This window comes from Labrys neptuniae (assembly GCF_040797145.1).
Taxonomy (GTDB): Bacteria; Pseudomonadota; Alphaproteobacteria; order Rhizobiales; family Labraceae; genus Labrys; species Labrys neptuniae.
Window position 1 is genome coordinate 1 of sequence record NZ_JBFNQD010000017.1, and the last position, 57,671, is coordinate 57,671.

The following is a 57,671-nucleotide window of genomic DNA, read 5'->3' on the forward strand; positions in this document are numbered from 1 at the left end:
TTCAGGGCGCTGCAAAGCTGGGGCAGCCGTGCCGATCGATGTGGAACTCAAGCCGGTTTCCTCCTTCACGCGTTCTTGTTTATCGGTCCGTCGCCGACCCGAGGCGGGTCAGGACCGGGGCCCGCAGGGCCGGCTGTCCAGTGCCAGCCCTGCGTGGGCAAGAGATGCCGGCGTGTCGCGCCTCTTCATGGACGCCCATATGCCGGCAGACAGACGATCGGCTGCGACGACCCAGCCTCCCAACACCGGAATACGCTCGATGCTGTGGGTCGAGCCTGTTGATTTCTATTATGGTTACTCAGAATGCTTCATTGGGAAAGGGTTCGACTTCGCATGATCTTGCAGATTCCATATCGTGAAATTCGTCGGGATTTTGCAACGGACGACTCGCATTTGCCCGATATTCGGATTACGAACCATTGGTATGCGCTTGTTTACGCGTCCGCGATCAAGATGCTTCGAACGTAGTTCAAAGCATCATCGGCAGATATCGTTCCCAAGTAACGCAAATTCTGAAGTATAATAAATATCAACTAACGGGTCTAAGGATAGAATAATGACAGTCCGATCGTATTTTTCCCCGACTGGCGGGCTGCCTCCTCAAACTCAACTCCTGACAGGCCGTGCCGTATTCACGGAGGCCTATGCCGTCATCCCCAAAGGTGTCTATAGCGACATCGTGACGAGCTATCTGCCGCTTTGGGACAAGACTCGTTGCTGGGTGATCGCTCGCCCGCTCTCCGGCTTCTCCGAAACCTTTTCCCAATACATCGTGGAAGTCGCCCCGGGTGGCGGCAGCGACAAGCCGGAACTGGACGAGGGCGCACAGGGCGTGCTGTTCGTCGTCGAAGGCGAGCTGACGGTTACGCTCGACGGCAAGGCCCATACGATGACGCCGGGCGGCTACGCCTATATTCCCTGCGGCAGCGATTGGCGCGTGCGCAACCAGAGCGACAAGCTCGTCCGCTTCCATTGGGTCCGCAAGAGCTACGAGCACGTCGCCGGCATAGCAAAGCCCGAGCCGATCTTTGCCAATGAGCGCGACATTGCGCCCAGCCCGATGCCGGATACCGAGGGCCGCTGGGCGACCACGCGCTTCGTCGATCCCGAGGACATGCGCCATGACATGCATGTGACCATCGTGACGCTGGCGCCGGGCGCGGTCATTCCGTTCGCCGAGACCCACGTCATGGAGCACGGGCTCTATGTCCTGGAAGGCAAGGCAGTCTATCGGCTCAACCAGGACTGGGTCGAGGTCGAGGCCGGCGATTTCATGTGGCTGCGCGCCTTCTGCCCGCAGGCCTGCTATGCCGGCGGCCCCAGCAATTTCCGTTATTTGCTCTACAAGGACGTCAACCGCCACATGAAGCTCGGCGGAGAATTGCGGCGATGAGCATCCTTCTCGTCGAGCCCCTCACCCGCGAGGCCTTCGCGCCTTTCGGCGAGGTGATCGAGACCGACGGTGCCGCTCATTATCCGATCAATGGCGGGCGCTGCGAGCGTTACCACGCCCTCGCCCGGGCCGAAGCCAAGGGGCCGGGCGGCCATGTCATCATCAACATCTTCAAGGGCACGCCCTATGCCCTGCCCTTGACGCTTACGATGGTGGAACGTCATCCTTTCGGCAGCCAGGCCTTCTTCCCCCTGTCACCGCGCCCCTTCCTGGTGGTGGTCGCGCCGGATGAGGGCGGCCGACCGGGAACGCCCCGCGTCTTCCTGACCAGCCCGGGCCAGGGCGTGAACTATCCGGCCAATCTCTGGCATGGCGTGCTGACGCCGCTCGGCGAGCCGCAGGATTTCCTCGTCATCGACCGGGCGGGGGACGGCAACAATCTCGAGGAATTCCACTTCCCCGAGCCTTACGAGATCCGCCTGCCCTGATTGGTCTTTCGTGGATCGGCTGAATTCCAGGCCTCCCGCCGCTACCCGCGACGGGAGGCTTCGTTTTTGAAGGGGTGCGTCGTCCCTCACCCTTGCCCCTCGCCCCGCAAGGAGCGGGGCGAGGGGCAGCACAAACTCTGAAAAATCAAGAGAGTGAACGACTGCGATGACCGTGCGGCGCCCTACCCTGCTGCCGCCGCCAGCGTGGTCATGTTCACGATGCCGCGCACCGTCGTCGCCGGCGTGAGGATATGGGCGGGCTTGGCCGCGCCCAGCAGGATGGGGCCGACCGAGACGCCCTGCCCCGCAATCACCTTCAAGGCGTTGAAGGTGATGTTGGCCGCATCCCGGTTCGGCATGACCAGGAGGTTGGCAGCGTCCGTCAGCCGCGTGCCGGGCCGCACCCTGGCCAGGGCGGCACGGCTGAGAGCCGTATCGGCTTGCAATCCGCCCTCCACCTCCAGCTCCGGCGCGAGTTCCAGGATGCGCGCGAGCGCAGCACGCATCTTGCGCACCGATGGATCGTCGCTGCCGTCGTCATCGGCATGGGACAACAAGGCCGCGCGAGGCACCTGGCCGAAACGGCGCAGTTCCATAGCCGCGAGCACCGTCATCTCGGCGATTTCGTCCGCCGAGGGATCGCGATGAATGAAGGGGTCGCAGACGAACACCGTGTGGCGCGGCAACTGCAGCAGGCCCATGGCGGCGAAGGCATGCGCATCCGCCCGCAGGCCGACGATCCTGCCGATCGGGGCAAGGTGATCGGCATAGGCGCCGGCCATGCCGCACAGCATGCCCTCGACCTCGCCTGCGGCCAGCAGCCGCGCTGCTGTCGAGGTGCCGCCCATGGCTGCATCGTCGCCGACCTCGACGACCTCGACATCCTTGCCGGGCCGGATGCGCAGGCCCAGTTCCTGCACGCGGCGGGCAATGACATCGGGTCGCCCGATCAGGACGGGCGAGGCGATACGCTCGTCGAGGGCGATCTGGGCTGCGCGCAGCACCCGATCGTCCTCGCCCTCGGCATAGGCGATGCGCTTGGCACCGGCCTCGACCGCCGCCGCGAACACCGGCTGCATCACCGTGCCTGAGGTATAGACGAAACGTTCGAGGGAACGCCGATAGGCGTCGAAATCCTCGATCGGCCTGGCCGCGACGCCGCTGGCGACGGCAGCCTCGGCCACCGCCGAGGCCACCTTGACGATCAGCCGCGGATCGAACGGCTTGGGAATGAGATAGTCCGGACCGAAGCTGAGATCATGGGTGCCATAGGCAGCGGCCACGACATCGGACTGCTCGACCCGCGCGAGTTCGGCGATGGCGCGGACGGCCGCCAGCTTCATCGCCTCGTTGATGGTGCTTGCGCCCACATCCAGCGCGCCCCGGAAAATGAAGGGGAAGCACAGGACGTTGTTGACCTGGTTGGGGTAGTCCGACCGTCCGGTCGCCACGATGGCGTCCGGCCTCACCTGCCGGGCCAGTTCGGGCCGGATTTCGGGCTCGGGATTGGCAAGTGCCAGGATGAGCGGCCGCTCGGCCATGCCCGCCACCATTTCCGGCCTGAGGACGCCGGCCATCGAGAGGCCGAGGAAGATGTCGGCGCCTGCCACGATGTCGGCGAGGGTGCGTGCCTGCGTCTCGCGGGCATAGCGGGTCTTGCTCTCGTCCATCGAGGCGGTGCGTCCCTTGTAGACGACGCCCTTGCTGTCGGTGACGAAGACGTTTTCCTTACGCAGCCCGAGATGGACGAGCAGATCGAGGCAGGCGAGAGCCGCAGCCCCGGCGCCCGAACAGACCAGCCTGGCCTCCTCGATCTTCTTGCCGACCACTTCCAGGCCGTTGAGGATCGCGGCCGCCGCGACGATGGCCGTGCCATGCTGGTCGTCATGGAAGACCGGAATCCCCATGCGCTCGCGCAGCTTCGTCTCGACGATGAAGCATTCAGGCGCCTTGATATCCTCCAGATTGATGCCGCCGAAGGTCGGTTCGAGGCTGGCAATGATGTCGACCAGCTTGTCGGGATCGGTTTCGTCGATCTCGATGTCGAACACGTCGATACCGGCGAACTTCTTGAACAGGCAGCCCTTGCCCTCCATCACCGGCTTGCCGGCGAGCGCTCCGATGTTGCCGAGGCCGAGCACGGCCGTGCCGTTGGAGATGACGGCCACCAGATTGGCGCGCGCCGTCAGGCTGGAGGCTTCCTGCGGATTGTCCTTGATGGCGAGGCACGCGGCGGCGACGCCGGGCGAATAAGCCAAAGCGAGATCGCGCTGTGTCGTCATGTCCTTGGTCGGCAGGACGGTGATTTTTCCAGCAATGGGATAGCGATGGTAATCCAGGGCAGCTTTGACCAGTTGCTCGTCCACGACGTCCTCCGATTGATTGAACTCGATGTGTTCGACGGGAAGGGCCTTCCGGCTCGCTCCCGCCCTTGTCTTCAGGGCGCACTCCACCGTCGACGCCCAAGCGGGCGCCTTGCAGGTGGGCTGTTGCGCGGGGGCCGGGCCGTCAGGACAGGGTCAGGACGCCCGGCTATGCTTCAACGGCGATGATCTCAACGCTTCCTAGGCATGTAGAGATCGGTAATCGTGCCTTCGAAGGCCTCGGCGGCCATCCCGATCGTTTCCGACAGGGTTGGATGGGGATGGATCGTCGCGCCGATATCGACCGCATCCGCGCCCATCTCGATGGCGAGCGCCGCCTCGGCAATGAGGTCGCCCGCATTGGTGCCAACGATGCCGCAGCCGATGATGCGCTCCGAGCCCTCCTCGAACAGCACCTTGGTCATGCCCTCGTCCCGTCCGAGCGAGAGGGCGCGGCCAGAGGCGGCCCAGGGGAAGACGCCCTTGCCATATTTGACGCCGCGCGCCTTGGCCTCGTTCTCGGTCAGGCCGACCCAGGCGACCTCGGGGTCGGTATAGGCCACCGAGGGGATCACCTTGGCGTCGAAGAAGGCCTTGTGTCCCGCCGCGTTCTCGGCCGCGACCTTGCCTTCATGCACGGCCTTGTGGGCGAGCATCGGCTGGCCGACCACATCGCCGATGGCGAAGATGTGCGGGACGTTGGTGCGCATCTGCTTGTCGACGGCAATGAAGCCGCGTTCGTCGACGGCGACGCCGGCATTTTCCGCTCCGATCAGGCGCCCGTTGGGGCGGCGGCCGACCGCGACCAGGATCTTGTCGAAGCGATCGGTCGCCGGGGCGCTGCCGCCCTCGAACGAGACGGTCAGCCCGTCCGGCCCGGCCTCGACCTTGGTGACCTTGGCCTTGAGATGGATCGCCTCGAATTGCTTGGAGACGCGCTTCATCAGCGGCGTGACGATGTCCTTGTCGGCGCCAGGGATGATCTGGTCCATCAGTTCGACGATGGTGACCTTGGATCCCAATGCCTGGTAGACCGTGGCCATTTCGAGCCCGATGATGCCGCCGCCGACGACGAGCAGGCGCTTGGGAACGTTATCAAGCGCCAGGGCACCGGTGGAATCGATCACCCGCGGATCGTCCTGCGGGATGAAGGGCAGCACCACCGGCTCCGAACCGGCTGCGATGATGGCATGCTCGAAGCTGACCGACTTGGTACCGTCCTCGCCTTGCACCTCGATACGGTCGGGCGCGGTGAAGCGGCCGGTGCCGGTGACGACGGTGACCTTGCGCTGCTTGGCGAGGCCGCCGAGGCCGCCCGTCAGCTTCCTGATCACGCTGTCCTTCCAGCCGCGCAGCTTGTCGATGTCGACCTCGGGCGCCGCGAAGGTAACACCGTGGGCTCCCATGTCCTGGCTTTCGGAAATCACCTTTGCGGCATGGAGCAGCGCCTTGGAGGGAATGCAGCCGACATTCAGGCAGACGCCGCCGAGCTGCGGCCAGCGCTCGATCAGCACCACCTGCTTGCCGAGGTCAGCGGCCCGGAATGCGGCCGTGTAGCCGCCGGGACCACCGCCCAGCACCACGACTTCGCCATGGATGTCGCCCTTGCCGCCGCTGGCGGGTTGGGCGGCGGGTGCGGGCGCTGCCGCCTTGGGCGCCTCGCTGGGAGCCGCCGCCGGGGCAGCAGCTGCCGCCGCGCCGGCCATCGTCACGATGACGTCGCCTTCGCTGACCTTGTCGCCGATCTTGACCGTGACCTCGGCGATCGTGCCCGCCGCCGGCGCGGGCACTTCCATCGTCGCCTTGTCGGATTCCAGCGAGACCAGGGGATCGTCGGCCTGGACCTGGTCGCCCGGCTTCACATGGATCTCGATAACGGGCACGCCCTTGAAGTCGCCGATATCGGGGACGCGGACTTGGTTTCCATTGCTCATTGTGTCTCTCCCGAGTGTTGCGAAATCCGGCCGGTCAGAGGATCAGCCGCCGAACATCCTCGAGCGAGGTGCACAAATGCCGGGCGAAGCGGGCCGCGAGCGCCCCGTCGATCACCCGGTGATCATAGGAAAGGGAAACCGGCAGCATCAGGCGCGGCTTGAACTCGGTGCCATCCCAGACCGGCGCCATCTTCGAGCGCACCACGCCCAGGATGGCCACCTCGGGCGCATTCACGATCGGGGTGAAGGCGGTGCCGCCGATCCCGCCCAGCGAGGAGATCGAGAAGGTGCCGCCGCTCATGTCGGCGGGACCGAGCTTGCCGTCGCGCGCCTTCTTGGAGATGTCGCCCATCTCCCTGCTGATCTCGTGGATGCCCTTGCGGTCGGCATCCTTGATCACTGGAACGACGAGGCCGTCGGGCGTGTCGACGGCGATGCCGATATTGTAGAACTTCTTGTAGATCAGGGCGTCCTTTTCCGGCGAGAGCGAGGCGTTGAATTCCGGGAAGGCACGCAGGGCCGAAACCGAGGCCTTGATCAGGAAGGCGAGCAGGGTGACGCGGAAGCCCTTCTCCTTGGCTGCGGCATCCAGCTCCTTGCGGTAGGCCTCGATGTCGGTGATGTCAGCCTCGTCATTGTGGGTGACGTGAGGCACGTTGAGCCAGGCCCGGTGCAGATGGGGGCCGGAGAGCCGCTTGATGCGCGAGAGCGGCTTGGTCTCGATCGGGCCGAACTTGGAGAAATCGACGGCGGGAATTTCGGGAATGCCCGCACCCGCCGCAGCCGGTGCCGAAGCGGCCGGAGCCGGTCCCTTGAGGAAGGCGCGCACATCCTCGAGGGTGATGCGCCCTTTCTCGCCGGTGCCCTTGAGCTGGTTGAGGTCCACCGAGAGCTCGCGCGCCAGGCGGCGCACCGACGGGCTGGCATGCACGCCGGAGAAATCGGCGATGGCGCCGCGGGTCGGCGCGGGAGCGGACGCCGGAGCCGCCGCTGCTGGCGCAGGCGCGGCAGCGGGTGTCGGCTCCTGCTGTTCCACGAGGGACGGCGGCTGGGCCATGCCCCCCTCCCCGGCCTGGACCACGACGAGAGGCGCGCCCTCGCTGACCTTATCGCCGAGCTTGACCAGGATCTGTTCGACGATGCCGGCCGCGGTCGAGGGAACCTCCATGGTCGCCTTATCGGATTCGAGCGACACCAGCGGGTCGTCGACATTCACCTTGTCGCCCACATTGACGAGGATTTCGATGACAGGGACGTCCTTGAAGTCGCCGATATCTGGAACTTTGATCTCGGTGGGCACGGGAGTTCCTCCTGAAGACGGTTGGCCCGTTTGGGCTGATGCGCGTGATGGGTCGGCAAAGTGGCGTGCGGTGCGCCCGGGATCTGGCGGCCACCTGTGCGGCTGCCAGGTCTCGGGGCGCGCCCGGCTCAGACGGTGGCGGGATTGGCCTTGGACGGATCGAGCCCGTATTTGCGGATGGCCTCGGCGACGAGCGCCGGCTTCACCGCCCCCTCCTCGGCCAGGCTCTTGAGCGCGGCGACTGCGACCCAGTGCCGGTCGACCTCGAAGAAATGCCGCAGGCGGCGGCGATAATCCGAGCGGCCGAAGCCGTCCGTACCCAGGACGCGGTAGCGGCCCGGTACCCAGGTGCGGATCTGGTCGGCGTAAAGGCGCATATAGTCGGTGGCGGCGATCACCGGGCCCTGCCGGCCTCCCAGACAGGTCTCGACATAGCTCTTCCTCGGCGCTGCCTCGGGATTGAGCAGGTTCCAGCGCTCGACCGCGACGGCCTCGCGGCGCAGCTCGGTGAAGCTCGGGCAGCTCCAGATGTCGGCTTCGACGCCGAAATCGGCGGCAAGCAGCTCGGCCGCGGCGATGACCTCCCGCAGGATCGTGCCCGAGCCCAGGAGCTGGACGCGCAGGGTCGTCTGCTTCTGAGCCTGCCTGAACAGGTACATCCCCTTGACGATGCCCTCCTCGGCGCCGGCAGGCATGGCCGGGTGCTCGTAGTTCTCGTTCATCACGGTGAGGTAGTAGAAGACGTCTTCCTGCTCGGCATACATGCGCCGCAAGCCGTCCTGGACGATGACGGCGACCTCATAGGCGAAGGTCGGATCATAGGAGAGGCAGTTGGGGATCGTGCCCGAGATCAGGTGCGAATGGCCGTCCTCATGCTGCAGGCCCTCGCCGTTCAGCGTGGTGCGCCCGGCGGTGCCGCCCACCAGGAAGCCGCGGGCCCGCATGTCGCCGGCCGCCCAGGCCAGGTCCCCGATGCGCTGGAAGCCGAACATCGAATAATAGATGTAGAAGGGGATCATCGGCGCGTCCGAGGTCGAATAGGACGTCGCGGCCGCGATCCACGACGACATCGCACCGGCCTCGTTGATGCCCTCCTGCAGGAGCTGGCCCGATTTGTCCTCCTTGTAGAACATCAGCTGATTGGCATCCTCGGGCCGGTAGAGCTGGCCGACCTGGCTGAAGATGCCGAATTGCCGGAACATGCCCTCCATGCCGAAGGTGCGGCTCTCGTCTGGCACGATGGGCACGACGCGCTTGCCGATCTGCTTGTCGCGCAGCAGCGTGTTGAGCACGCGCACGAAGGCCATGGTGGTCGAGATCTCGCGGCCTTCGGTGGATTTGAGCTGTGCATCGAAGGCCGAGAGCGGCGGCACTTCCAGCGCCGTCGATTTTGCCCGGCGCGAGGGCAGCGAACCGCCGAGCGCGGCGCGGCGCTGGCTGAGATAGGCAAGCTCCTTGCTGCCCTCCTCGAAGCGGATGAAGGGGATCTCGGCGAGCTTCTCGTCGGTGATCTCGGTGAGGCCGAAACGGTCGCGGAACTCCTTGAGGGAATGCTCGCCCATCTTCTTTTGCTGATGGGTGATGTTCTGGCCTTCACCCGCCTCGCCCATGCCATAGCCCTTGACGGTCTTGGCCAGGATCAGCGTCGGCTGGCCCTTGTGCTCGCTGGCGGCCTTGTAGGCGGCATAGACCTTGAGGGGGTCGTGGCCGCCGCGCACCAGCGCCCAGATCTGCTCGTCCGTCCAGTCCTTGACCATGGCGGCGGTTTCCGGCGACTTGCCGAAGAAATGCTCGCGGACATAGGCGCCATTCTTGGACTTGTAGTCCTGATATTCGCCGTCGACCGTCTCGCTCATGATCTTGAGCAGGGCGCCACTGCTATCCCGGGCGAGAAGATCGTCCCAGCCCGAGCCCCAGATCACCTTGATCACGTTCCAGCCGGCGCCCTTGAACTGGGCCTCCAGCTCTTGGATCACCTTGCCGTTGCCGCGCACCGGCCCGTCGAGGCGCTGCAGGTTGCAGTTGATGACGAAGATGAGATTGTCGAGTTTTTCGCGCGCGGCAAGGGAGATGGCGCCGGTCGATTCTGGCTCGTCCATCTCGCCGTCGCCGAGGAAGGCCCAGACCTTGCGCGGAGCGGTGTCGGCAAAGCCGCGATTATGGAGATATTTCAGGAAGCGCGCCTGATAGATCGCCATCAGCGGCCCCAGCCCCATGGAGACCGTGGGGAACTGCCAGTAGTCGGGCATCAGCCAGGGGTGGGGATAGGACGACAGCCCCTTGCCGTCGACCTCCTGGCGGAAGGCAAGCAGCTGCTCCTCGCTGAGGCGCCCCTCCACGAAGGAGCGGGCATAGATGCCAGGCGAGACATGGCCCTGCACATAGATGAGGTCGCCGCCGTGATCCTTGGTCGGCGCGTGCCAGAAATGCATGTAGCCGGTGTCGTAGAGCAGCGCCGACGACTGGAAGCTGGCGATATGGCCGCCGAGCTCGGACGATGTCTTGTTGGCGCGCAGCACGATCGCCATCGCGTTCCAGCGGATGATCGAGCGAATGTGGTGCTCGATGGCCCGGTCACCGGGATGGGCGGGCTGCTTGTCGGCCGGGATGGTGTTGAGATAGGGCGTGTTGGCCGAATAGGGCACCGGTGTCCCGCGTCGGCGGGCGCCTGCCATGACCTGGTCGAGCAGAAAATGGGCTCGGTCCGGGCCCTCGACCTCGATGACGCCGTCAAGCGACTCGAGCCACTCTCGGGTTTCGGCCGGATTGGTGTCCTTAATCTCGTCGCTCATGCGCGATCCCTACTGTCTGGATAAGCCGATAGGCGGGAAGTGTCGGAAACTCGGGAAACTCTGAAGGCAGGCAGGGCTGTTCGAACAATCTGATCGCAGCGGGATTTGTCCGCTCCGGTAGGCATCGGAGTCGATTTTTTCGCGCGGCTGCTGCGTTTCTTTCCGGACGCAAGCCGACACGAAAGCCTCGGTGACCAGTCGACCATCTTCCGAGATTGCGAGCGATGAAATCGAACTCATGTCGGCAACGATCTTACCGGCGATCCGGCTCGACGCCACGATGAAAACGATGCCGGCCTTCTCGGCCAGCTCACAGCCAGCAGCGCCCAGCTCGACCAGGCGTTGGGGAACCTTCCTGCCGGTACCCCGATGAAGCTCGTGCCCGCCCTCGATCAGATGGCCCGCCATGGGCGCTCCCATGATCCCAGTCCAATGACGTCCAGCTTCATGACACCACCCTCCCTTGCTTCGGCTCGCGGGATTCCCCCGATCAAACCCGCCCCGCCTCAACCGTTCGGGGCAGAAGGCCTGTGAATGGCCTTGCCGAACTTGCGCGAGCGAACCGCATCAGAAGCACCATCGTGCAAGGAAGCGACTGCTTGCCAGCAAGTTAGAGCACAAAAGCCAATGATTGGCCGGGTGTTTTCACATCGTGGAATGCAGAAGTATCGCTCCGCGCAACCCTCGATCATATCAGCGCGCGACGTCAGGCAGGCGGCCAGCATCATTGCGCAAGAAAGGCGACGCCGACCAGATGAGCACCATGACCGACCAGCCAGCGCGATGCTTCCGGCTTGAACTGCACGAAACCCTCACTTTGCAGCGTCGTCAGCAGACGATGGGCGGTCGAGGGCGCCAAATTCGTGACTCGAACAATTTCGCGCAGCGTCATGCCATGGGGATCCTGCGCGATGCATTTGAGGATCGACACGGCTCGGAGGACCGCCTGCACGCAACCATGGCCAGCTGAGATCTCATAGCCGCCGTTCAAGAGCGCAGGCGTTCCCCGTCCCGCGTCACCGTTTTCGTGGCCGCCGAGTTCCCACAGGCGCTGCGCCGTCCCAGCGATCGAGTCCACTGCGACCTCCCCTGATTTCCCGAGATGCAGGCGCGTTATGTCGAGAGAATATTTATACGTCCAATATATCCTTCGGATAGAATTATACTCCGAACGTATTTATCGGCATGTTATCTGGAATCCCGATGCCGCTCTTGCACGCCGGACGGAGGGCCGAACAAGGAGCCGAACCGACCCGGGTAATGGCCTGTCGTCACTGCCGGAAATAGTCGCGCGTTTCGATCAGGAAGCGATCGACAGCGGCACTGCGGTCGTCACGATAGAGCATCATGACATCGGCAACCGGCGCAGGCTCGACGAGGCGCCTGTAGATGATACCCGGGCGCGCCAATTCCCGTACCGCCTCCGGCACAAGCGCAATGCCAAGGCCCGCTGCGACCAAGCTCAGCAAGGAATGGGACTCGACCACTTGCTGGGAAATATTGGGAGCAAAGCCCGCTTCGACACAGCAATCCCTGAGATATCGCGCAAATCGGGAATCTTTCAGGCGCAGGAACACGAATTTTTCGTCCCGCAAGTCGGCAAGTGCGATTTCGCCATTGCCCGCCAGTGGATGCGACTGGGGCAAGGCAAGGCCAACCTTTTCGGGCCAGGCAAGCTCCGTCACAAGGGCGGGATCGCCCGTTGGTCCGCGCAGAAAGCTGATATCGATCTTGCGGGCATGGAGCGCGAGCTCCTGCTCGAGCGGCGGCATTTCCTGGATACGCACGAGGACATGGGGCATGCCCGCCTGGAACCGAGCAATCAATCCCGCAAGAGGCCCGAGAAGCACGGAACCTGTCGTAGCAAGGTCAAGCTCTCCGACCTGGCCACGGCCAATGGCATAGGTTTTCTCCACGGCCTCGTCGACCTGCGCGAGAATGGCCCCAGCATAGTTGCGAAAAGCCACGCCGGCCGCCGTCAGTTCCACGCGTCGCTTGTTGCGGATGAAGAGTTGCGTCTTCAGTTCATATTCCAGGTCCTGGATCTGTGTGCTCAGAGGCGGTTGGGAGACACCTAGGCGCGTGGCTGCTGCTGTGAAGCTGAGCTCTTCGGCGACTGCCACAAAGTAACGCAAATGACGCAATTCCACAGATGTCCCCATGTGTGAGACGACGCATCGCAACCCTGCCAGACTACGTGGGTTGGGATTGTCGTGCAATTTCGTCAAAAGCTATCCGCAGGTACCGGACGATGTGAATAGGGTTTCCGACTCACTTTTGATGAAGTTGAGGCGGCGATCGGAGTCGGTTTCACGAATTGCAACCGGTTGCAGGGGGCTCCCCGATTTGAACCTGCGCTCGTAAAATCCTGATTCTATTGAGTAGGGATCCGCAGCCAGGTCTCATGCCGTGGCGCACGACAATGACCGAAACCGCGACGTCCCTCGACATCGTACGATAGGAGCGGTTGGCCGAACCATCGGGACCTAACCGTCAAGGCCCCAAAGATCGGGGTTGCGTTTGAAATACTCGATCAGCATCTGCGTGAGCACCCGTACTTTCCGCGTGGGATACTGCCCCGGCGGGCGGACGACATAGGCGGCGCCCGGAGGTACCGGATAGCGTGTCATGATCGGAACCAGAGCGCCGGACGCCACATATTCATATGTGATGCAATCGGGGAGCCAGGCGATGCCGAGACCTGCTGCTGCCGCAGCGGCAAGTGCTATGGCGCTGTCGGCCTTGAACCTGCCTTGCGGCTGAACCGTGACGATCTTGTCGCCATCCATGAACTGCCAGGCCTCGGTTCCCTGCATGAGGGCCTGATGGGCGACGAGCTCGCCCGGAGTCTCGGGTGATCCATGCATCTCGATATAATCCGGGCTTGCGACAAGCTTGCCATGGATCGGCCCGACACGCTTCGCGATCAGGTTGGAGTCCTGAAGGTAGGCGCCCCGGATCGCGCAATCGAAACCCTCTGCGATGAGATCGACGACGCGATCGCTGTAGGAAGTATGGATCTGAAGCTTCGGGTGCAGGCGCGCCATTTCCGCGAGCACAGGAGCGAAATGGGTGGCGCCGAAAGTAAGCGGCATGGCAACCCTCAGGCCGCCGCGCAACTCACCGGTGGGGAGGATCGCCTCCCTGGCCGTATCGATTTCGGCGCTGGCTCTGGCCGCATGGTCTCTGAACGTGGTTCCCGCTTCCGTGAGTGCCGCGCCGCGGGTCGTTCGTGAAAGAAGCTGGACGCCAAGCTCCGCTTCAACCCGGAAGAGACGCCGGCTGACGATCGACTTGGAGACGCCGAGCCGGCGCGCGGCCGCCGATACGCCCCCTGCATCGGCCACTGCGACGAATGTCCGTAGATCTTCGATGTCCAACTCGGCGTTCCTCATTTCGCGACACGGCCTGCCGGACTATGGCACTACCGCATCACGAAGAGGAACGGCAAATTGCGGCCGGCAAACATCGCCCGCCGGCGCATGTCTCCCGCAAAACCAATGCCGCACAAAGCGGCAGCAAAGGACGCAATAATGACCTTTCGTAACGGCCTTGACTCGCTTCTTCGGCCCGAAGATTCAGTCCTCGTTCTGATCGACCACCAGCCGTACCAGCTCGCGAACCTGAACAGCCACGATCCTCACATGGTGGTCAACAATTCGACGGCTCTGGCCAAGGCAGCCAAGGCCTTTGGCGTTCCTACCATCCTAACGAGTGTGATCGCAGACCGGGGCGGTGTCATCTTCCCCCAGATCACCGACGTCTTCCCCGGCCAGGAAGTGATCGACAGGACGTTCATCAACACCTGGGAAGACCGGCAGGTAGTCGACGCCGTCAAGGCCACTGGCCGCAAGCAGTTGATCATCGCGGGCTTGTGGACCGAGATCTGCGTTGCGATGCCGACGATCCAGGCGCTCGGCGAAGGCTGGGACGTGACAGTTGTCACTGATGCGTCCGGCGGCACTTCGGTCGAGGCCCACGCGGTCGCTATCCAGCGCATGATCATGGCCGGTGCGAATATGATGACCTGGCTGGCAGTGGCTTCGGAATGGCAGCGCGACTGGGCCCGTACAGAGCATGCCGCGGAGCTTTCGGAGGTGCTGGTGCAGCATGCTGCCGGCAGCGGCATTGCCTTCCTCTGGGAGCAGCAACTGCTCAAAACGCCTGTGCCGAGCAAAGGCTGATCCGGAGCCGGGATGGCGAGTTTCGCTTCGAATCCAGAGCGATCCGTATCTGGAGTCTCGCCACTTCCACCTCGCAGGGAAGCCTTGTGACGTCAGCGATGAATGCTATGCCCGGATGCTCGCTCCGGCGAGCGGAGGCATGGATCGATGCGGCTGATGCGTCCAACCACCCCCAAGCGGGCTGTGGCGCAGCGAGGGAACCATGAAAGCAGCCATCTATGACCACCCCGGCCCGCCCGACGTCCTTCGCTATGCGGATGTGCCCGATCCGGTTTGTCCAAACGATGGCGTCCTGATCCGCGTCGAAGCCGCCGCTATCGAGGGCGGCGACCTGATCAATCGCGCATCCACGCCTCCACCCCACCCGGCCTTCGTCGTCGGCTACGCCGCCGCCGGCGAAATTATCGCGATCGGGGAAGACGTGAAGAATCGCAAGGTGGGCCAAAAGGTGACGAGCTTCGACCTCGCCGGATCGCATGCGGAGCTGCGTGCCGTTGTCGCCAGCCGGACCTGGCCTGTGCCGGAGGGACTCGATGTGGCCGCTGCCGCAGCCCTGCCTATCGCATTCGGGACCGCTCATCACTGCCTCTTCGCGCGGGGCGGTTTGAAGCGTGGCGAAACTGTCCTCGTCCAGGCAGGCGCCGGCGGCGTCGGGCTTGCCGCCATCCAGCTCGCCCATCTGGCAGGCGCGACCGTGCTTGCAACGGTCTCCGGGCTCGAGAGGGCCGAACGCCTTGTCGAGCTCGGCCTCGATCATGCGATCGATCATCGCTCGGCCGACGTCGTCGATACGGTCATGCGTCTGACACAAGGTCGTGGCGTGGATCTCGTCCTGGACCCGGTGGGAGCCACCCTGCAAGGTTCCCTGGCGGCGCTCCGGCCCGAAGGGCGTCTGATATTCGTGGGGAACGCCGGCGGTTCGCAACTCAGTATTGATCTATGGTCAGCACTACAGGCGAACCAATCGCTTTTCGGCGTCTTCATGGGAACGCAATTGGAAAAGCCGGATGTCTACCTCACAGTTTCCAGGATGCTGGAGTTGGCAACAACGGGGGATCTCAAGGTGATCGTGGACAGGACGTTTCCACTTGCAGCCGCCCCTGAGGCCCACACCTATGCCGAAGGCAATTCCATCCTCGGGCGCGTTGTGATCGTCCCGGCCAGGCGATAAGCTTCGCGGATCGGGTGAAAACGCAGGCGCCTTATGGCGAACAGTGCCGGAGTGCTGCACCTTTCATCGCCCCCTTCCCGCCCCAGCTGAACATATCGACGACCTATATCGCGACGCGAAATGGCCACCGCTTCGCGGACGACGCAGTATGTCCGTACTGCACTTGATAAGGCCGACAATACCGTCAATTCAGACGCCTTCGGACCCGCTGGCAGGCCAGCGACAAGGATCTCTTTTTCCACTTGCGATGGTCTTTTGGTCGGTCCCTAGCGCTTGGCCAGTGCCCTTGAGCTCGCTTGACCAGTCCATATCGCTCGACGGACCGTCTGGTTTCGAGCGAAAGGATGCTCCATCAAAACCTGGGATCAAACATCCAAGGCCGATCGACGATGACAAACATGCGCCATCACATTTCGGTACTGAGCAATAGTCCGCATGTTTCACGGTTGCGCGTTCCCATAACAAAAAATGGCCCGGACAAAGCCGGGCCATTTCGAAAGGAAAGTTTGGAAGTCAGATATGATTTTCTGGTCTCGCGAACCAGAATCCCATTGATACACAAATTGTTCCGTTACGCCAGAACTCAATCAACGTTTAGATCATTAAATGACTCACATGACTCGTAGCGTCATGAATGAACACGACCATTCATCACGGAGAATTCATCTAGTATAGATGCAAAGAAGGCCCAATTTACATTGGGCCTTCAATCAGAACCTATCTAACTAGACTCAGAAAGTCCGCTTGAGGCGAACACCGCCCTGCAAGACATTGTACTTGCTGCGGCCGCTCAATTCGCCATCGTCGATGACGCCATTGTCCAACTTGCCGTGGGTCCAGGCCACTTCACCGGCAACGGTCAGGCCCTTGACGATCGTGTAGGTCAGGTTACCTACGATCGTGTATTCCTTCAGGCCATATTGGCCGTTGCCCAGATAGCGGTCATACTGCGTATCGATGTAAGAACCGACGAGGTTGGCACCCAGAACCGGGGTGATGTTGCCGCCGAGCTCCGCCGTGATCGACCAGCCCTTGCCACGGTCAATTCGACCACGGCTGTTCACGAAGGAATCGGAGTTTGCAATCCAAGTGGCGCCTGCGCCCAGATAGTCGAGCGCACCATCCGCATACTGACCTTCAACGATGAAGTGACCGTTGTCGATCGCAGGGATCTTGATCAAGCCGGTGGCACCGACGGCATAGCCGTACTTGTTGCTGCGACGAACGTTAACGGGTGTCACTACCGGCGGATCGCCGGGGTTAGCGCCGGGGGTGGTGATCGTGTAGTCCGTTCCCGAACGAGACTGATGACCCGCCGCCTGAACGGCGATGGAGCCCCAGGATTGATCCCAACGCAACTGGGCGACGACATCGGGAACCTGCTGACCACCTTCACGGTAACCATAGAGCGTCCCGTTGATATCAACCGGCGTACTCGTCCCGCCGACGCGATGATCGCGGCCGTCTTCGATCGACAGCGTGGCGCTGAAGCCACCGCCGAACTGGGCGGTGTAGGCGATCAAGTTGACTGTGTTCTGCTCTGCATAATATGGCGCCCAGATGGTGTCGCCATACTCGTTGTCGTAGAAGCCGAAGAAGGAATGGGCGTAACCAGCGGTCAGGCCACCGAACTGGATGAAGGCCTTGTCGATGGTGAAACGGTTGTCGTTATAGATGCCGCCGCGGCCCTGATTGCTGATCGGATGCGAGTCGGCATTGATCTGAAAATAGGAACGCAGCAGACCCCAGTCGGTCTCCGTACGGGCATCGAACCAGATGCGGGCCTGGGTGTTGAAGGCCGAACGATCGTCGTTGCGGCTGAAACCATTACCGGCAAAAGCGCGATAATCGGCGCGAATTTCGCCGCCGATCTTCAGGCAGGTATCGGTGCCGGGAATATAGAAAAAGCCCGGACCGAAGGCCGTGCAGACCTTCACATATTCGACGGCTTCACCCTTGGTCATGGGCAGATCAGCGGCCTGAGCGGCACCGATTATAGCGAGTCCGGCAGATGCGCCGAGGAGAAGAGACCTTATGGTCATTTGATGACCTCCGAGATAGTGCGATTTCTGATTAGAAGCGCTTTGCAGCACTTCAATCGATTGCGAGACCGTGAGCGCGTTTTTGCGCCCCCGAAAAGATTCCAAAGAACCATTCCTTAAGGTGATCGCACTTTGGGTCTCGAGACAACAAAATATGGCAATTTATCGTCACTATGGCGAACTTTTACAACTTCATGTTGCAAATTTGGCACATCATTTTTGAGACTCGAAAAATCGAAGAATTACAATAAATTATGAAGCATTTATGGAAATTATTCTGATTTTTACGAGAATATACTGTCAAACCGGACTGAGGCCCAGAAGTCCCCCCACTTCCATCAAAGGGTGTTGATGTTTTCGCACCGGCGTTCGATCGTTCGGCGATCCCGCTCTGTGTGCGCCTGAACCCGGCCTGCAATCCGAGCCTTCGCGATCTGGAAAAGGGGGATGATCGCACGAGCTTCCATATCGATCTTTCCACCCTGTATCGGCACCCCCCTCACCTTTCGCCTCGACGGCGCGAAGAGCGCGACCCTGAATCCCACCTCGCAAGCCATTGCCGGGGCATTCGAATTCATATGAATAGGAATTCTGATGAGAGAAGGCCTCCTAGGCAGTCAGCCTAAAGCAAAGCCACTTGCGGGCACGCCGCGATAGGGCGGGCAAAATCGATCCGCTTGTGCTGGCCTCCCGACGGCCGCTCCGCTGGCCACCGGCCCCAGGCCAATCCGTTTCAAGGCCTCGAGCGCCGCCGCTGCCTTACGGGTATGTCCCGCACCAGGCCCGCCACCACTACATTCTCTATCGCCGTCAGCTTCCCGAACCGGAAGTCATTTTCGCTCACCGCGATCCGTGTCGCCAAAACTGCCGGGCTGACGGGCCACAAGAAACGCAAGATGGCGCTCGATGCGATCCAGGCGTTCCAGGATCGCCAGGGACTCGTCTTTACCGATCTGTTTGTCGACGGCATCAAGAGAACCTTGGGAGCCGTGGGTCACTTCAGCCACCGAATCTGAATGCTCGCGATCAGGCATTGCGTTTCCTCGTATCGTTTCTTCAAAGGAAGGTTGAACTGTTGAACGAGATCTCCAGACGCGGTCCAACGGCATGATGTCGCGCCAGACATTCTGATGGCAGACCGGTCTGAGAAAGCGGCGGATCGACATCGCGCCGACCGAGATGGTCCCGAAATTCGTGCTGGCCGGATAAGGCCGGCCATGCACCATCGCGTCCGTAGCGTCGACCCCGGTCGGATAGCCGTTCATCAACAAGCGGCCTGCCTGGCGTTCCAGTGTCCGCAAGAGGCTCGTTTTCGAAGGTGGCCTCCGCGGCTATCCCTTCGCCTGCGATCAGGCGTCTGCCATGTGGGACAAAGGTCATGGTGCTCGCTCGTGATCGCGCAATGTCAGCCGAAATAACGGACGCGGAAGGCATCGATAGCCACGGCGATGAAGATCATCACGCCGCCGATCATGCCCACATAGAAGGAGGGAACGTTGATGATGGCGAGGCCCACCTGGATGACGGTCAACAGCAGGACGCCGCCCAGAACACCACGCACATTGCCGCGTCCACCGAAGACGCTGACGCCGCCGATGATCGGCGCCGCGATCGCATAGAGCAGATAGCTCGATCCCTGGTTCGAGGTGATCGCCATCTGCCATGATGCCAGCAAGAACCCAGCCAGACCGGCGAGGAACCCCGACATCGTGTAGGTGATGACCTTGACACGGCCGACCCGAATTCCCGCCGAATTCGAGGCGACAGGATTGCCGCCAACCGCATAGATCGAACGCCCCAGCACCGTGCGGTGCAGGACGACGGCGATCACGACCAGCGCCATTACAAACACGACCGGCATGATTGGCCAGCCGCCCACCATGGCCTGCCCGATCCAGACATACCCGTCCGACATGTTGGTCAGCGTCTTGCCTTGTGTCAGCGCGAGCAGGGCCCCTTGCAGGATGATCATCATCGACAAGGTCTCGATCAGCGACACCATTTTCAGGCGCGTGATGCAGATGCCATTGAAAAAACCGATCAGGGTGGCGACCGCCAGGCCCATCAGCGCGGCGATCAGCCATGGCATTCCGAGATCGGAATAGGCAAGAGCCCCCACGGCCGCCGAAAAGCCTGCATTGGCGGGAATGGACAGGTCGATCTCCGCCACCAGAAGCGGCAGGGCCACCGCAAGCCCGAGCATTCCCAGGACGGTTGCCTGCACCATCACGTTCTGAAGATTCATGACGGTCAGGAAGTAGTCGTTGAACGCACCGAAAATGGCGACCAGCGCGATGAGCCAGATCCAGACGATATTGTGGAGGACCCACCCCAGAATTGCGTCACGGTTCAACTTGGCGGCAGGCGGGGTGACCGTACCATTGACAGTTGCCTTGCTCATACCAAACTCTCCTGTTCTCCGGACGCGTCAGGCCTGCACCGAAGAACGCAGGCGTTCGACGGTGATGGCTTCTCCCGTGAGGGTTTCCTTGATCTGGCCGTGCTCGAAGATGCAGACGCGGTCGACGGCACGTACCAATTCGTCGGTGTCGGTCGAGACGATGATGACCGAAACACCGGCGGCACTGAGTTCGTCGATGATCCGCAGCACGTCCTGCTTGACGCCCACATCGATGCCTCGGGTGGGTTCGTCGACGATCAACAGACGCGGCTCGGTGGCAAGCACGCGGCCAAGGCAGACCTTTTGCTGGTTGCCGCCGCTGAGTGTATCGACCGCATAGTCCGGATTGGGTGCCTTGACATCCATTGCCTTGAAATAGCGGTCGATGATCTCGGCTTCGGCGGCGCGATCGATGTAGCCCATGCGCGCGCGCGCCGGCAGCGAGGACAAGGCAATATTCTGTCCGATCGACATTTTTCCGACGGCACCGTCCCTGCGGCGGTCATCCGACAGAAAGGCGATCCCCGCATCGAGAGCGGCGCGAGGGGTTCGGGGCAGCCTGCGCTGCGTGCCATCGATGGCGATCGTGCCACTGGCCGGATACAAACCGAATATCGCCCGGGCCAGTTCTTTCGCCCCCGCCCCCGGCAGGCCGGTCAAGCCCACGACCTCACCCGCCGCGATATCCATTGCCTTGAGGGACAGGTACTGGCCTTTGACGTCGCGCAGCGACACGTGAGGCGCCTTGCCGGCATGATCGCGTCGGTCCCGCTGGAACAGGGTCAGTCCACGGCCCAGCACGAGCTCGGTCAGTTGCTCGGAGGAGAGGGAGGCGACGTCCTCGGAACCGCCGGCAAGACCACCGTCCCGAAGCACCGACACCGCATCGCAGATCTCCAGGATCTCGTCATTGTAGTGGGAGATGAAGATGAAGGTGACGCCATCGCTCTTCAAACGACGCATGAAGTCGAAAAGCACGCGCCTGTCGGCGACGGTCAGCGCAGCCGTCGGTTCGTCAAGGATGATGACCTTGCCGCCCGAAAACATCGCCCGCAGGATATTGAGCTTGCGCCTTGCGACGGCATCCAGGCGGCCGGCCAGCGCATTGGCGTCGATGCCGGAGCCTTCGAGTATTCGCAACGCGTCCTGACGCAGGGCCTTCCAGTCGACAAAGCCGTTCTTCACCGGCCAGATGCCCAGCATCAGATTCTCGGCGGCGGTCAGGTTGTCGATGATCATAGGCTCCTGGGTCACCAGGAAAACACCGGCCTGCTCCATCGTCTTGACGTCGACATGGTGGAGCGGCCGGCCGTCCATGACGATTTGCCCGGAGGTTGGCGAGCGCTGGCCGGAAATGATCCCGACCAGCGTGGACTTGCCGGCACCGTTCTCGCCAAGAAGGCCATGGATCGTACCGCGGCGGATGCTGAGCGACACGCCGCGCAGCGCCCTGACCGGTCCATAGCTCTTCGTGACGTTGTCGATCCGCAGGATCTCGTCTTGCGCAGTTGTGGACCCACGCAAATCATGCGCCGTCATATCGCCCCTCCCAGATCATTGTGTGAGCCGGGGCGGCTATTTGCGCCCCGGAAAACCAGATTCGGGAACTATCGGTAGGCGATACCCCAGTCCTTTTCGGCAACCGCTCCCCAGTGGCGCCGGTCGTTGGCGTTGTCGCCATTGATGACGAAAGCCGGGATGATCAAGGTGGGGCCGGTCTTGCCGGCGACGAGATCGCCCTTCTCCCAGAAATATTTCTTGTTCTCATAAGTGCCGAGCGGCACATCCTCGCCCTTCAGGGCATGCTTCACGATCATCTCGACCGCGATTTCGCCATAGGCGATCGGATCCTGCGACACGCAGGCATCCATATAGCCTTCCTGGATCCATTTGAGCGCGACCGGCTCGCCGTCGATATTGATGAAGATGACATGGCCGTCCTCGCCCACCTTCTTCCAGCGTCCCTTCTGCTGCAGCGCGGTGACGATGCCACGGGAAGGCGAGTCGGAGGGCGCATGCACGGCGTCGAGGTCGGGATGCTCGGAAAGCGTGGAGAGCGTCACGGACAGCATCTGCTCGAGCTGCCCCTCGGTGGGACGCGCCAGATATTTGATCTCCGGATATTTCGCAAAGACCGAGTCCACGCCTTCCTTGCGCAGGCGCCAGGCGACCGAAGCGAGCGCGCCATAGCAGTTCAGCACCGTGCCTTTCGGGCTTCCGTGTTTCTTGACCAGGCGCTTGACGATCTCCTCGGCAGCCATGACGCCACCCTGGAAATTGTCGAAGCTCACGGTGATGGCAACTTTCCCGCCATCCGCCGGCGTATCGATGATGCCGACCGGGATCGATTGCTGGTTGTAGCGCCGGATGGCGGAGACGATGGCCTGGCTGTCGATCGGATCGGAGATGATCGCCGACGGGCGTGAAAGCAGCAAGCTCTGCCATTGCTCGAGCTGCCGGGTGTTGTCGAAATTCGCGTTGGTCGCCTGGAACTCACCGGAGCTTTCCTTGACGGCGCGCTTCACCGCTTCTTCCTGGATCACGAAGAAGTAGTAGTCGAGGCTCTTGTTCGAATAGGGGATCGACAGGCGGCTTTGCGCGGCGAATGCGCCCTGCCCCGTCATCATCCCCAGCCCGATCGCCGCTCCGCCCGCAAGCACGTTACGCCGGCTAATTCCCCCTCGGATCTCCATTTCGCTCTCCCTGATGCTGTTTTTTAGGCGTATGTAGTATTACTAGATATTCAGTTCAACTGTCAACTGGTCGCGCAGCGTGCCGTGATGGCTGCCGCGCAACTTGCACTATGCAATTTTGAGGTTTTTTGATTTTCCTATTTTATTACAATAGGATGAGAATATTTTTGGCTTCTCTTCGGAAAGGAGCGGATAACACCGATCCTTTCTCTTCGCGGAGTTTTACTAGATCACCGCATCTTCACGTAGGATGTTCCATCGAAACATCCCACGACCATTCCCACTGCCTCGCGGGTGAAAAGACCGTTCTCGACCACGCCGGGTATGCGGTTCAACTCGAGCTCCAATGGTGCGGGATCGGCTATGATCGGACCGCAACGGCAATCGAGAATGAAGTTGCCGCTGTCCGTCACGACGGGCTGCCCGTCCCGTACGCGACGCTCAATCCTGACGTCTTTAATCCCGTGATCGGCAAGCAGGCGCGCCACCATGCGCTCGGTCTGCTTCCAGGCGAACTGCACCACCTCCACCGGCAGAGGAAAGCCTCCGAGACAATCGACGATCTTGGTCTCGTCGCAGATGCAGATCATTTGCCTGGAGGCATGGGCGATAATTTTTTCCCACAGCAGGCAAGCGCCGCCGCCTTTGATCATATTGAACTTGCGATCGATTTCGTCCGGCCCATCGATGGTCAGATCGAGTTCGCCGATATCGTTGGGATCGGTGATCTCGATCCCCACCCCACGCGCGACGTCGATCGTCGAACGGGACGTCGTTGTGCAGGTCAGTTTCATTCCTGCGGCAACATGCTTGCCAAGCTCGCGCACGAAGAAATGCGACGTCGTGCCCGATCCCAGGCCCAGCTTCATGCCGTCGCGCACGAATTCCTGGATCACGCGTCGGCCCGCGACCTTCTTGGCTTCGTTCTGCGCGCTCATTCTTCCTCCACTGGCGCAAGGCTCCGCCGCGCCTCTTCAGGGTTTCAAATCTTGTCTGTCAGCCAATTGTCGAGCGCAGGCAGTTGGTCGGGGAACTGGCTGCCGCTCGAAATGGCAATGGCGGTCACCAGCATGTTGGTGACCAGATGGTGGTTGAGACGCGATGCCAGCGGCGTCATCAGTTCAGTCCGGTCGTAGGGCAGGACGGCGACCATGGCATCCGTAACCCGTGCCAGCGGGCTCTCGCCGGCGGCGATCGAGACCACGCGTGCGCCGCGTGCCCGCGCAGCGATGGCGACTTCGACCATCTGCTTGGTATGTCCCGATTGCGAGAAGATCAGCGCGACTTCGCCGGGCTTGGCCCGTTCGGCATGCATCCATTGACGCTGCCTGCCCAGGAGGGCCTGGCACCGCAGCCCGAGACGTTGGAACTTGTGCTCGGCGTCGAGCGCATTCACCTCCGAAATTCCGGCTGCATAGATCCCGATCCAGCTTGCTGCCTGAAGCACACGCGCGGCTTCCGCGACCTGTTCGGGCACCAGATCCTCGGCCAGTCTCTGGATCGCGTTCAGCGAGTTCCGGCAGGTTTTGCGCACGATGTTGTCGATGCTGTCATCGGGAATGATCTGTTCGTAGGCGAAAGGCGCCGAGGGCACGAGGCTCTGCGCCAAATGCAGCTTGAACTCCTGATAGCCATCGAATCCGAAGCGGCGGCAAAACCGCATGATCGTCGGGTCGCTCACCGAGCAGGTCTCGGACAAGCGCGCCATGCTCATGTGCAGCACCTCCGAGGGTGAGGCGCTGACGAAGGCGGCGACCCGCCGCTCAGCCGGATGCATCTCCTCGCGTTCTTGTAGGATACGTTGCAGCAGGCTGACGGTCATCTGGCACTCTCCTTGCCGCTATTCGGCGGCGGTGGGTCTTGGATCGTGCTGCAACAGATCGGCCAGGCGGGTCAACCGATGACCGACAGGAACGTCGACCGAGGCGCCAGCTCCCCACGGAACAACGTAGAATGGCACACCCGCCGCCTCAGCCGTCGCGCGATCGACATTCGTGTCGCCGACATAGGCCCAGCTACCGGGCTCGAGCGCCATCGCTTCGGCGACAGCCATGAGATGACCCGGATCCGGCTTGGAAGCAGGCACCGCATCCGCACCAATCGCCGCATCGAAGAGGTCCGCCAAGCCAAGCTGCTCCAGGACCTTGCCGGTCACTGCGTGGTTCTTGTTGGTGCAGATGCCAAGCCGCGCGCCCGCCTGGCGCAAGGCCGCCAGATCCTCCGGGACATGTGAGAAAAACTGCGTCCTGCCTGCGGGATCGTCGAGATAGGCCTGCAGATATCCTTCGAACGCCCGCTCGACCGCCTCCTCGTCATAGGCGATGCCCTTGTCCTCAAGGATATCGAGGATCAGGCGCCTCGGTCCGTTGCCGATGAATTGCTCCACATAGCGCGGATCGAGTTCCGGCCAGCCATTGGCGGCAAAGCCTTTGCTGAGGGCCGCGGCTATGTCGGGCGCACTGTCGATCAAAGTGCCATCGAGATCGAAAATGAATGCGGCGTAAATCGGCATGTCGCGAGTTCCTACGGCTACTGGTCAAAAATGGCTTCGCCGAGCGCACCGAAGGTTTCGCTCAATGCTGGATACAGGTTGCGATAGGCGCGGTGGGCGCGGGCATAGACCTGGGCGGTGCCCGGGTCTGGGCGTTCCCGCGTCAGGTCACGGCAGCTGCGCGCCGCACTTGCCACGTCGGGCCACACGCCAATCGCCAGGCCCGCGACAAGCGCCGCTCCGAAGGCGGCCCCCTCGGCTGCACCGTCGGTCGTCACCACATCGCAGCCGAACATGTCGGCCTGAATCTGACGCCAGAGTGGCGAGCGCGCACCGCCTCCCGATGCCTTCACAATTTGCCCGTCGATGCCCATCGGCTTCATCAGCGCGTGCATATCGGCAAAAGCGTGGACAACGCCTTCCATCACAGCACGCGCAAGATCGCCACGCCTATGCCGAGCGGTCAGCCCGACAAAGGCACCTCTTGCCCCCGGATCGGGATGCGGGCAGCGTTCTCCGTTGAGATAGGGCAGGAACAGCAGGCCGCGCCCGCCGGCGGGACTCTGTGCCGCCTCCGCCACAATCTGATCAAAGGGGGTCAGCGTACCGTCTGACCCAGCCCACAGCGTCTCGCGAAACCAGCCCATCGCCCCGCCGGCGTTCAGCGAAACGCCCATGCAATGCCATTTGTCCGGCGCAACATTGCAGAATACCTGCAACCTGCCGTCCGGGTTGTCCTGCGGCGAGTCGAGTGCCGCGGCAAGAATGCCGGCCGTTCCGATCGTCGACTGCAATTCGCCGGGGGCAATCACGCCGGACCCGATCGTCTGAATGACGGCATCGCCCCCGCCACCGGCGACCGGTATGCCTTCGGGCAACCCGAACAGATCGGCACCGATGGCCGAGACCCGCCCGGTGATCACCTGCGATTCAAAGACCGGCGGTAGCAGGGCCGGATCGATCCCAGCCACCTCGATCAAGCCCTTGGCCCACTGGCGCCGCCGCACATCGAAGAGCCCCGTGCCGGAAGCATCCGAGACCTCCGACGCGACCTCCCCCGTCAGCCGCAGACGCAGATAATCCTTGGGATTGAGCATCACCTTCATGCGCGCGAACAGCTCCGGCTCGTGATTGCGCATCCACAGGATCTTGCCCCCGGTATAGCCGACCAGCATCCGGTTGTTCGTGGCGGCCAGTACTCCTTCGAGCCCCCCAGCCGCCTCGGTGATCGCAGCGCATTCGGCGCCGTTGCGCTGGTCATTCCAGAGGATTGCCGGCCGCAGCACCCGATGTCCCTCGTCCAGCGGCGTGAGCCCGTGCATCTGGCCGGAAAGGCCGATGCACGAGATCTCGATCTCTGGCGCCTTGGCCAGCGCGCCGGCAACCGCCTTGCGCGCGCCTTCGACCCAGAGTTCAGGATCCTGTTCCGACCATCCCGGATGCGGTTGCGATAGCGGATAAGTCTCGGTTTGCGCCGCGATGACGGCGCCATCGGCCGCAATCAACAACGCCTTGCACCCGGAGGTGCCGATGTCGATTCCCAACAGCGCCTGCATCGCTCAAGCCCCCACACCGTGATGCAGCCGGACATGCTTGAAATTGAAGTATTCAAGCAGCCCCTCGCGACCATGTTCATAACCGACACCGCTCTGCTTACGTCCCCCATAGGGTGCGTTCATGATCCCGGCATCGACATTGTTGATCGCTACATTGCCGTAATCCAGGCCCGCAGACAGGGTCTGGATCTCGGTCAGGTCGCGTGCATAGACATAGGAAGCCAATCCGTAGGGCGTGTCATTGGCCAAGGCGATCGCCTCGGACAGCTCGTCGTAAACGGCAACACCGACCAGCGGGCCGAAGGTCTCCTCGGTCATCACCAGCATCTGGTGCGTGCAGTCGGCCACCACGGACGGACGGAAGAAATGCCCCTTGGCATAGTCGGCGCCCTCGGGCGCCTTGCCGCCCGCGACCAGTCGTGCGCCCCTGGCCAGTGCGTCGTCCAGATGTGCCCGCGTCTTGGCCAGCGGCTCGCCCGAAGCCATCGCCCCCAGATCGGCGTCGGGCCGTTCGAGCCCATTGTGGACGCTGAGCGCCTCGGCCGCCCTGCCCAGTCCCGTGAGGAAGTCCTCATAGACGGAGCGGTGGACATAGATGCGGTTGATCGCGATGCAGATCTGGCCGCAGTTTCGGAAGCTGCGCCGCGCCGCGCCCTTGACCGCTGCCGCGACATCGGCGCTTGCCGTCACGACCATCGGACAATTGCCGCCGAGTTCCAGGGACAGGCGCTTCACCTGCGGGCAGCTTTGCTGGATATGCAGGCCAACCGCACTCGATCCGGTGAAGGCGATCTTGTCGACCTGAGGGTGCTCCACCAGCGCCTGTCCGACCTGCGACCCCTTGCCCGTCAGCACATTGACCACCCCTGCCGGGATTCCCGCCTCGGCGCATTTGGCGGCAATGGCGAGCGCGGTGAACGGCGTAATCTCGGCGGGCTTGATGACGATCGTACAGCCCGACGCCAAGCTCGCGCAAAGCTTCCAGCCCACGAGCTCGGCCGGATAGTTCCACGGAGTGATGGCGCCAACCACGCCGATCGGCTCGCGTACGACGAGGCTCTGGAATCCAGGCTGCTCGTTCGGGATGATCTCGCCATGAACGCGGGTGGCTTCCTCGGCATAGAAATGACAGGCCTCGGCGAGCTTGAGGATCTCGCCTTTTGCCTCGTTGACGGGCTTTCCCTGCTCGGCCGTCATGATCCTTGCCATCGCCAGAGCATCGGCTGCGATCGCATCCCCAAGCCGATGAAGCGCGGCCGCGCGCACCTTGGGCAGCTGCCTCGCCCAGGGACGGAAAGCACGGCGTGCGGCGAGGACGGCTTCCTCGACCTCGGCTTTCGTTGCCGCGGCGATCTGGCCGATGATCTCGCCTGTCGCCGGGTTCTCGACGGGAAGACGCCCGCCCCCGCCTTTTCGGAACGCACCTTCAATGAAGAGCATGCCATCCATCTGGGAAATCAGGTCGTAGGGGGTCTGGTTTGTCATGACGTATCTTCGCCACCTCCCGCTGTGAGCTATCGCTGCCCGTGCCCAGAGTGATATAGCATCACTACATATTGGCAAGAGAAATCTTGGAGGAGAGGCTGCCAAAATGGCGAAGAGCAGAAACAGCGGTTTTATACAAATAATTGATTATATTAGATTAAATTTATTTACCGGAATAGCCGAAGGAAGGGAAGAGCCCCGGGCACCCCTCTCAAAGCGCTTGACCAATGTCCTCCGCTATATGTAGTTTTGCTAGATATAACGAGGGAACATTCAATGCTGCCCACTTCGCCCGAAGCCGGGAAACTCGTTGGCCGCGTATGGCGGCCAGGCAAGGGCCCTTCGATCGTCATACTGCGCGACGGTACCCTCATCGATGTGACCGAGAGCGTGGTCTCCATGGCCGATTTTCTTGATACCGATCCTGCGGGTCGCTTCGATGCTCTCACCGGCGAGGCGATCGGAGTGCCGCAGGACCTGGTCCTCGATCCGGCCGAGATGGGCTATCATTCGAACCGCCCTTGCCTCCTCGCCCCGGCCGACTTCCAGGCCCTGAAGGCCTGCGGGGTGACCTTCGCGCAAAGCATGGTGGAGCGCGTGATCGATGAGCGTACGTCCGGCGATCCGGGCCGCGCGGACGAACTGCGCCGGCGGATAGGAGCGGCAATCGGCGGGAGCCTGTCGAACATCGAGGCGGGTTCGGCGAAGGCCGCGGAGGTAAAGGCCGCGCTGATCGCCGAAGGGCTGTGGTCGCAATATCTCGAGGTGGGCATAGGCCCGGACGCCGAAGTCTTCACCAAGTCACAGCCAATGTCGGCCGTGGGCCCGGGCGCACAGATCGGGGTGAACCGGATCTCGAGCTGGAACAACCCCGAACCCGAAATAGTGCTGGCCGTCGACAGCAAGGGCACTATCCGCGGCGCGACGCTCGGCAATGACGTGAACCTGCGCGACGTCGAGGGACGGTCTGCCCTCCTTCTCGGCAAAGCCAAGGACAACAACGCCTCCTGCGCCATCGGTCCATTCATCCGGCTGTTCGACGACAACTTTACGCTCGCCGATATCGAGACTGCGACCCTGACCATGTCGGTTGCGGGAACAGACGGCTTCCGCATGTCGGCACATTCGAACATGGCGGAAATCAGCCGCAAGCCCGCCAGTCTGGTCTCGCAGACATTGAACAAGTCCCACCAATATCCGGACGGCTTCATGCTGTTTCTGGGGACCATGTTCGCGCCCACGCAGGACCGCGCAGAAAAGGGTTCGGGCTTCACGCACGCAAAGGGCGATGTCGTGGTAATCTCGACGCCGCTTCTGGGCACGCTGCAAAACACTGTCGTCTACTCCGACGAAGCGGCACCATGGACCTTCGGCACGCGTTCGCTCATGCGCAATCTGGCAGGGCGAGGACTGCTTTGAGCTGCGGGCGAGCCAGACTGTCCGACACCCCGGGCCCTTGGAAACTCCCAGCGTGAACGAGGGCCGTCACGCCCTCTTTGCTGAATGTCAGGGCTGCCGTTCGGAGGAAACCCGTGCTGCGAGTCTGCGGGTTGTAGCCATGTCGAACCGCGCTGCCCTGCTGCCTCGCACGCTGATGGCAGCAAGCCGTCACCCTGCCTGCCAAGCCGATGGAGGAACGAATGGACTATAGGGCGAAGTACGATCTGATGGGCAAGCTTGCGCTGGTCACCGGCGCAGGACAAGGGATCGGAGCCGCTATCGCCGAGGCGCTCGCGGCGACCGGAGCCGAAGTGATCTGCACCGACATCAAGCGCGAGCGGGCACAAGCCACCGCACTCGATCTGAGCTCCAGGGGCCACAAAGCACGGGCGGAGGTTCTGGATGTCACCGACAGCGCGTCGATCGACGCATTGGCGAGCGCCTTGCCCCCGCTTGACATATTGGTCTGCAACGCGGGGATCGTGACCAACACGCCCGCCGAGGACATGACCGACGCGGAATGGGACCAGGTCATTGCCGTCAACCTGACAGGCGTGTTTCGCACCTGCCGCGGGTTCGGCCGGCGGATGCTGGAGGCCGGGACGGGCTCAATCATCAATATCGGCTCGATGTCCGCCCAGATCGTCAACATCCCGCAGCCGCAGTGTCACTACAATGCCTCGAAGGCAGGCGTGCACCACCTGACAAAATCATTGGCGGTCGAATGGGCCAAGCGCGGCGTGCGGGTGAATGCGGTCGCACCCACCTATATCGAGACGCCGCTCCTGCATGGTCTCGAGAACCAGCCTGGCTTGGTGTCGCGCTGGCTCGACATGACGCCTGCCGGGCGATTGGGGCAACCTTATGAAATAGCCTCCGTCGTTCAGTTCCTGGCCTCGGATGCATCGAGCTTGCTGACGGGCTCAATCATCAACGCCGATGGGGGCTATACATGCATTTGAGAACTCGTTGCCTTGGCGCTGGCCCGGATGAACCTTCCTCACGCAGCTCGATACCCTTGTCCTGCCTGCCGCCCTGCCGGCATCGGTCGAACCGCAACGGCGTGGAACCACCGGAAATCCCAAACGCGATGGCGACTATGCGCAGCGCGACGTAGACCACCTGACACCCCCTCTCCCAGGCGAACCAGCCATGCCCCCCATCGATGACCATCTGGCCATTTTCGATCCTGTCACCGATCCCGACCAGGCCGAGCGCTATCTCACCGACTGGCCGCGCGATGCGAAGGGACGGGCTCGCGCTATCCTGCGCCCACGCACCGTCGAGGAGGTTGCGCAGATTGTGCGTCTATGCGCCGCCGCCGCCATTCCCGTCGTACCCCAGGGCGGCCATACCGGGCTTGTCGCAGGTGGGGTGCCTTCGGCTGACGGCACAGAAGTGGTCGTCAGCCTGGAACGGCTGAACCATATCCGCGAAATCGACCCGGCCAACTTCTCGATGACAGTGGAGGCAGGCTGCATCCTCGCCAATCTCCATGACGTCGCCTCCGAGCATGAGCGCCTCTTCCCCCTGGCGCTCGGCGCCCAGGGAAGTTGTCAGATCGGCGGCAACGTCGCCACCAATGCCGGCGGCCTCAATGTGCTGCGCTATGGCATGACGCGCAATCTCGTGCTCGGCATCGAGGCCGTGCTGCCGGACGGGCAGATCTGGAACGGCCTGAGGAAGCTGCACAAGAACAACACAGGCTACGACCTCAAGCAGCTTCTCATCGGTTCGGAAGGCACACTCGGCATCGTCACGGCGGTGAGCCTGCGCCTCTTCCCCAAACCGACGCAAGTGGAGACGGCCTTCCTCGCGGTGGAGAACCCCGCAGCTGCCGTCGCGCTCTACGGACTTGCCCGGCGAGACCTCAGCGACCTGCTCTCGGCGTTCGAGCTCATCGGCCATGTCGGCGTGGAACTCGCGCAGGAGGCAACGCCGGATTTGCGCCATCCCCTGGAAACCAGATCCTCGCACTATGTGCTGATGGAGGCCTCGGCCAGCGGCCTGGTCGACCTCTCTGCCCTGATGCAACGCTTTCTCGAGAGCGCGATGGAAGCAGGCCATGTCCTCGACGGCACGGTTGCTGCCAACAGCGCGCAGGCCGGTGCGCTCTGGCGCATCCGCGAGGACCTGGTGGAGGGGCAGGCCCGCCGCGGCCGTCATCTGCGCACAGATGTCTCGGTGCCGATTTCGGACATCGCCGCCTTCCTCGCCAAAACGGATGCTGCGCTGGCGCAGGCCGAGCCCAACGCCATTCCCGTAGCCTATGGACATGTCGGCGATGGCAACCTCCACTACAATGTGCTCCCGCCGCCTCACATGGCAGAGGGCGACAAGCCAGCTTTTCTCAAGCAGTGCGAGCAGGTGGTCTACGCCGCCCTGCCTGAATTCGCAGGCTCGATCAGCGCCGAGCACGGGATTGGCCGCGCCAAGCTTGGCTCCTACCTCAAAGGCCTGGCACCTGAGGAGAAAGCCCTGACGGAAGGCGTTAAGCGTCTCTTTGACCCCAAGGGCATCATGAGTCCGGGACGGTTGTTTGAGGTGTGAAGAAGTCCGCTCCGTCATATGCCGCACAGGAAGTTTACTTCCGCAATTGGTTGCGCGGCATGGGTACTCGGATTTGAACCTGTAATCGCAGGCGCTTCCTTTTTCTTGCACGTTAGAGAAAAATGACCTTTCTTCGAATCACCATTTTTCTTTAACTATTTGTTTTACATGACTTATTAATCGAAGAATCCATCAGAATTTCCTAAACGCCGATATAATATATTATTTTTAGGCCCGGTTCCTGCAACGCATAAAGTCGCACATCGGTTTTATTCATAAAAATCCGTGGCAATTACTGTATATTCGCGACCGAACAAGGTCGATGACCTCGTCACCAAGTCGCGCCGCTACTGCCTGAAGAACGACGCCTTCCAATCCGCCGCCTCTCTCCACGTCGCCATCAAGCACTTCATCAGCGAGCATAGCCAGCCGTCCCAGCCCTTTGTCTGGCGTTCCGATCCCGAGCGGCTCATCGCCGCCGGCAGATCGGGCGGCAAGTGCCGGAACCAATCCGGCAGATAAGAAGCCACGCCGACATTTAACGACTTGACAAATGATCAAATCTGGAGGAGCCTAATTTTAGAGCGCTGGGCAGAGCTGCCTATTTACGCGCCACATCTGATTACATTTCCAACAGGCGAGTGCGCTCTGCACGCGTATGGTTGGTGGCACGGACGCCCACGGCAGACCAGCCGCTGGGCGTTTTTTGTTTTGGAATGGGCTTATGTCGGCAACAAGGCATCGCATCGGAGTAATGTTCTCGACGACCGGCTCCTATAGCGTGGTCGCGCGCTCCATGCTGAACGGCGCCTTGCTGGCCTTCGAGGAGATCTCCCGGTCCTTTCCGGATCTCCGGCTCGAGCCTGTCGTGGTGAACCCCGGAGGTGACCTGGCACGCTATGCCGAGCATAGCCGGCAAATGACCAGCGACGGCATACGTCATGTGATCGGGTGCTATACGTCATCGAGCCGCAAGGAAGTGATCCCTTGTTTTGAAAAATACGATGCCCTGCTGTGGTATCCCTCACACTATGAGGGGTTCGAGACCTCGAACAATGTCATCTATACGGGCGCTTCACCCAACCAGCACGTGCTTCCGCTCGTACGCTACATGCTGGCCAATATCGGCTCGAACGCCTTCTGCGTCGGATCGAACTACATCTGGGCCTGGGAAAACAACCGCATCTTTCGCGAGGCCATGACGGCACAGGGCGGCAGAGTTCTGGCGGAACGCTATGTCGCCATCGGCGACACCGAATTCGGCCAGGTCGTCGACGCGATCCTCTCGGCCCGTCCCGATTTCGTGTTCAACAACCTCATCGGTGAGAGCGCCTATGCGTTCTTCCGTGCGTTTCGATCAGCTTGCCAAGCCCGCGGCATCGATCAGGCCGCGCAGATCCCCATCGCCAGCTGCACGCTCTCCGAACCGGAACTGGAGGAGATAGGCCAAGAAATGGTCGATGGTCATCTGAGTTCGTCTGTCTATTTCTCCTCACTGGAGACTCCAGCGAACAAGGCATTCACCAAGGCCTATGAGCGGTCCTTCCCAAATGGCCCGGCCACATCGGCCGATGCCGAGGCCTCCTATATCGCCGTGCAGTTGCTGGCACGCGCATTGTCGGCGGCAGGTACGGACGAGGTGTACGCCGTCAAGAACGCCGTCGCTCGCCAGAGGTTTACAGCACCGCAAGGCGAAGTCTGGATCGATCCTCAGACATTCCATGCCTGGCTCACGCCACGCATCGGCCGCTCGAACCGGAAGGCGCGCTTTGATGTGATCGTCGAGGAGGCCGGCCCCATTCAGCCCGACCCCTACCTCGTTCAGTCCTCGCCACGATATGCCGTTGTCTCCCACACGCCAAATTTGAGGATCGCAAAGTGATGGTTGCTCGCCTCCTCCAGAACTTCAACGGCAGCAGGGCCCTGATCGTTACCGCCAACCGCACCGCTGTCGAAGCTCTCGAAACAACGCTCGCGAAATTGGGAGTGACCAGCGAGTTCCTCATCGTCGCCGATGGCCGCGTCGACTTCGACATGATAAGCTTGAAGCAGGAGCGGGATATCCTCTTCGTGGACGGCGATCTGGACGGCACTCTTCCCCTGGAGACCGAGGGTGATCCACGCCTGCCACCAGTGCCAGTCATCGGGCTGGTGGGCGTGGAGGCACCGAGCCGGCTCAAGCGTCTTGTCAATCTCGGTGCGACCGCCTTCCTGCGCAAGCCGGTGCACAGCGCAGCCATCTATACCGCACTGTTCCTGGGCGTGAATCAGTTCCTGCTGCGCAATGATATGCAGAACCGCCTCGACGACATGGAGCGACGACGGCGTGGCCGCCGCTCGGTGATCAAGGCCGTGCTGACGCTAACGACACAGACCGGCATCGATGACGATGAAGCCTACAACCGGCTGCGGCGCGAAAGCATGCGTTTGCGGGTCAGCCTGGAAGAATACTGCGAGGAGTTCCTCGGCAGATGGGCGGCAACGCCCAAAATAACGGTGCGCGAAGGGCCCTCCGGCCGGCGTGCCGAGACAAAATAAGCGTCGACAGAGGAGAACTCACATGACTGGGAAGACCAAAAGGGGGCTGCGAGCCGCAACCCTCACAGGAACACTTTTGCTCGGCATGTCCCAAGCGCTCGCAGCCGACCCGATAAAGCTCGGCGTACTGGAAGATCAATCAGGCGACTTCGCCGTCGCTACCATCGGCAAGGTTCACGCGATCCAACTGGCCACCGACGAGATCAACGCCAAGGGCGGCATCGCGGGGCGCCCGCTGGAACTGGTCGTTTACGATACGCAGTCCGACAACACCCGCTACCAGGAATTCATGCGCCGGGTGCTGCAGCGAGACAAGGTCGACGCTGTCTTTGCCGGCTTCTCGTCGGCTTCCCGCGAAGCCTATCGGCCGATCGTCGACCAACTGGACGGATTCGCCTTCTACAACAACCAGTATGAAGGCGGGGTTTGCGACGCCCATATGATCGTTACCGGGGCGGTCCCCGAGCAGCAGTTCTCCACACTCATCCCCTGGATGATGGAGAAGTACGGCAAGAAGGTCTACACCCTCGCCGCCGACTACAATTTCGGACAGATCTCCGCCGAATGGGTGCGCAACATCGTCAAGGAGAATGGCGGCGAGATGGTCGGCGAGGAGTTCATCCCGCTCGGCGTCTCGCAGTTCTCGCAGTCGATCCAGAACATCCAGAAGGTCAAGCCCGATTTCGTGGTGACACTTCTGGTCGGCACGGCCCAGGCCTCCTACTACGAGCAGGCTGCGGCAGCGAATGTCGGCTTGCCGATGGCGTCCTCGGTGAATGTCGGCCAAGGCTATGAGCACAAGCGCTTCAAGCCGCCGAGCCTGAAGGACATGTATGTCACCACCAACTACATCGAGGAGATCGACTCGCCTTCGAGCAAGGATTTCGTCGCCAAATTCAAGGCGAAGTTCCCGAGCGAGCCCTATGTGAACCAGGAGGCCGAAAACTCCTACCTGGCGGTCTATCTCTACAAGCAGATGGTTGAACGGGCCAACGGCTCCACCAAGCGTGACGACTTGCGCAAGATCATTGCGCAGGGGGACGTGTGCATGGATGCGCCGGAGGGCAAGGTGTGCCTCGACCCCAAGAGCCAGCACATGTCCCACACGATCTATCTGGCGAAGGTCGGGGCGGACCATTCCATCACCTTCCCCAAGGTTTGGCAGGACATCAAGCCCTACTGGCTGGGCGATGCCGGCTGTGATCTCACCAAGAACGATCCGCAGGCGCAGTACACCCCGTCCAATCCCCCTCCGAAATCTTGAAGCAAGGCAGCAACTGTCTGGCCTGGAAGAAGCGCCGCTCCCGCAGCGGCGCCCATTCCAGGTCCCTCGCCCGCCTTGCAGGCGGCCTGGATCTCGAAATCAGGGTTGTTCCTCCCGATGGATGTCGGCACATTTGTCTTTTCCTCGCTCTACCAGTTCGGCGACGCATTCGCCTTCCTGGTTCTCTCCGCCTGCGGCCTCGCCGTCATCTTCGGCATGATGGGCGTGATCAATCTCGCCCACGGCGAATTCATCATGTGCGGCGCCTATGTCACGGTTTCCGCGGCTCATGCGGGGCTTCCCCTTCCCTTGGCCATCTGCGTGGGTACCCTGGTGTCGGCGGCCGTGGGAGCTTTGGTGGAAATCGTCATCATCCGCCATCTCTACCACCGGCCGCTCGACACCATCGTCGCGACGTGGGGCCTGAGCCTGATCGCCACGCAAGGCACGCTGATCGTGCTTGGGTCGACGATGATGGGAGTCGGGACGCCTCTCGGCAGCTTTCAGATGGCGGGCTATTCCTATTCGCTCTATCGCGTCGTGCTCTTTTTCATGGCGATCGGGGTGCTTGTCGGCCTCTATGCCCTGTTCAACTGGACACGTTTCGGGGTGATGGCCCGGGCCACGATCCAGGTACCGCACATGGCCGCCGCTCTCGGTATCGATACGCGTCTGGTCTACAGCCTGACGTTCGCTTTGGGAGCAGGCCTGGCCGGACTGGCCGGCGGGCTCTATGCGCCGACGATGACGCTGGTGCCGACCATGGGCACGACCTTCATCATGGAGGCCTTCGTCACGGTAGTTGCCGGCGGCGCTGACGTCTTTCTTGGAACGGCTCCGGCCGCGGCCATCCTTGCCATCGTCAAGTCGGGCATGACCTCCTGGCAGGGCCAGCTCTTCGGGCAAATCGGGTTGCTGATCGCCGTCATCATCGTGATCCGGGTTCTGCCCAAGGGCATTTCCGGCTTCATCCTGCGCGAACGAGCCTGAGACCGGGAGACGGGCATATGAACAGTCTCCTGCGTTTCCTGGGCTGCCTCGAAGGTCCACAGACGATGGGAAGGGGTCCGTCATTCTGGATCGGCTTCCTCATGGTGTTGGCCGCGGCATGCGCCTACCCGGCCTTCAGCGATGGCTACACGGTCGGTAACACGGTCTATTTCTTCACCTGGGCCTTCATGGCCCTCGGCCTCAGCCTCATCTGGGGCTATGGCGGTGCCCTGAGCTTCGGACAGACGGCCTTCTTCGGCATAGCCGGCTACAGTTATGGCATTCTCACCATCAATTTCGGGGCGAACTACGGCTTTACCCTGATTGCGGTCGTACTGGCAGTCGCCCTCGCGGCCTTCTTTGCTGCCTTGCTTGGCTATTTCCTCTATTTCGGCCGCATTACAGGGGTCTTCCTGGGCATCGTCACGCTTTCGGTGACGTTGGTGCTCGAGCGCTTCATGGCACAGACGGCCGGCCCGGAATGGCACATCGGCAAGGCTCGCCTCAACGGCTTCAACGGCATGAGCAACATGCCTGCTCTGACCATTCCCTGGCCTGGCGGCAATATCGTGCTGTTTCCCGACATCGGCCTCTATTATGTCGTGCTTGGCCTGCTCGTCGTGACCTATCTGGGCCTGCGCATCCTGGTGAATTCGCGCTTTGGCAACGTGCTCGTCGCGATCCGGGAGAACCCCGAACGGGCGGAAATGCTCGGCTACGACATCCGCAAGTATCAGCTGGGCGCCTTTGTGATAGGGGCGGGTCTCGCAGGGCTCTCCGGCGTCCTCTATACCAGTTGGGGTCAGTACATCACGCCATCCAGCATGGGCATGACGGCGGCTGCACTGCCCGTGATCTGGGTAGCCGTCGGCGGACGCTCCGATCTGACCGCCACTCTCGTGGGCACTCTGGTCGTGCTGTCGGCATTCCAGACTCTCACGATCTACGGCAGCCAGTACGCCCTGGTCGTCATGGGCTTGCTGCTCGTTCTCACTGTCCTGATCGCACCGCGAGGTCTCGTCCTGTCCGGCGCCGATCTGCTGGGGCGCCTCCTGCGCGGACGCAAGGAAGGAGGAGCCTGATGCCGATGCTCGAAACGCGGGCCCTCAACAAGCATTTCGGTGGCCTGCACGTCACCAACAATGTCGACCTTCGCCTGGAAACCGGCGAGGTGCATTGCCTGATCGGCCCGAACGGTGCCGGCAAGAGCACATTGTTCCGCTTGATCCTCGGCGAGCATGTCCCGAGCGATGGACACATATTGCTGGCGGGAGAGGACATCACGACCCTCAAGCCGTTCCAGCGGATCCGCCGCGGCATGAGTGTGAAATTCCAGGTGCCCGGCATCTTCAAGGCACTAAGTGTCCGCCAGAATCTCCAGATCGCCATGCAGCATCATTTCGATCCGTCCGCCCTGGCCGGTGAGATCGACCGCCTCCTGGAATTCCTTAATCTCGGCTCGGAGGCGGCCCAGGCCGCCGGCAATCTCAGCCACGGCCAGAAGCAATGGCTGGAGATCGGCATGGCCATCAGTCTCAAGCCCCGGCTCCTGCTCCTGGACGAACCGACGGCAGGCATGTCGCCGGAGGAGACCCACGCCACCGGCGAGATGGTCAAGCGCCTGAATGCCGACGGCATGACCGTTCTGGCAGTCGAACACGACATGGCTTTCGTCCGCCAGGTCGCCCACAAGGTCACCGTTCTCCATCTGGGGCAGGTCTTTGCCCAGGGTTCGATCGACGCGATTGTCGCAGACGAGCGAGTGGCGGCCATCTATCTGGGACAAGCTCATGCGTAAGGAAGTCCTGCTCTCCACTCTCGGACTTCGTGCCGGCTATGGCGGCAAGCCCGTCCTGCAGGGCCTCGATCTCGAAGTGCACGAGGGCGAGATCGTCGCCGTCATCGGCCGCAACGGCGTGGGCAAGTCCACGCTGATGAAGAGCCTGATCGGCCTGGTCCCCGTCATGGACGGCTCGATCATCTATCGCGGTACGCCCATCAACGATCTGCCTGCCCACAAAAGAGCGCGACTGGGCATCGGCTATGTGCCCCAAGGGCGGGATGTCTTTCCCCGCCTGACGGTCGCCGAGAACATGGCGGTGGGTGCGATGCGCAAACCAGCCAACGCCGGCAGCGGGCGCGCGCTCGACTATTTCCCGATCCTGCGCGAGCGCTGGAGCCAGCGTGCAGGTACCATGTCGGGAGGGCAGCAACAGCAATTGGCCATCGGCCGCGTGCTGATAGCGGAACCTTCCCTGATCCTCCTGGACGAACCCTCCGAGGGCATCCAGCCCAACATCGTCCAGGACATCGCCAGCATCATGGTCGAGCTCAACCGGGCGACCGGCGTCACCATCGTCCTGGTCGAGCAGAACATCGACATGATCCGGGCCATGGCACAGCGCTGCTACGTCATGGACAAGGGCCGCATCGTCGCGGCGCTCGATCGGGAATCCCTCGCGGACGGCGAGGCCATGCGCCGCCATCTCGCCGTGTGATCCACACCTCGAAAAGGAGAAGACTATGTCATCGACCCAGACGCCGTGGCTCGACCAATCCATCATGGCGCGCAAGGGCGTCGCCAAAGGCAAGACGGGAGCGTCCCACACCATCACCGAAGCCGACCAGGGCAAATACCATTACGTCTACGGTCCCTATGTCGATCCCGTGCTCTCGGTTGATCCCGGCGCCGTCATTTCCGCGGAGACACACGACGCCTTCGAGGGACGTATCCGGCATGAGACCGACAAACCCACGCAGATCCTCAATTTTCCCTATCTGAATCCGCAGAATGGGCCGATCTTCGTGAATGGCGCGGAAAAGGGCGATACGCTCGCCGTCTACATCAAGAGCATCGTGCCGCGAGGTCCCCAGCCATGCGGTACGACGCTGATCATGCCCGAATTCGGCGGGCTGGTGGGGACGGCCGACACCGCGCTGCTCAACCCGCCCCTGCCCGAGCGCGTCAAGAAACTCCACATCGATGCCGAGACGGGCACGAAGTGGAACGACAAGATCACCCTGCCCTATGAACCTTTCATCGGCACGATCGGCACATCACCGGAGATCGAGGCGATATCGGCCCTGCAACCCGATTATTACGGTGGCAACATGGATCTGCCCGATGTCGGCGTAGATGCGGTGATCTATCTGCCCGTCAACACAAAAGGCGCCCTTCTCTATCTCGGCGACTGCCACGCCGCGCAAGGTGATGGCGAGCTCTGCGGTGTCGCGATCGAGCATCCGACCGTCACCACCGTGCAGGTCGACCTGATCAAGAACTGGACCATCAAGTGGCCGCGCCTCGAGACCCGGGATTTCATCATGACCATCGGCTCCTCGCGGCCAATGGAAGATGCCGCGCGCATCGCCTATCGCGAGCTGGTTCGCTGGATGGCGACCGACTACGGCTTCGAAGACATCGATGCCTATATGCTGCTGACCCAGGCTGGGCGCGTTCGTCTCGGCAACATGGTCGATCCCAAATATACGCTGGGCGCTTCCATCAAGAAGTCCTTCCTGGGCTGACGCCCTCCCCATCCTGCCAGATCCCAACCGGTTGCGCGGCGCGTATCCGCGCGCCGGACGCCATAGTCCTGCCCGAAGGTGCCAGATGCCCATCCTCCACAAGGTTGCCACCGTCCAGTTCGAGCCGACGATGTTCGAGAAGGAGCGCAATATCGCTGGCCTGATTGCCCTGGCGACCGAGGCGGCCGAGGCAGGGGCCCGCCTGATCGTCACGCCGGAAATGGGGACTACCGGATATTGCTGGTTCGACCGGGCCGAGGTCGCCCCCTTCGTCGAAACCATTCCCGGCGCCACCACCGCGCGTTTCGAGGCCATCGCCCAGGCCCATGACTGCTACATCGTGATCGGCATGCCCGAAATCGAACCTTCGAACGGGCTCTACTACAACGCTGCGGTGCTGATCGGACCGGACGGTGTGATCGGCAAGCACCGCAAGACGCATCCCTACATCGCGGAACCCAAATGGTCCGCGCCCGGCGATCTCGGGCACCAGGTCTTCGAAACGCCGATCGGACGCATCGCACTCCTGATCTGCATGGATATCCATTTCATCGAGACCGCGCGCATCGTCGCACTGAAGGGAGCCGACGTCATCTGTCACGTCTCCAACTGGCTGGCCGAGCGCACGCCTGCACCTTACTGGATCAGCCGCGCCTTCGAGAACGGATGCTATCTGATCGAGTCGAACCGCTGGGGACTGGAGCGCACCGTCCAGTTCAGTGGAGGGAGTTGCGTGATCGGGCCTGACGGCTCGATAGCCGCAATCATCGATGCGGGCGACGGCATTGCCTACGCAACGATCGACCTCGAACTGGCGCGCGACCACGACGTGCTGGGGCGGAAAGTGCTCGAACAGCGCCGACCCGAATTCTACAAGGAACTGCCAACCACCACCTATGCCTGGAACCCGCTGGATTTCTTCGGCCTCTATGGCCATCGTCCTCTCCCGCCTGGCCGCAAATCCCGTGTTGCAGTCGCGCAATTCGCTCCCTCCGACGATGTGGGAGATAATCTGGCACGCATCGAGGCGATGGTCGTCGCCGCCAGGCACGATCGCGATGCAGACCTCATCGTTTTTCCCGAGCGCTCGATCACCGGACTGGGGCACGGCCTCGCCGAGAGCGTCTCCGGGCCTGCCGTGGAGCGTCTGCTCTCGATAGCGGCACGGGAGAACATCTACATCGTAGCGGGTATGGCAGAGAGGGCAGGCGGGCGCATCCACAATGCGGCGGTGCTCGCCGGTCCCGAAGGGCTCATCGGCAGCTATCGCCAGATCCATCTGACATCCGAGGACCATGGCTGGGCAACGCCAGGGGAGGACTGGCGGGTCTTTGACACGCGGCTGGGACGGCTGGGCCTCCTGATCGGCCATGACGCGATGTTCCCCGAGGCAGCGCGCATTCTGTCACTGCGCGGCTGTGATCTGATCGCATGTCCAGCTGCAATGCGGGAGCGCTTCTACGCCGGTCACCCTGGTTCGGCGATACGTCAGAGCTATCCGATCCCGACAGGGGCAGACCCCAGCCACTGGCATCATTTCCGGGTGCGGGCCGGTGAGAACAATGTCTTCTTCGCCTTTGCCAACATTGCCGATGAACTCAACGGCTTCCCCGGCAGAAGTGGCGTATTTGGTCCCGACACATTCGAATTCCCCCGACGCGAAGCGAATGCGGGGCCCGGCACTTCGCTCGTCTGCGCAGATATCGACACCAGCAATCTGGACAGCCGTTACCCGACCAATGTGGTACGACGTAAGGATATGATGGCAATGCGCCTCCCCCATCATTATCTCGATCTCGTATAGCGCCTGGACAATTCCCAGCACGTACACCGGAATGTAGACGGCGCTATTCGCAGCGTGCCCCAAAACTGCAACTGTCGCAGTCGAAAGCCAATCGGTCAGCCAAATCGACGGCATTTCTCCATTGGATGGAATGCTAGAAGAAAGCTGCGGCAGTTTGCGGCGATCCCTCGAGCGCGTGAGCCATGAACTCCAATCCAGCGCGCAACCGCTCGCGGCCTATCGGTCCGCCCAGACCGACGCGCACGATCTCGCTTGGCTCACCTGCGACGGTGAAGACATCGCTCACGACCACGCCGATACCGGTGCGGCGGACATAGCTGGCAAAAGCCGATCGCGTCCAGCCATTGCCCAGCGGCAACCAGATGTTGAAGCTCAGGGGATCGGAGAGATAAGTGCCCGGTTCGAAGAATTGCGATGCCAGCCTCTCGCGAGCGGCGGCTTCCGCGCGGATGAAGCGCAGGATAGTGTCGGCCGTGCCGTCCTCGATCCAGCGCGTAGCCACGGCGACCGTCACCGGCGAGGCCATGACGGAGAGGGCTCGCAGCACCGCGCTGAAGGACCAGCCGGCGCGCGCATCGGGCGCCACCACATAAGCAAGGCGCAGACCTGCACCGATGCATTTGGCCAGTCCCGCTATGTGCCAGCAGATGTCCGGCGCAATCGCGGCCAAGGGCGGCGGCCCGTGGGTTGGAATGAAGCCATAGGCATCGTCTTCGACGATCGGCAGCCGATGCCGGCGCGCCACCGCGCAAATCTCGGAACGCCGCCTTTCGGGAATGGTAATCGTCGTGGGATTCTGCAATGTCGGATTGAGATAGAGCGCCTTGGGGCGATGACGCTGTACGGCCTCCTCGAGAGCCTCGGGCAGGATGCCGTCTCCATCGGTTTCGAGGCCGACGAGATTGAGGCCAAGCTGTGCGGTGATGGAGCGCACGCCAGGATAGGTGATCGCCTCGGACAGTACCGTATCTCCCGTTCTCGCGAGCAGGCTGAAGATGCCGACGAGGGCGGGATGTGCACCTGGCGTGACGAAGATTCGCTCTTGGGCAGGTACCAGGGCACGACGGCCGAGCCAGGCGGACGCCGCATCCTTGTCCATCGGCGCGCCCCCGAACCCCTGATAGCGCAGCAACGGCAACAGATCCCGGGCGACGCTGACGAAGCCATCCTGCATGCGGGCGACGAGTTCGGGATCGTCGGGCTCGGGCGGCATGTTCATCGAGAAATCGGCAAGCTGCTGGCGCCGCGGATCGCCATCGTCCCGCAGGGTGGCATTGCTGCGCACGAAGCTTCCGCGCCCGACGATCGACTCGATCAGCCCGCGTTTGCCTGCCTCGACATAGCCGCGCGCTACGGTGGTAAAGTCAATATCCAATGCTGCGGCGAGCTTGCGCTGCGGCGGGAGCCGCGCGCCCACCGCGAGGGTTCCCTGTGCGATGTCCTGCGCGATGGCGTCGGCAATCGCAAGATAGAGCGGGCCGTCGCCGCGAACCAGGTCGGGTCGCCAATCCTTCATGCAAGTCTCCAGTCGCCTGACAAATTGACTGTATATTGAAGGCCTTCTTACCTGTCATCTGTCAATTTAGAAAAAATTGACTGCATCTTAGCAGGAAAGGCTCATGTTGGAATCTGAGGCATTTTGAACCGAATACACGCACAGATTTCAGCTTCATTCAGCCATATCAAGAGAAAATTGATAGGAAAATTGAATGCATTTTATTGCCTTTCTGCAAATAATTGACTGTTTCAATGTTGGCACGATGATTGCGTTGGAGGGAGAGCGACCGCCGAGGGGCGCGTCCTGCCCATAGAGGAGTTCAGCATGCCAGCCGTCACCAAGCCCGCGCACCAGAAGGGCGATTATTTCGTCGACTACGAGCAGAAGCTTTTCGAAGACGTCAAAGCCGGACCGGGCGAGAAGGCCCTCGTGACCTTCCACACCGTGGCCTTCGAAGGCTCCATCGGCTTCGTCAACCTGCTGCAGGCCACGCGCCTCAAGCGCAAGGGCTTCGATACCTCCGTCCTCCTCTATGGGCCCGGCGTGACGCTGGGCGTCCAGCGTGGCTTTCCCAAGCTCGGGGACGAGGCTTTTCCGGGGCATCTCAACTTCAACAACCAGATCGAGAAGTTCCTGGCCGAGGGCGGCAAGGCCTATGCCTGCCGCTTTGCCCTGCAGGCCCTCTATGGCCATGGCGAACCCTCCCTCATTCCTGGCATCCAGCCGATCAGCCCACTCGACGTGCTCGACCTCATCCTGCTCCACCGCAAGGACAACGCCTTCATCCTCGATACCTGGACGTTGTGAGGCACCGCGCCGGCGGGCCCGCCCCGCCGCCCGACCAATCGAGCGGAGGATCAGGAATGACCGCAAAGACATCGATAAGGGCGGCTGCCGTGCAGATCGCGCCTGACCTCGCCTCGCGTGAGGGCACCATCGCGAAGGTACTGAACGCCATCGCGGAGGCGGCCGGCAAGGGCGCGGAACTCGTGGTATTTCCCGAGACCTTCGTGCCCTGGTATCCCTATTTCTCCTTCGTGCTCCCCCCTGTGCTCACCGGCAAGGAGCATTTGCGCCTCTATGAGCACGCCGTCACCGTCCCCAGCCCGGCCACCGACGCCGTGGCGGCCTCTGCCCGGCAGCACGGCGTCGTCGTGGTCCTCGGCATCAACGAGCGCGATCACGGCTCGCTCTACAACACCCAGCTCGTCTTCGATGCCGACGGCACGCTGCGCCTCAAGCGGCGCAAGATCACGCCGACCTTCCACGAGCGCATGATCTGGGGCCAAGGCGACGGATCGGGCCTGGCGGTGGTCGACACTGCTGCCGGGCGCATCGGCGCTCTCGCCTGCTGGGAACATTACAATCCCCTCGCCCGCTACGCCCTGATGGCCCAGCATGAGGAAATCCATATCGCGCAGTTTCCCGGCTCGCTGGTGGGACCGATCTTCGCCGAGCAGATCGAAGTCACCATCCGCCACCACGCGCTTGAAAGCGGCTGCTTCGTCGTCAATGCCACCGGCTGGCTGACGCAGGCCCAGATCGCCTCGATCACGCCGGACGAGGGCCTGCAGCGCGGCCTCACCGGCGGCTGCATGACGGCGATCGTCTCGCCCGAGGGCCGGCATGTCGTGCCGCCCCTTACCGAGGGCGAGGGCATTCTCCTGGCCGACCTCGACATGAGCCTGATCCTCAAGCGCAAGCGAATGATGGACTCGGTCGGCCACTATGCGCGCCCCGAGCTCCTGCACCTGGTGCTCGACGGCCGCGCCGCCAGCCCCCTCGAATTCGCCGCCCCCCTTGCCGAACAACCCGATCCGAGGAGCCTGTCCGATGGAGAACCGAGCAACCCTGCCGGCGACGCAGCTGATCAACGAATTGCAGTCCTTCGGAGCGCGGCTGGTTGACCCGAAGGCCGGACATGAAAGCCGCAGGGGCGGCGCCGGACCATCCGACCACAAGGCCATGACCATCGACGGCATGACCGTGATGGTACCCGTCCACACCGCTCCGGCCTTCGAAAGCCCTTATCTCGTGGAAAAGCCCGATGCCTTGGGCCGAAGCCGCATCAGCCGGGAGGGTCGGCCTGTCGGGCAGGTCACCTTCCCGCTGCGGCCGCGCTTCTATGACCTGACCACGGCCGACGGTATCCCCTATTCCAAGATCGCGGTACTCCACGGCCGAGATGTGCTGGCTGCGACCGTGCTGCAGACCTGCATTCGCTATCAGAGCCGCACCAAGACCTGCCAATTCTGCGCCATCGGCCAGTCCCTCGCCGCCGGTCGCACCATCGCGCATAAGACGCCGGCCCAGCTGGCGGAAGTGGCGAAGGCAGCCGTCGAACTCGACGGTGTCAGGCATATGGTAATGACGACGGGCACTCCGCGCGGTGAGGACCGCGGTGCTGCAGTCCTCGCCGACAGCGCGCGAGCGATCAAGGCTGCCGTCGACCTCGCGATACAGGCCCAGTGCGAACCACCGGAGGACGACGCCTGGCTCGCCCGGCTGCGCGAAGCGGGTGTCGACGCGCTCGGCATGCATCTTGAAGCGGTCACCCCGGAAGTCCGCGCACGCATCATGCCCGGCAAGGCGCAGGTATCGATCGATAAATACATGTCGTCCTTCGCCGCCGCCGTGCCTGTCTTCGGCCGTGGCCAGGTCTCGACCTATATCCTGGCCGGGCTCGGCGACACGCCGGAGGCTGTCCTCTCGACCTGCGAGAAGCTGGTGGCGATCGGCGTCTATCCTTTCGTGGTGCCCTTCGTGCCGATTTCCGGCACCCCGCTCGAAAGCCACCCCACGCCGCCGCCCGCCTTCATGCACGCCATCCTCGCCCCCCTGTCGGCGATGCTCGTGAAGGCCGGCCTGAAGGCCGCCGACATCAAGGCCGGCTGCGGGCGCTGTGGCGCCTGCTCGGCGCTCTCCGCCTATGAGAAGGGATTGGCGAAATGATCTTCGAGCCATTCAAGCCGTTCGTCGCAAGCGAGTTCCAGGTCAAGTTCGCCACGCAGGACTGGGAACGTGTGGGGGCCAAGGCGCTGCGGCGCGCCGTCTTTTGCGAGGAACAGGGCCTGTTCGAGGAGGATGACACCGACGCCGTCGACGCATGTGCCATTCCCATCGTGGCACTCTCGATGCTGGCAGTCACCGCCGACCGGGTCGTCGGCACGGTCCGCATCCACGAGGAGACGGACGGTGTCTGGTGGGGCTCACGCCTTGCCGTCGCTGCCGACTATCGCAAGGTCGGTGCCCTTGGTGCCTCTCTCATCCGCCTCGCGGTCTCATCAGCCCATGCGAGAGGGTGCCGGCGCTTTCTTGCCCGTGTGCAGGAGCAGAATGTGCTGTTCTTTCGCCGGCTGCATTGGCGCAGCATCGAGGAGATCGAACTCCTGGGTCGCCGGCATCATCTGATGATGGCCGACCTCGATCACTATCGCCCCTTCGAAAACGCCGAGCAGGGCTTTCGCGCCCTTGCCCGCAAGGCTGCTTGAGGAGGTTGCGATGACGATCGATCTCGCCGAGCTTGCAGCATCCCTTCGCGACAACAAGGGGATCAACGGCAAGCAGGATATCGCCGCGGTGGCGGCCAGCCTTGGCCTCTCTGCCGACATGCCCGTCCCCGTCGGCGACGATTGTGCCGTCATAGCTGCCGAAGACGGCCATCTCCTCTTCGCCATAGAAGGTTTCATGAACGAATTCGTCGCGCGCGACCCCTGGTTCGCCGGCTGGTGTGGGGTGATGGTCAACGTCTCCGACGTGGCTGCCATGGGGGGACGCCCTATCGCCGTGGTCGATGCCGTGTGGGCCGACGGAGAGGAAGGCGCGGCTCCGGTCCTGGCTGGTCTGAGGGCAGCGGCGCGGGCCTATGGCGTGCCGATCGTCGGCGGCCATACCAATGTGAGGACGGACCGCGGGCAACTTTCCGTCGCCATACTCGGACGCGCCGACAAGCTCCTGACGAGCTTCGGTGCGCGGCTGGGCGACATGCTCATTGTCGCCATCGACTTGAGGGGACGCTATCGCGAGCCCTTCTCCAACTGGGAAGCGGCGACGGATGCGCCGCCCGCTCGGCTACGAACTGACCTTGAAATCCTGCCAGCCCTCGCAGAAGCCGGTCTTGCCCATGCGGCCAAGGACATCAGCCAGGGCGGCATCGTGGGTACCACGATCATGCTGGCCGAATGTTCGGGTGTGGGCATCGATATCGATCTCGGCGCGGTCCCCATGCCGCCCGATGTCCCGATGGAGCGTTGGCTTACCACCTTTCCGAGCTTCGGCTATCTGATCGCCACCAGGCCGGCGGATGCGCAAGCCGTCGTCGACCGCTTCGCCGAGCGCGACATTGCTGCAGCTGCAGTCGGATGTTTCGACGGCTCTCGCGAAGTTGCTATCTCGCTGGAGGGTCGCCGCGAAGTCATCCGCAACCATGCAGCCCATCCGCTGCTCGGCCTGCCACGACAGGAGGCTGCGGCGTGAGCATCCCTGGTCCGCTCCGCATCGCGATCCTCACCCACTCGACCAATCCGCGCGGAGGAGTCGTGCATGCCCTGGCTCTGGGAGAAGCCCTGACGGCCCTCGGTCATGAGGCGGTCGTACATGCGCCGGACGCGAGGGCAGCGGGCTTCTTCCGGAAGGCGCAGTGCGAAACCGCCTGTGTCCCCGCCTCCCCCTTCGAGGGGGATACCTTCGGAATGGTGGAAACACGCATTGCCGACTATCTGCGTTATTTCAGCGACCATGCTCACCGACACTTCGATGTGTTCCATGCGCATGACGGCATTTCGGGCAACGCCTTGGCGACGCTGCGCAAGGAACGTCTGATCAACTCTTTCGCCCGCACCGTGCACCATGTCGACAGGTTCGAGGATCCCCGCGTCGCAGCGCTGCAGGCCCGCTCCATCCATGGCGCAGACCGCCATTTCGTCGTCAGCGAGCATTGGCGCCGCAAGCTCGACCGCGACATGGGGATCGCCGCGACAATGGTCGGCAATGGCGTCAATGCCGCCTTCTTCCAGCCTGAGAGGGACGGCTCGGAATCAGGCCTGGTGCGTCGCCTCGGACTTGGACGAGGCCCCGTCTTCCTGAGCGTCGGCGGGGTGGAGGAACGCAAGAACACACTCCGCGTCCTGCAGGCATTCAGCCAGGCACAGACCGTCTTGCCGGGTTCCCAGCTCGTGCTGGCGGGCGGTGCCTCGGTTCTCGACCATGCCGCCTATCAGGCCGAATTCAGGTTGGCCCTCGGCCAGTCCCGCCTGCTGCCAGGCTCCGTCGTGCTGGCGGGACCGATACCCCAGGCGGAGATGGCTGCCCTCTACAGGATCTCCTCGGCCCTGGCTTTTCCCTCCCTCAAGGAAGGATTCGGCCTTGCCGTCATCGAGGCCATGGCATGCGGGATCCCGGTCATCGCCTCGCACATCGCGCCCTTCACCGACTACCTCGCCGATGACGATGTTGTCTGGTGCGATCCCCTGTCAACGGGCTCGATCGCGGACGCGATGGTCGCGGCCATGCGTTCACCTCAACGCGAAAGGCTGGTCCAGCGTGGCCTGGCGATCGCCGCGCGGCACAACTGGGCCGATACCGCACGCGCCCACCTACCCGTCTATCGAACCCTTGGAGCCCGCCAGCATGCCTGAGATGCGCTTTGTCATACGCTGGCCTGATGGCGAGGAGGTGAGTTGCTACTCCCCCTCCCTCGTCATCAAGGACTATTTCGCGCCAGGTGGCTCCTATCCGCTCACCGACTTTCTCGAACGCAGCCGCACCGCCCTCAACATCGCCAGCGGCCGTGTGGAAGCCCGATACGGCGTGCCCTGCGCGCGGGCGCTCGGGCAGTTGCACGACATCGAGGTCCGCGCCCGCCGCTTCGCCGACAACCCCGCCCCCTTCGTCACCTGCATCACCTTTATCGAATGAAGGAGCTGCCCATGCGTGCCCCTCTTCCCACCCATCACAGCGTCGTCGTGATCGGCGGCGGGCAGGCTGGCCTGTCTGCGAGCTATCATCTCAAGCGGCATGGCATCGACCATGTCGTCTTCGAGAAGAACCGCATTGCCCACACCTGGCGCAGCCAGCGCTGGGATGCCTTCTGTCTGGTGACCCCGAACTGGCAATGCCAGCTGCCGGACTTTCCCTATGCTGGTTCAGAGCCGCACGGTTTCATGCCGCGCGAAGAGATCGTCGCCTATGTCGAGGCCTTTGCACGGCGGACCGGTGTGCCGGTCCGGGAAGGCGTCGCCGTCACGCGCGTGGCCCGGAGAGACGAAGGGTTCCTGGTCGAGACGAGCGAGGGCCATGTCACCGCGGACGCCGTCATCCTCGCCGTCAGCGCCTACCACATTCCCAAAATCCCGGCCATGGCCGCCGGCGCCCCCAAGGGTATCGTCCAGATTCATTCCTCTGCCTACAAGAACCCCGACCAGTTGCCGTCCGGCAAGATCCTGGTCATCGGTTCCGGCCAATCAGGTTGTCAGATCGCGGAGGATCTCCATCTGGCGGGCCGCACCGTGCATCTCGTCGTCGGCAGTGCACCGCGCTGCCCTCGCTTCTATCGCGGGCGCGATGCAGTGGACTGGCTCGATGACCTCGGCCAGTACGAGATGACGGTCGAAGACCATCCGCTCGGAGAGAAAGTCCGAGGCAATGCCAACCATTACCTCACCGGACGAGGCGGCGGCCGCGACATCGACCTGCGCCGCTTTGCGAACGAAGGCATGGTCCTGCATGGCCGTCTCACCGGCATCGAGAACGGGCGGTTGACACTCGCCGACGACCTCGCCCGCAACCTCGATGCCGCCGATGCGGTCTATAACGGCATCTGCGCGCTGATCGACCGACACATCGCCGAGAAGGGCATCATCGCGCCGGAAGGGGCGCACTACAGCCCCGTCTGGCAACCCGGCGAGCCGGTACGCAGCCTCGACGTGGAAGCCGCCGACATTACCGGCATCATATGGAGCACCGGCTTCCGTTCGGATTGGTCGTGGGTGGACCTGCCCTTCCTCGACGAGACCGGCTATCCCGCGCACCGGCGCGGCGTGACGGATGTGCAAGGCCTTTACGTGATCGGCATGCCCTGGCTCTGGACCTGGGGTTCAGGGCGCTTCCTGAGCGTCGGCCGGGACGCCGACTTCGTAGTCGATCATCTCGCGGCGCTACGGGCGAACGAGATGGGCTCGACGCCTGCCCGAATGGCCGTCTGAAGGCACTTCCCCATGAACGCTCCGATTCTGATCGACCGACCGCTCGCGCACGAACCGCAAAAGGCGCAGGCCGGCCTTGGCCCGGTGCTCCTCGGCATGCCGCATCTGGCCTTCAACGGCCTGTCGGAGACCTGGCTGCTCAAGGAACTGGGGCATCGGCACTGGCTGATGCTGGCGCAGATGGCCGGCCGGCCGGTACCCGACTTCAGGGACGCAGCCGGTGCACCCGTCTATGCCGCCTTTCGTTCGGTGGAAGTCTGCGAGGCGGCCTTCGAAAAGGCTCGGGAGAATGATGTCCTGCATATCCGCAGCGCGCTGTCGCGGATCTCGCGCACGCAGATGCGCAGCTGCCATGAACTGGCGATCGATGGCGCTTCCATCGGCTCGGTCATCCTGACCTCGGTCTTCGTGCATCGAAAGGCGGGGGCCTCCAACCATTCGATTGCCCGCATTGAGGTTGCAGGCCTGCCCCCATTTGCTGCCGTGACGCCGCCCCAACTTGCGCCGCGCATGCCCGACCATGACCCTCGGATAACCTTCGAGTGCTTGGAGTTCACGCCGTGCCCGAGCCAAGATTTCAACGGAGCCGGCTTTCTGTATTTCACGAGCTTTCTGGCCTTCGCCGACAGGACGGAGTGGGCCCTCACGCCGCCGCCAACACGGATCTGCAACGTTGCGCGACGCGACATCACCTACTTCGCGAACCTCGATCCGGGCGAGGCGATCACGGTCCACCTCGGCACCTTGCATGTCCGGCGTGACCTGCGACTTCTTTGCTGCCGCATCAATCGAAGCAATGACGGCACTCCGCTGGCGGATATCCGTACTTTAAAACGCCTTTGAAGGAGACGCCGCTTTGGCGACAGAAGACTTGGTGGATCAATTCCCATGACGAAAGCGTGCCGCGGGATGGCCGGCGGGCAGCCGTGGGCGACCACCCAATTTCTCACGCAGCGTAGCGGTGCGATAGTCGCGCCACGCCACTTGTCGCGATGAAGGCCATCCGTCCGGCCGCGTCACTATAAGCCGACGGCAGCCCACCGGCGATGAGTCGGCCAGGCGGCCCCTGTTATCGGCCTCAGGCTCCCGCCGATCATGGGTACCGTGCAGGAGAGCCGAGGGGAGTCTCACACGAAAGGCCGGCGGGCTATGCAGTTCCCGCCTTTTCCAGGAGGTGAAGCAGGTCCGGATGATGTTTGGCGGCAACATCCGGATGGGAACGCAGGCGGCTCTTGAGATGGTTGATGCCCACCTCTCTGAAGATCGGATTGAGTGGATCGACCGTTACGCCCCGCTCGCTGCCCCGAAGCTGGTCCGGCAACGGGATAACCGGTATCCTGGCGTGATAGCGGGCACCGAGGAAGAAGGCGACCGAAAAGCGTTCCGTGCCGCGCGGCGGCGTGACGACATCGTGAACGTCGGCGCGCACGAAGCCGTTCGTCGCCATTTCCAGGAGCTCGCCGCTGTTGATGACGAAGGTGCCGGGTACGGGCGGGGCATCGATCCAGACGCCTTCTTCGGTGCGAATACGCAGGCCCGACGTCGTATCCTGCAGCAGCACGGTGACGAAGCCGCCATCCTTGTGCGCACCGACCCCCTGGTCGCTGCCGGCGGCATCGCGGCCGGGGTAGCGGATCTGGGCGCGCTGCCCTATCTGGCTCGGGTCCATGGATCGCTTAGCCAAACATCGCCGCCAGGAAGTAGACCAGAGCCGAAATGATCGCCGCGGCGGGAAGCGTCACGACCCAGGCGACGACAATATTGCTGGCCAGCCCCCATCGAACGGCCGAGACACGACGAGCCGCGCCAACACCGACAATGGCACCCGTGATCGTATGCGTGGTCGAGACCGGAATGCCCAGCCAGGTCGCACCGAAAAGGGTCAAAGCACCGCCGGTTTCCGCGCAGAAACCCTGCATCGGATTGAGCCGCGTGATCTTCGATCCCATCGTATGCACGATCCGCCAGCCGCCGGCGAGCGTACCGAGGGCCATTGCCGCCTGGCAGGACAATACGACCCAGAACGGCACGTAGAAACTCGAACCGAGATAGCCTTGTGAAAACAGCAGCACCGCGATGATGCCCATCGTCTTCTGCGCATCATTGCCACCGTGCCCCAGCGAATAGAGCGAAGCGGAGACGAATTGCAGAATACGGAAGGTACGGTCGACGGCGAAAGGCGTTTGCCGAACGAAGATCCAGGACACCGCCAGAATCAGCACCAAAGCGAGAAAAAAGCCGATCGCCGGCGACAGGAAGATCGCCGAGACCGTTTTCGCAAGGCCTGAGAGCACGACGGCACTTCCGCCCGTCTTGGCGAGACCTGCCCCCACAAGCCCACCAACGAGTGCGTGCGAGGAACTCGACGGAATGCCGAGCAGCCAAGTGAGCACGTTCCACACAATCGCGCCCATGAGAGCGGCAAAGATCACCGCCGGCGTCACGATGCCGGGATCGATGATGCCGGTACCAAGCGTCTCGGCCACGTGCAGGCCGAAGAAAAGGAAGGCGATGAAATTGAAGAATGCCGCCCAGAACACGGCATAATGCGGTCTGAGCACGCGCGTCGAAACGATGGTGGCGATCGAATTGGCCGCATCGTGCAGGCCGTTGAGAAAATCGAAAATGAGCCCGACGGTGATGAGACCGACCAGGAGCGGCAGGGCGAGAGCTGTTTCCATCAGACGTTCTCGATGACGATGCCGCTGATCTCGTTGGCGACGTCTTCGAAGCGGTCGACGACCTTCTCCAGTTCGCCATAGATTTCGCTGCCGATGAGATAGGCCATGGCATTGCTGGTGCCGTTGATGCGGAAAAGGTTCTTCAGGCCCTCTTCGTAGAGCTCGTCCGATTTGTCCTCGACCCGCGTGACCTCTTCGGCGAGGGCGCTGAGCCTTGCCGAATTCGGCCCGATCTGCGTGAGCAGCGGTATCGCTTCGGCGACCAGATGCGCAGCCTCGGCGATCAGCACACCCATTTCCCGCATGCCAGGCTCGAATACGTGCTGTTCGAAGCGCCGAATGGTCTTCACCGTCTTGTTGAGCATGTCGATCGCATCATCCATGGACTGGATCAGATCCTTGATGTCGCCGCGATCGAACGGCGTTATGAAGCTGCGGCGGGTTGCAAGCAGCACCTCGCGGGTGATCTCGTCTGCCTCGTCTTCGAGCTCTACGATGCGGCTGCAGTGCTTTTCGATATCGCCCTCGCCCGCCAGCATCGCCTTCATCGCCTCTGCTGCGCCGACGACCGTCTTCGAATGGCGCTCGAACAGGTGAAAGAACTTGTCCTCACGCGGCAGGAGCTTCTTGAACCAGCTGAGCATGCATCGAATCCGGCTGTAGAATTGTCACATAGCGGTCATAGATGAAAACCGTTGCGCGTAAAGGTCCGGTCAAAAAAGAGAACAGCATTCAGGATCTGCAATGGACCGTTCGGCGATCAATGTCCTCGACGCCGGGCGAACGCGACAGCCGCGTCTCGGGCGGCATCGCTCCCGAGACCTTGGGCAGCGAAACCGGCCACCGCTGGCGAACGGCCGTGGCCGGCGATAGGCGGCGGCATCTCAATCTTTCGACACTGCCGCCGGCAGGCGTACGATCATGACAGTGCCGCCCTTTGGATTGTCGCCGGGCTCGACGACGCCGTGATGCTCGTCAACGATCCGCCGAACGATGGCGAGTCCGAGCCCAGTACCTCCGCGTCGTCGCGTAAAGAAAGGATCGAACAGATGCGGCAAATCCTCGGCCGCAAGCCCGGGGCCTGAATCGGCGACGCAATACTCGATCCATCGGCTTCCCCCTTCATCCACCGTCGCCCGCGTGGTGACGATCACCTCCGATCCCCTAGGCGCATGCTGCAGCGCATTTTCGATCAGATTGACGTGCACCTGCACCAGGCGGTCGTAATTCATCATGACCAGGGCGTCTTCCGATACCCGATTGACGAGAGTGACACCCACGGCCTCGGCAGCCGCCCGGCAGGAGCGGAGGGCCTCCACGAGTCCCTTGGCCACCGATTCAACCGCGCGATCATCCGGTGATGTGCGGCCATATTCGAGCAAGGCGGACATTAGTTTGTTCAGCCGGTTCACCTCGCGACGCAGCACGCCGCTGAAGCGCGGATTGATCTGGCCGAGTTTTGCATTCGCTTCGATCGCATCAAGGGTGGAGGAAATCCCGAACAGGGGATTGCGCACCTCATGCGCGACGCCGGCCACCAACTGCCCCATAGTCGCCAGAGTTTCGCTGCGCCGCAGTTTCGCCTGCAACGCTTCCCGTTCCCGTTCGGCTTGCTTACGGTCGGCAATCTCCTGGCGCAGGTCTCCCACGCTCTGCTGCAACTCTCGCTCATTCGCCTCCAGCAGATCCCGCGAAACCGTGGTCTCCTGCAACCGTTCGGTCATGAGATTGAATTGTTCGGCAAGCCTGCCGAATTCGTCGCGGCCACGGATGTCGATACGATGATCGAGATCGCCCGCCCTGATCGCTTTGGTGCCGTCGGCAAGCCTCTTCAGGGGTCGATTGGTCGCGAGGGCGAGCCATATTCCAACGGCCAGCGCCACCAGGAAATAGGCAGGGATGAGGTATCGGAGCGTCGCCTTCACATGTTCGATGGCGGTGTCCGCCTTGTCCTGGGGCTCCGACAGATTGCTTGTCAGCATCGGCTGGATCTGATCGTCAAAAATATCGTCTATTTGTTCGGCGAGTTGGGCGAACCGTTGCGCATCCGCGCTGATCCGGGTCTCGCCGGCGATCAGCGCCCTGGTGTTGGCAAATACCTTTAGATGCCGCCCGCGCAATCCTTCGTGGAGTTGCCGGTCCCGGTCCACCGAGATCAATTCGCGATACCGGGCCAGGGCATTGTGCTGCTCGCCAACCTTCTTAACCAGATACTGGCGTTCCGGATCGGCCGTCCGGTACTTGAACATGGTCAGCCAGAAACCAATTTCAGCGGTTTCGGCCTCGATGTTGGTGAGGGCTAGCAACCTGTCGTTCCTGTCGGGCCGGCCATCCGGTGCCGCCCCTTCGTGTTGGGCGTCGATCAGAGTGTCGATTTCCTCCAGCAGGGCCGTCGTGTCCCCGAATATCGCGTCGAGCCGGTCGCGCTCGTCCATCAGTTCTACACCGGCAGCGACGAGCCTCTCTTGCTGTGCACGGACCTCGCGCCCCAATCCGCGTGCCCGATCGCTCGTAGCGAGTTGCATGTAGATGGCATGGCGTCCGGTAAAGTCCTCTTCGTCCCGTGCTATCTCGGCTTTGACTTTGGGCTGGGGGTCCCGGACATAGCGCAACACCCCGTTCGTATATTCCTCGGCATTCTTCTCCATCTCCAGCGCGGCGATACTGAACGGCACGCTGACGCTGTCGAGCGTCGCCAAATAGCCGGCGACACTGTCCAGATTGCGGTAGACGTGCAGCAGCACCAGCAAGCCGAGCGTAACGATGATGGTGATGCTGGCGTAAATCTTGACCTTGAACATATCGCCCCTGCGACCGCAGAAGGACGCCAATATCCAGGTCCAAGCTGCGGAATGGCGGCCGGTAACAGGCCTTTTACGACGTCTTGATGCCGTAGCTCTTGATTTTCAGGTACAGCGTGCTGCGTGGGACGGCAAGGCGTAGCGCCGCCTGCGCCACCCTGCCCTCCTCTTCCGCCAGGACGCGTTCGATATGTTGCCGTTCGACCTCTTCGAGCGTGAGGTTGGTATCGGGGCTGGCCAAGGTCCCACCGGGCATGAGGTTGAAGCGCAGGTCATGCGGCATGATGCGGTCGTGTTCGCACAGCAATGTCGCACGCTCGAGCACATTTCGCAGTTCGCGTATGTTCCCAGGCCACGCATAGCTGCAGAGAGTTCCCATCGCCTCGTCGGATAGGTCCAGCTGGCGACCACGGCTGGCCGGAATTTGGGCTAACAACGTGCTGGCAAGCACGGGAATATCCTCTATCCGATCGCGCAGGGCAGGAACCAGAAGCGGAATCGCGCTGATCCGAAAATAGAGATCGCTGCGAAAAGTGCCTTTCCCGACTTCCTCGGCCAGATCCTTGTGGGTGGCTGCAATGAGTGCAATGTCGATCTCGCGCTCGCGAACTGCGCCCAGGCGGCGAAAACGCTTTTCTTCCAGTGCCTTCAGCAATTTGGATTGCACGCGCATATCCATGTCGCCGATCTCGTCGAGGAACACGGTTCCGCCATCGGCGACTTCCAGCAACCCGCACTTGGCGACTACGGCCCCGGTGAAGGCGCCCTTTTCGTGCCCGAATAACTCGGCTTCGAGAAAGTCATGGGACAGTCCCGCGCAGTTGAGGTCGACGAACGGCTCTTCGGCGCGCGGGCCATTGCGATGCAGCCATTTTGCAAGCTGGCTCTTGCCGCTGCCTGTCTCTCCCAGAATGAGGACTGGGCTCGATGTACCACATATCTTGATCGCTTGAGCCGCCAGTTTTTCGATCGCCGCGCTCTGGCCGGCAAACGGATCGACACGTTCGCGGCTTTCACGGGTGGCGACGGCGCGCTGCTGACGCTGAAGCCGCTGATTGGCGAACAAGCGCTTCAGGATGGCA

General features: G+C 62.4%; 49 protein-coding genes and 2 pseudogenes (1 of these 51 running past the window's edge). 27 read left to right on the forward strand and 24 right to left on the reverse strand.

Going from position 1 to position 57,671, the window contains the following annotated elements; genetic code table 11:
• The 3 genes from ABXS05_RS29410 to ABXS05_RS29420 form a co-directional block, all read left to right on the forward strand.
• On the forward strand, window positions 1–337 hold a 337-nt coding region (locus ABXS05_RS29410; protein WP_367626326.1), incomplete at its 5' end, for a hypothetical protein.
• A gap of 219 nt (window positions 338–556) precedes the next feature.
• Complete coding sequence (locus ABXS05_RS29415; protein ID WP_367626327.1) at window positions 557–1,393, forward strand: bifunctional allantoicase/(S)-ureidoglycine aminohydrolase; 837 nt, start codon at window positions 557–559, stop codon at window positions 1,391–1,393.
• Window positions 1,390–1,881 carry an ureidoglycolate lyase gene (locus ABXS05_RS29420; protein ID WP_367626328.1) on the forward strand — a complete coding sequence of 164 codons (492 nt, stop codon included), beginning with the start codon at window positions 1,390–1,392 and terminating at the stop codon, window positions 1,879–1,881. Before ABXS05_RS29415 ends, ABXS05_RS29420 begins: the two co-directional genes overlap by 4 nt.
• A gap of 182 nt (window positions 1,882–2,063) precedes the next feature.
• Here ABXS05_RS29420 and ABXS05_RS29425 read toward each other — a convergent pair whose 3' ends face one another.
• From ABXS05_RS29425 to ABXS05_RS29460, 8 genes are all read right to left on the reverse strand, one after another.
• Window positions 2,064–4,247, reverse strand: a complete 2,184-nt coding sequence (locus ABXS05_RS29425; protein ID WP_367626329.1) for an NADP-dependent malic enzyme — start codon at window positions 4,245–4,247, stop codon at window positions 2,064–2,066.
• Window positions 4,248–4,435: 188 nt separating this feature from the next.
• Window positions 4,436–6,178: a dihydrolipoyl dehydrogenase gene (lpdA, locus tag ABXS05_RS29430; RefSeq protein ID WP_367626330.1), complete on the reverse strand. Its 1,743-nt coding sequence runs from the start codon at window positions 6,176–6,178 to the stop codon at window positions 4,436–4,438.
• 34 nt (window positions 6,179–6,212) lie between these two features.
• Window positions 6,213–7,478 carry a dihydrolipoyllysine-residue acetyltransferase gene (aceF, locus tag ABXS05_RS29435; protein WP_437178709.1) on the reverse strand — a complete coding sequence of 422 codons (1,266 nt, stop codon included), beginning with the start codon at window positions 7,476–7,478 and terminating at the stop codon, window positions 6,213–6,215.
• 128 nt (window positions 7,479–7,606) lie between these two features.
• Window positions 7,607–10,270: a pyruvate dehydrogenase (acetyl-transferring), homodimeric type gene (aceE, locus tag ABXS05_RS29440; protein ID WP_311940292.1), complete on the reverse strand. Its 2,664-nt coding sequence runs from the start codon at window positions 10,268–10,270 to the stop codon at window positions 7,607–7,609.
• Between the two features lie 9 nt (window positions 10,271–10,279).
• The gene (locus tag ABXS05_RS29445) at window positions 10,280–10,678 is read right to left on the reverse strand and encodes an NAD(P)-binding domain-containing protein (RefSeq protein WP_367626331.1); all 399 of its coding nucleotides are present in this window, start codon (window positions 10,676–10,678) and stop codon (window positions 10,280–10,282) included.
• A gap of 316 nt (window positions 10,679–10,994) precedes the next feature.
• Window positions 10,995–11,348, reverse strand: coding sequence for a helix-turn-helix domain-containing protein (locus tag ABXS05_RS29450; protein ID WP_311940288.1), 354 nt, complete (start codon window positions 11,346–11,348; stop codon window positions 10,995–10,997).
• A gap of 193 nt (window positions 11,349–11,541) precedes the next feature.
• A complete protein-coding gene (locus tag ABXS05_RS29455) occupies window positions 11,542–12,420 on the reverse strand; it encodes a LysR family transcriptional regulator (protein WP_311940310.1) in 879 nt (292 codons plus the stop codon).
• A 336-nt stretch (window positions 12,421–12,756) separates the two neighbouring features.
• Window positions 12,757–13,650 (reverse strand): LysR family transcriptional regulator, encoded by an 894-nt coding sequence (locus ABXS05_RS29460; RefSeq protein WP_367626332.1) that lies wholly within the window; start codon window positions 13,648–13,650, stop codon window positions 12,757–12,759.
• Window positions 13,651–13,803: 153 nt separating this feature from the next.
• Between ABXS05_RS29460 and ABXS05_RS29465 the strand changes: the two genes are divergently transcribed.
• Both ABXS05_RS29465 and ABXS05_RS29470 read left to right on the forward strand, forming a co-directional pair.
• Window positions 13,804–14,454 (forward strand): hydrolase, encoded by a 651-nt coding sequence (locus tag ABXS05_RS29465; protein ID WP_367626333.1) that lies wholly within the window; start codon window positions 13,804–13,806, stop codon window positions 14,452–14,454.
• Between the two features lie 202 nt (window positions 14,455–14,656).
• The gene (locus ABXS05_RS29470) at window positions 14,657–15,625 is read left to right on the forward strand and encodes a quinone oxidoreductase family protein (RefSeq protein WP_311940282.1); all 969 of its coding nucleotides are present in this window, start codon (window positions 14,657–14,659) and stop codon (window positions 15,623–15,625) included.
• Between the two features lie 731 nt (window positions 15,626–16,356).
• On the opposite strand, the gene ABXS05_RS29475 is transcribed toward ABXS05_RS29470, so the two are convergent.
• The 10 genes and pseudogenes from ABXS05_RS29475 to ABXS05_RS29520 form a co-directional block, all read right to left on the reverse strand.
• Window positions 16,357–17,772: a porin gene (locus ABXS05_RS29475; protein WP_367626334.1), complete on the reverse strand. Its 1,416-nt coding sequence runs from the start codon at window positions 17,770–17,772 to the stop codon at window positions 16,357–16,359.
• 992 nt (window positions 17,773–18,764) lie between these two features.
• Window positions 18,765–18,971 (reverse strand): annotated as a pseudogene (locus ABXS05_RS29480) (aldehyde dehydrogenase (NADP(+))); the annotation flags it as partial.
• Window positions 18,972–19,072: 101 nt separating this feature from the next.
• A complete protein-coding gene (locus tag ABXS05_RS29485) occupies window positions 19,073–20,068 on the reverse strand; it encodes an ABC transporter permease (protein WP_311940278.1) in 996 nt (331 codons plus the stop codon).
• 27 nt (window positions 20,069–20,095) lie between these two features.
• Window positions 20,096–21,607: a sugar ABC transporter ATP-binding protein gene (locus tag ABXS05_RS29490; protein WP_367626335.1), complete on the reverse strand. Its 1,512-nt coding sequence runs from the start codon at window positions 21,605–21,607 to the stop codon at window positions 20,096–20,098.
• 68 nt (window positions 21,608–21,675) lie between these two features.
• Window positions 21,676–22,761, reverse strand: coding sequence for a sugar ABC transporter substrate-binding protein (locus ABXS05_RS29495; protein WP_367626336.1), 1,086 nt, complete (start codon window positions 22,759–22,761; stop codon window positions 21,676–21,678).
• Between the two features lie 230 nt (window positions 22,762–22,991).
• Complete coding sequence (gene rpiA, locus ABXS05_RS29500; protein WP_367626337.1) at window positions 22,992–23,699, reverse strand: ribose 5-phosphate isomerase A; 708 nt, start codon at window positions 23,697–23,699, stop codon at window positions 22,992–22,994.
• Between the two features lie 44 nt (window positions 23,700–23,743).
• Window positions 23,744–24,583, reverse strand: coding sequence for a MurR/RpiR family transcriptional regulator (locus tag ABXS05_RS29505; protein ID WP_367626338.1), 840 nt, complete (start codon window positions 24,581–24,583; stop codon window positions 23,744–23,746).
• A gap of 18 nt (window positions 24,584–24,601) precedes the next feature.
• Window positions 24,602–25,273: an HAD-IA family hydrolase gene (locus tag ABXS05_RS29510; protein ID WP_367626339.1), complete on the reverse strand. Its 672-nt coding sequence runs from the start codon at window positions 25,271–25,273 to the stop codon at window positions 24,602–24,604.
• Window positions 25,274–25,290: 17 nt separating this feature from the next.
• Complete coding sequence (gene xylB / locus ABXS05_RS29515) at window positions 25,291–26,808, reverse strand: xylulokinase (protein WP_367626340.1); 1,518 nt, start codon at window positions 26,806–26,808, stop codon at window positions 25,291–25,293.
• Window positions 26,809–26,811: 3 nt separating this feature from the next.
• On the reverse strand, window positions 26,812–28,293 hold the full coding sequence (locus ABXS05_RS29520) for an aldehyde dehydrogenase family protein (protein WP_367626341.1): 1,482 nt from the start codon (window positions 28,291–28,293) through the stop codon (window positions 26,812–26,814).
• A 276-nt stretch (window positions 28,294–28,569) separates the two neighbouring features.
• On the opposite strand from ABXS05_RS29520, the gene ABXS05_RS29525 reads away from it, so the two are divergent.
• The 13 genes from ABXS05_RS29525 to ABXS05_RS29585 all read left to right on the forward strand — a co-directional run bounded on the left by ABXS05_RS29525 (window position 28,570) and on the right by ABXS05_RS29585 (window position 42,407).
• Window positions 28,570–29,712, forward strand: a complete 1,143-nt coding sequence (locus ABXS05_RS29525; protein ID WP_367626342.1) for a fumarylacetoacetate hydrolase family protein — start codon at window positions 28,570–28,572, stop codon at window positions 29,710–29,712.
• Window positions 29,713–29,933: 221 nt separating this feature from the next.
• The gene (locus tag ABXS05_RS29530; protein WP_311940263.1) at window positions 29,934–30,695 is read left to right on the forward strand and encodes an SDR family NAD(P)-dependent oxidoreductase; all 762 of its coding nucleotides are present in this window, start codon (window positions 29,934–29,936) and stop codon (window positions 30,693–30,695) included.
• 190 nt (window positions 30,696–30,885) lie between these two features.
• Window positions 30,886–32,283, forward strand: coding sequence for an FAD-binding oxidoreductase (locus ABXS05_RS29535; protein WP_367626343.1), 1,398 nt, complete (start codon window positions 30,886–30,888; stop codon window positions 32,281–32,283).
• A 285-nt stretch (window positions 32,284–32,568) separates the two neighbouring features.
• Entirely contained in the window at window positions 32,569–32,805 is a 237-nt protein-coding gene (locus tag ABXS05_RS29540; RefSeq protein ID WP_367626344.1) for a hypothetical protein, read from the forward strand.
• Between the two features lie 202 nt (window positions 32,806–33,007).
• Window positions 33,008–34,165 carry a transporter substrate-binding domain-containing protein gene (locus ABXS05_RS29545; RefSeq protein ID WP_367626404.1) on the forward strand — a complete coding sequence of 386 codons (1,158 nt, stop codon included), beginning with the start codon at window positions 33,008–33,010 and terminating at the stop codon, window positions 34,163–34,165.
• A complete protein-coding gene (locus tag ABXS05_RS29550) occupies window positions 34,165–34,821 on the forward strand; it encodes an ANTAR domain-containing response regulator (RefSeq protein ID WP_367626345.1) in 657 nt (218 codons plus the stop codon). Before ABXS05_RS29545 ends, ABXS05_RS29550 begins: the two co-directional genes overlap by 1 nt.
• A 22-nt stretch (window positions 34,822–34,843) precedes the next feature.
• Window positions 34,844–36,085 (forward strand): urea ABC transporter substrate-binding protein, encoded by a 1,242-nt coding sequence (locus ABXS05_RS29555; protein WP_311940256.1) that lies wholly within the window; start codon window positions 34,844–34,846, stop codon window positions 36,083–36,085.
• 117 nt (window positions 36,086–36,202) lie between these two features.
• A complete protein-coding gene (locus ABXS05_RS29560; protein ID WP_311940254.1) occupies window positions 36,203–37,075 on the forward strand; it encodes an ABC transporter permease subunit in 873 nt (290 codons plus the stop codon).
• 17 nt (window positions 37,076–37,092) lie between these two features.
• The gene (locus ABXS05_RS29565) at window positions 37,093–38,157 is read left to right on the forward strand and encodes a branched-chain amino acid ABC transporter permease (RefSeq protein ID WP_367626346.1); all 1,065 of its coding nucleotides are present in this window, start codon (window positions 37,093–37,095) and stop codon (window positions 38,155–38,157) included.
• Window positions 38,157–38,873: an ABC transporter ATP-binding protein gene (locus ABXS05_RS29570; RefSeq protein ID WP_311940251.1), complete on the forward strand. Its 717-nt coding sequence runs from the start codon at window positions 38,157–38,159 to the stop codon at window positions 38,871–38,873. Before ABXS05_RS29565 ends, ABXS05_RS29570 begins: the two co-directional genes overlap by 1 nt.
• Window positions 38,866–39,573, forward strand: a complete 708-nt coding sequence (locus ABXS05_RS29575) for an ABC transporter ATP-binding protein (RefSeq protein ID WP_311940249.1) — start codon at window positions 38,866–38,868, stop codon at window positions 39,571–39,573. Before ABXS05_RS29570 ends, ABXS05_RS29575 begins: the two co-directional genes overlap by 8 nt.
• 25 nt (window positions 39,574–39,598) lie before the next feature.
• Window positions 39,599–40,603, forward strand: coding sequence for an acetamidase/formamidase family protein (locus tag ABXS05_RS29580; RefSeq protein WP_367626347.1), 1,005 nt, complete (start codon window positions 39,599–39,601; stop codon window positions 40,601–40,603).
• Between the two features lie 85 nt (window positions 40,604–40,688).
• The gene (locus tag ABXS05_RS29585; protein WP_367626348.1) at window positions 40,689–42,407 is read left to right on the forward strand and encodes a nitrilase-related carbon-nitrogen hydrolase; all 1,719 of its coding nucleotides are present in this window, start codon (window positions 40,689–40,691) and stop codon (window positions 42,405–42,407) included.
• A 133-nt stretch (window positions 42,408–42,540) separates the two neighbouring features.
• Here ABXS05_RS29585 and ABXS05_RS29590 read toward each other — a convergent pair whose 3' ends face one another.
• The gene (locus ABXS05_RS29590) at window positions 42,541–43,923 is read right to left on the reverse strand and encodes an aminotransferase-like domain-containing protein (protein WP_367626349.1); all 1,383 of its coding nucleotides are present in this window, start codon (window positions 43,921–43,923) and stop codon (window positions 42,541–42,543) included.
• Between the two features lie 306 nt (window positions 43,924–44,229).
• Between ABXS05_RS29590 and ABXS05_RS29595 the strand changes: the two genes are divergently transcribed.
• From ABXS05_RS29595 to ABXS05_RS29635, 9 genes are read left to right on the forward strand one after another with little or no spacing between them, the layout of a single operon-like run.
• Entirely contained in the window at window positions 44,230–44,712 is a 483-nt protein-coding gene (locus ABXS05_RS29595; RefSeq protein ID WP_311940241.1) for an MSMEG_0572/Sll0783 family nitrogen starvation response protein, read from the forward strand.
• A gap of 56 nt (window positions 44,713–44,768) precedes the next feature.
• Window positions 44,769–45,812: a Nit6803 family nitrilase gene (locus ABXS05_RS29600; RefSeq protein WP_367626350.1), complete on the forward strand. Its 1,044-nt coding sequence runs from the start codon at window positions 44,769–44,771 to the stop codon at window positions 45,810–45,812.
• A complete protein-coding gene (locus ABXS05_RS29605; RefSeq protein WP_367626351.1) occupies window positions 45,739–46,857 on the forward strand; it encodes an MSMEG_0568 family radical SAM protein in 1,119 nt (372 codons plus the stop codon). The genes ABXS05_RS29600 and ABXS05_RS29605 overlap by 74 nt, the downstream gene beginning before the upstream one ends.
• Window positions 46,854–47,396 carry an MSMEG_0567/Sll0786 family nitrogen starvation N-acetyltransferase gene (locus ABXS05_RS29610; RefSeq protein ID WP_367626352.1) on the forward strand — a complete coding sequence of 181 codons (543 nt, stop codon included), beginning with the start codon at window positions 46,854–46,856 and terminating at the stop codon, window positions 47,394–47,396. The genes ABXS05_RS29605 and ABXS05_RS29610 overlap by 4 nt, the downstream gene beginning before the upstream one ends.
• Before the next feature lie 10 nt (window positions 47,397–47,406).
• Window positions 47,407–48,381 (forward strand): sll0787 family AIR synthase-like protein, encoded by a 975-nt coding sequence (locus ABXS05_RS29615; RefSeq protein ID WP_367626353.1) that lies wholly within the window; start codon window positions 47,407–47,409, stop codon window positions 48,379–48,381.
• A complete protein-coding gene (locus tag ABXS05_RS29620; protein ID WP_367626354.1) occupies window positions 48,378–49,541 on the forward strand; it encodes an MSMEG_0565 family glycosyltransferase in 1,164 nt (387 codons plus the stop codon). Before ABXS05_RS29615 ends, ABXS05_RS29620 begins: the two co-directional genes overlap by 4 nt.
• Window positions 49,534–49,821, forward strand: coding sequence for an MSMEG_0570 family nitrogen starvation response protein (locus tag ABXS05_RS29625; RefSeq protein ID WP_367626355.1), 288 nt, complete (start codon window positions 49,534–49,536; stop codon window positions 49,819–49,821). The genes ABXS05_RS29620 and ABXS05_RS29625 overlap by 8 nt, the downstream gene beginning before the upstream one ends.
• An 11-nt stretch (window positions 49,822–49,832) precedes the next feature.
• Window positions 49,833–51,107 (forward strand): MSMEG_0569 family flavin-dependent oxidoreductase, encoded by a 1,275-nt coding sequence (locus ABXS05_RS29630; RefSeq protein WP_367626356.1) that lies wholly within the window; start codon window positions 49,833–49,835, stop codon window positions 51,105–51,107.
• A gap of 12 nt (window positions 51,108–51,119) precedes the next feature.
• A complete protein-coding gene (locus tag ABXS05_RS29635) occupies window positions 51,120–51,950 on the forward strand; it encodes a Pnap_2097 family protein (RefSeq protein ID WP_367626357.1) in 831 nt (276 codons plus the stop codon).
• A gap of 304 nt (window positions 51,951–52,254) precedes the next feature.
• Here the strand turns inward: ABXS05_RS29635 and ABXS05_RS29640 are convergent.
• The 5 genes and pseudogenes from ABXS05_RS29640 to ABXS05_RS29660 form a co-directional block, all read right to left on the reverse strand.
• Window positions 52,255–52,743, reverse strand: a pseudogene (locus ABXS05_RS29640) (2OG-Fe(II) oxygenase family protein); the annotation flags it as partial.
• A gap of 40 nt (window positions 52,744–52,783) precedes the next feature.
• Complete coding sequence (locus ABXS05_RS29645) at window positions 52,784–53,788, reverse strand: inorganic phosphate transporter (protein ID WP_367626358.1); 1,005 nt, start codon at window positions 53,786–53,788, stop codon at window positions 52,784–52,786.
• Entirely contained in the window at window positions 53,788–54,432 is a 645-nt protein-coding gene (locus tag ABXS05_RS29650) for a DUF47 family protein (RefSeq protein ID WP_367626359.1), read from the reverse strand. Before ABXS05_RS29650 ends, ABXS05_RS29645 begins: the two co-directional genes overlap by 1 nt.
• Before the next feature lie 240 nt (window positions 54,433–54,672).
• On the reverse strand, window positions 54,673–56,589 hold the full coding sequence (locus tag ABXS05_RS29655; protein ID WP_367626360.1) for a sensor histidine kinase: 1,917 nt from the start codon (window positions 56,587–56,589) through the stop codon (window positions 54,673–54,675).
• A gap of 73 nt (window positions 56,590–56,662) precedes the next feature.
• Window positions 56,663–57,671: the 3' portion of a sigma-54-dependent transcriptional regulator gene (locus ABXS05_RS29660; protein ID WP_367626361.1), read on the reverse strand. The gene runs 335 nt beyond the window's last position; the window shows 1,009 of its 1,344 coding nt (coding positions 336–1,344); its start codon lies off the right edge, out of view; the stop codon is at window positions 56,663–56,665.

Bases quoted from the DNA above. Each gene is read 5' to 3' on its own strand.
- ABXS05_RS29590 (WP_367626349.1), bottom strand. From the start codon at position 43,923: ATGAAGGATTGGCGACCCGACCTGGTTCGCGGCGACGGCCCGCTCTAT.
- ABXS05_RS29470 (WP_311940282.1), top strand. From the start codon at position 14,657: ATGAAAGCAGCCATCTATGACCACCCCGGCCCGCCCGACGTCCTTCGC.
- ABXS05_RS29505 (WP_367626338.1), bottom strand. From the start codon at position 24,583: ATGACCGTCAGCCTGCTGCAACGTATCCTACAAGAACGCGAGGAGATG.
- ABXS05_RS29550 (WP_367626345.1), top strand. From the start codon at position 34,165: ATGGTTGCTCGCCTCCTCCAGAACTTCAACGGCAGCAGGGCCCTGATC.
- ABXS05_RS29495 (WP_367626336.1), bottom strand. From the start codon at position 22,761: ATGGAGATCCGAGGGGGAATTAGCCGGCGTAACGTGCTTGCGGGCGGA.
- ABXS05_RS29445 (WP_367626331.1), bottom strand. From the start codon at position 10,678: ATGGCGGGCCATCTGATCGAGGGCGGGCACGAGCTTCATCGGGGTACC.
- ABXS05_RS29485 (WP_311940278.1), bottom strand. From the start codon at position 20,068: ATGAGCAAGGCAACTGTCAATGGTACGGTCACCCCGCCTGCCGCCAAG.
- ABXS05_RS29555 (WP_311940256.1), top strand. From the start codon at position 34,844: ATGACTGGGAAGACCAAAAGGGGGCTGCGAGCCGCAACCCTCACAGGA.
- aceE (WP_311940292.1), bottom strand. From the start codon at position 10,270: ATGAGCGACGAGATTAAGGACACCAATCCGGCCGAAACCCGAGAGTGG.
- ABXS05_RS29520 (WP_367626341.1), bottom strand. From the start codon at position 28,293: ATGACAAACCAGACCCCCTACGACCTGATTTCCCAGATGGATGGCATG.
- ABXS05_RS29575 (WP_311940249.1), top strand. From the start codon at position 38,866: ATGCGTAAGGAAGTCCTGCTCTCCACTCTCGGACTTCGTGCCGGCTAT.
- ABXS05_RS29510 (WP_367626339.1), bottom strand. From the start codon at position 25,273: ATGCCGATTTACGCCGCATTCATTTTCGATCTCGATGGCACTTTGATC.
- ABXS05_RS29415 (WP_367626327.1), top strand. From the start codon at position 557: ATGACAGTCCGATCGTATTTTTCCCCGACTGGCGGGCTGCCTCCTCAA.
- ABXS05_RS29610 (WP_367626352.1), top strand. From the start codon at position 46,854: ATGATCTTCGAGCCATTCAAGCCGTTCGTCGCAAGCGAGTTCCAGGTC.
- ABXS05_RS29565 (WP_367626346.1), top strand. From the start codon at position 37,093: ATGAACAGTCTCCTGCGTTTCCTGGGCTGCCTCGAAGGTCCACAGACG.
- ABXS05_RS29605 (WP_367626351.1), top strand. From the start codon at position 45,739: ATGGAGAACCGAGCAACCCTGCCGGCGACGCAGCTGATCAACGAATTG.
- ABXS05_RS29625 (WP_367626355.1), top strand. From the start codon at position 49,534: ATGCCTGAGATGCGCTTTGTCATACGCTGGCCTGATGGCGAGGAGGTG.
- ABXS05_RS29580 (WP_367626347.1), top strand. From the start codon at position 39,599: ATGTCATCGACCCAGACGCCGTGGCTCGACCAATCCATCATGGCGCGC.
- ABXS05_RS29615 (WP_367626353.1), top strand. From the start codon at position 47,407: ATGACGATCGATCTCGCCGAGCTTGCAGCATCCCTTCGCGACAACAAG.
- ABXS05_RS29600 (WP_367626350.1), top strand. From the start codon at position 44,769: ATGACCGCAAAGACATCGATAAGGGCGGCTGCCGTGCAGATCGCGCCT.
- ABXS05_RS29560 (WP_311940254.1), top strand. From the start codon at position 36,203: ATGGATGTCGGCACATTTGTCTTTTCCTCGCTCTACCAGTTCGGCGAC.
- ABXS05_RS29645 (WP_367626358.1), bottom strand. From the start codon at position 53,788: ATGGAAACAGCTCTCGCCCTGCCGCTCCTGGTCGGTCTCATCACCGTC.
- ABXS05_RS29585 (WP_367626348.1), top strand. From the start codon at position 40,689: ATGCCCATCCTCCACAAGGTTGCCACCGTCCAGTTCGAGCCGACGATG.
- ABXS05_RS29525 (WP_367626342.1), top strand. From the start codon at position 28,570: ATGCTGCCCACTTCGCCCGAAGCCGGGAAACTCGTTGGCCGCGTATGG.
- ABXS05_RS29465 (WP_367626333.1), top strand. From the start codon at position 13,804: ATGACCTTTCGTAACGGCCTTGACTCGCTTCTTCGGCCCGAAGATTCA.
- ABXS05_RS29630 (WP_367626356.1), top strand. From the start codon at position 49,833: ATGCGTGCCCCTCTTCCCACCCATCACAGCGTCGTCGTGATCGGCGGC.
- ABXS05_RS29530 (WP_311940263.1), top strand. From the start codon at position 29,934: ATGGACTATAGGGCGAAGTACGATCTGATGGGCAAGCTTGCGCTGGTC.
- ABXS05_RS29535 (WP_367626343.1), top strand. From the start codon at position 30,886: ATGCCCCCCATCGATGACCATCTGGCCATTTTCGATCCTGTCACCGAT.
- ABXS05_RS29545 (WP_367626404.1), top strand. From the start codon at position 33,008: ATGTCGGCAACAAGGCATCGCATCGGAGTAATGTTCTCGACGACCGGC.
- ABXS05_RS29635 (WP_367626357.1), top strand. From the start codon at position 51,120: ATGAACGCTCCGATTCTGATCGACCGACCGCTCGCGCACGAACCGCAA.
- ABXS05_RS29570 (WP_311940251.1), top strand. From the start codon at position 38,157: ATGCCGATGCTCGAAACGCGGGCCCTCAACAAGCATTTCGGTGGCCTG.
- ABXS05_RS29490 (WP_367626335.1), bottom strand. From the start codon at position 21,607: ATGACGGCGCATGATTTGCGTGGGTCCACAACTGCGCAAGACGAGATC.
- ABXS05_RS29595 (WP_311940241.1), top strand. From the start codon at position 44,230: ATGCCAGCCGTCACCAAGCCCGCGCACCAGAAGGGCGATTATTTCGTC.
- ABXS05_RS29655 (WP_367626360.1), bottom strand. From the start codon at position 56,589: ATGTTCAAGGTCAAGATTTACGCCAGCATCACCATCATCGTTACGCTC.
- lpdA (WP_367626330.1), bottom strand. From the start codon at position 6,178: ATGAGCAATGGAAACCAAGTCCGCGTCCCCGATATCGGCGACTTCAAG.
- xylB (WP_367626340.1), bottom strand. From the start codon at position 26,808: ATGCAGGCGCTGTTGGGAATCGACATCGGCACCTCCGGGTGCAAGGCG.
- ABXS05_RS29650 (WP_367626359.1), bottom strand. From the start codon at position 54,432: ATGCTCAGCTGGTTCAAGAAGCTCCTGCCGCGTGAGGACAAGTTCTTT.
- ABXS05_RS29420 (WP_367626328.1), top strand. From the start codon at position 1,390: ATGAGCATCCTTCTCGTCGAGCCCCTCACCCGCGAGGCCTTCGCGCCT.
- rpiA (WP_367626337.1), bottom strand. From the start codon at position 23,699: ATGAGCGCGCAGAACGAAGCCAAGAAGGTCGCGGGCCGACGCGTGATC.